The sequence below is a fragment of the Paenibacillus tyrphae genome, assembly GCF_000722545.1.
Taxonomy (GTDB): Bacteria; Bacillota; Bacilli; order Paenibacillales; family NBRC-103111; genus Paenibacillus_G; species Paenibacillus_G tyrfis.
Map to the genome: position 1 here is coordinate 1 of NZ_JNVM01000001.1, position 55,917 is coordinate 55,917.

Here is a 55,917-nt window from a genome sequence, read left to right on the forward strand (position 1 = left end):
GGCGGATCGTTTTGCTTTCGAAAGAAGCGATCAAACGCATCTGCCAGGCTGCGAACGGCGGATTGCAAAGCAATGCTGTCCACGTCCTTGAGCCAAGGCCATTCCTTTTTCAACGCTGGCAGCCCGGTTGCACAGGTCTGGTAAGACAAGCCTCTGCCTGTTTCTTGGAAGGTGTCGTTCCACCTCGCAAGGAAGTGGTTAAAGACAAAGCGAGCGCATCCAAACATCTGATGGATCAGCGTCGTTTGCTCCTCCGTAGGGTAGATGCGAAAGCGAAAAGCTTTATGATGCAACATGCGAGATTCACCTCCTTTGGTGATTCCATGACAATTATAGCACATATGTTCGCATTCATGTACAAGAGATGCTGATTCATCTCCCCCTTATCGAAGAGGGAGTCTTCTCAGCCTTAACGATAAATCAAGTCGCAAGTTATGGCGATGTCTCCGCATCTTTGTAATAAAAATGAGCGTACGATAAATTCTGAGGTATATCCCAAAACTTGAAGCTATAATATTTATCGTAAAAATCTTTGTAGTTATAAACGTACCAGGTATTGGAGTAGGAATTTCCTATTTTTCCGAATTTCTCTTTCCACGCCGCATATAACTGCTGCAAATTTTGTTCCTCGTCAAATTTTTCAGAGCTTAGTATGATGTTGTTTTCCTTATCGCTAGTAACATTCACATTTAAATAGCTTTTCATAAATGAAAGGGAAATATAGATTGTATCATTTACTTGAATGGGATAATCCTTAATCCACACGGCTTTTTCCTTGAATTTCCTCATTCGATTCTCATAGATGTCATCCGCTTCAAAATTATCCACGTTCATATCTGTTTTAGATACAACTTCCGTGTCCGCCTTAAAGAAAACAACACTTGTCGCCGTGTTCACTCTAAATGCTTGATACTCCGCATTCAATTGCGGGTTGAGGCCCAGTTCGGGAAACGTGATCTGCATAGGGATATAAATATTTTTACCTTTTAGGATCGGTTTGGCGTCGACTTTTTTGCCATTGATCCATATCTGGGATTGTTCGATCGCCGGTTCCTGTTCAACTTTTTTAATTTTCCATTGATTTGAGGCCTTATTTAGGGTGAAGATCAATTTCGGCTTTTGCGGCTTTTCGTTCATCGATTGAACCGTAAAGGTTTTAACCGACTCTTCATCGGAGGAAATCTCCTTGATGTCGAGATCCAGTCCATAATCGTCCATTCCTGAAAAGCTCACGTAATTTCTCATATTAAAATCAATGAGCGTCTGGTCTTCGACGAGTTGCTTCAATTCTTCGGTTAACCATTCTTTAAAGTAGAAGTTCTCAACGAAATTTTTGATCACGTCTTGCGGTTGTTTCGGATATACAAAACGCTTATTGTCATTCCCATACTTGAGATCTTGTTTTTCCTCCCCGGATCCGTCATATTTGGTATACGAAACCACGATATGCTTCTGCACATCGTTCAAGTAATGATAGCTCACACTGTCGAAAATACCATCGGCATCATAATCTTTCAGCTCCCGAGTCCCGCGTCCTGTCGCATTAGGAAAATTGCTGATTATTTCTTTGATGGTATTCCCGTTTACTTGAAAAATAGAAAAGCCCGACCCTTGATCCATATGCCCGCCGACAGAATGCAGAACAATGAATTTCTTATCGGGTTCCAGATTCATAATTTCAACATCGGAATGGTGATGCACAATCCCTATCGATTCTTTGGGTTCGCCTAACAATTGAAACTCTCCGTCAAATCTGGCAATCAAGATTCGCTTATAGTCTCCGAAAGTAATGATATATTCTTGCTTTCCATCGCCATCGATATCGTCATGGATTATCTTGTTTAATTGCAGGCCTTCCGGCTGAATTTTCTTGACGAATTCGTCCAATTTCTCCTTCTCGGGTAATTTAGCAACCGGTTGTTCGGGTTTTGCGGTATGGTTCGCGTTTTCTGTTGAAGCGGTATGACTTGGTGCGTTTGATATACATCCACTTAATATCAGTACAATCACCAATGGAACGATAAACAAGCTTCTTCTTCTCATTTTCAACTTACTTCCTCTCTGGTAGCTGCAAAAAACTTTATCCTATTTATATCGGACAATCTTATTTTCTATTTAATGTAAATTTCCACACACTTCTGGACATAAATTGAACGAATCTTTAATCAAAAAAATAAAGCAGCTGAGAAGTTACTTCTCAACTGCTTTGCAAATTATCCAGCTAGCAAATTACCGTTCCAATATACACAGCAGTATAAGTGCCATCCGCATTATTTAAAACCGCGAAAAGATCAATTGGGCCTGAATAACCGCCCCGATCATACTCATACTGCATTGGAATTTCAGTTTGGGTCTTGTAGGTTTTTCTGACTTCGACTTTCTTCGGTTTGCACCCCATGACTTCCATATTTCCCTGCGAAACATTGGAAGGGACCGCTGTTGACGCGATTGCCGCCCCCTGGGCACTGAACAAGGCTGATCCTGCGATAATTGCGCTTAATAGAAGAGTAGAACGTTTCATCGTTTAATCTACCTCCAGTTGGAGTAAGTTTTGATAGTACAGCTTTATATATATCATAATGAGCTGAGTGAAATGGGCGATTTTGATTATCCTGCAGAATAGCCGCTTTATCTCGTGCATAAAATGTCGAAATCGAACTCGGACAGCATGCCGCCGCCGCATAAGGAGCATTAAAAAGCCCCAAAGGGGGGGGATTAGCCATGCGCAATCTTAGACCTGCCCGGGCAATTTAATCTGAAACACCTCGGAATTGGGTCTTAAAACATACTCCTCCTCTATCACGTCATATTCGCCTATTAATGTCTCCTTGCTATATTGGCGCATGGATTCAATCAGCGTCTGACTTTCGTTTAGTCTAACCTTCACATAACTGCTCTTCGTAATCGACTCGTAAGTTCTTGGCTCATTCGTCGGCACCATGCTGTTGTTCTGAATATTTCTCATCGTCGCTTCAAACGCTTCATGATCAAAAAATGCATAGGGAGTCGGATAGGAATCGTACCGATGGACAAGCAATTCATTGTCAGCCGGGGAGTACCTCTGCAACAGGTGCCCATCCCATACCCAAATGTGCCCTTCCATGGGTCCTTCGGTATATTCAGCACGATATCGGCCTTTGGAGTCAAGCCATAGGTTTCCTGTATCCTTGGATTTTACAGTAAACTCATTTTCATCGTAGGAAACACTTACGATCTTGATAAAGTGAAATTTTTGTACCTCTTCAAGATCGACCGCGTAAGGAATCTGAGAGGTGACGCTCTTCCTTCGGAATAGGGATAAGACCGCAGATCGAAGATTCGTTAGAAATTGGTTTCGCATATTCGCCCTCGTAAGTTAAGTAATAGTATTTGTGCTTAAAATACAGCTTGCCGGATCCCCCCAACAAAATGCTCAATACTAGTTATAATTATCGGTTTTTCCAATAAAAGCATTAGCGTTCAGAAGCAGAAATGAATCGTTTGTTGTCATGAAAAATCCCCTTAGTTAACAGTATTGAGTCCATCGTAACATGAACTCTTTTCTCACTGTCAGCCGTAAGGGGATAATATCATTCCTTATAAGGCGGAACTGGTCTTTCTCCTTATGGAAAGCCTGTCTAAGAAGGATACCACGAGCAGAGACAACAAACCGACACCGATTGGTATACCGAACGCTTCATACGAAAATGGCGCTCCTTCAAGCTTAAGCTCGCTTGTGGCACGATACTCCAGCCGCTTGGCAGCAAATTTTGCCGTTCGGATATCCTCCTGCTTCGCCAAATCTTCAAAAGCAGGCTCCATAGCGAACCGCTCCGGCGCATCACTATGCAGGAACAACTGCGCAGCTTTGCCGCCATTCTCGTTCCAGTTTCGGATATCGTCCGCAGCGCGCGTCTTAACGTCCGACCCTACAAAAATCATTTTGTCGAGTTTCGGCGCATCCGCTATTTGATATCGGGCGATCAGATTCAGGCCGTGCCTGGTTACAACCGGTTCACGTTTGCTTGAAATCGTCAACGTCGTCGTCGTACCGGAAGCTCCGTACGTGTCAAAAGCCGAGGATAACGCTAGTTCGTCAGCGCCGTTATACAGAAGGATTCCGTTCTTTTTCTTGCTCCATTGAAACGCATTGTTCAAAATATAGACGATATCGCTAAGTCCAGCCGTGAAAGGCTCCATTTGCGGATGTCCAACAAAATCGTAGGAAGGGTATTTCATTTCCTTCGCCACTTTCGCCGCTGCCGGCTCCCCGAGTTGCCGGGATATGACGTATAGCGTGGCATCCATCCCTGAAGTCAGGCCGGCGGAAGAGACCAGGTTGCCGTCAGGCACGTAGCGCTGATCCCTTATCCAACGAACCTCGGCATATTGCTTTTCCAGCCTGTCGATATCTCCCCAATGCGTTGCCGCAGATTTCCCGTTCAACAGGCCGGTATCCGCCAAATTTTCCGCTCCATTGCAAATAGACAAGAGGGTCGTTTCCGTGCTTGAATGTTTTCTTATCCATTCGCGGACAGGCTTGTACTTCGCCTCATCCAGAATCGGCATGAAAGGAATCACGATAATATCCGGGCCTTTTCCCGTCAAGCGGTCCAACTCATCGAACGTATAGTGCGGTACAACATCAAGGCCGCCCGTTAACGACTTGATGTTTTTGTCGGGAGCTGCCGCAAAAACATTGTACGATTCTGTCATGGAGAACATTTCATATGGAACCAGAAAATCGAATATCTCGGTCACTTCGTTCGCCAAAATAACGGCCACAGTCGGCTTTTTTGAATCATAGGCAGGAGCTTGGAGACTTTGTATAGAAGCAGGGACCGGCTTATCGTAAATCGACATAGCCTCCTGCATCGTAGAGGCAAAACCAACCGCTCCAGTTCCTCCCACGATCAGCACGAAAACGCACACATACACGATGAAACGCCATACTTTTTTCAATTTCCTTCTCTCCCTTAATTTTCTCTAGTTACTTATTTATTACTATTTACCTCCTTAATTAAAGAATAAAGGGAGAAATTATATTAATAAACTCGCCCGAAGACTGTATTTTCCCCGGACTAAGGTCCAGATACGAAACTTTTGTTCCGCAACGGCAGCCCAATACTTCTTTTTTTATAATATAACTGACTGGTCTTTTTATGAATATGACTCGATTGGGCTATTCTTGCGGTACCGGAGGATAAGGCAGTTGGATCGAGCGTGAGCGATTTTCAAGTCGGAGACGATGTTTTCTTCCAGCTTGAACGGAGAAGCGAGGGACATATGCGGATAAAAATCGGATCCGTGAGCTGGTGGAGGCGAAAAAAATAAAGCCGGTCATCGCGACAATATCCGCGTTGGCAGCCTTATGTTGGTTTGCTGAGCAATCGTTCCCCGTCAATGATGGTCAGGTAAACGATGAAGCGGTATCTCTTGCGACATTTAGTAAATCGAAAAATGCACCCAATCTTTTCCTTGAACGGCGTTCATTTCTTTGAAGAAAGCTTGAGCACGCTTGTTATTCACAGAAGTGATCCATGTCATATTGGCGTATCCCTGTTCTGTGCAGTAATTTTTGCATGTAAGATAAAGCTGTGATTCAAGTTCGGAATTTCTATAGGCTTCCTTGACATACAGGTCATTCATTACAGCGATTTTATCTGCTTTCATCGTGCTGAATGTAAAGTAAAGCGTCGCAAAACCTACTAATTGTCCGTTATCTTCCAAAACGAACTGTTTCCCTTGCTGGTTATCGAAAAGGGTTTGAATCAGATGATGAACCTTCTCGACAGGCGGGCCAGGGTTTTTATAAAAGTCTACGATGTACTCATACATTAGTTCAGTCAAACCAGTTACATCTTCAGGCGCAGCCATTCTTATCAAAAAGATTACCCCCACTCTCATGTGTTAAGAATAAATATACATAATTAAGAATAAACATGCAACCGTTTCGAATCGAAATCCCCATTGCCGCTTGACAAAATTTCAAGAATTGATTTGCTGGATCCGCCCGAGAATGATAGGAGACGACAGGGGCAGCGTTCAACAATTCGTAATCAGCGGCATTAAAATACTTACCTCGGTTCCTTTGCCTTTCTCACTTTTAAAGTCTATTTTCCCATCGAATGCTTTGATGATTTTAAAGGTTACCATTAACCCAAGTCCCGTTCCGTTGTTTTGCGTGGAATAAAAAGGAGTTCCCAATTTGTCCAACTCTTCCCCGGACATTCCACACCCATTATCACAAATCTTTATACAAACATCCAGTTGATCGGCTTGATAGGCATGAATTGAAACGATCCCCTGCTGAGACTTTGACGCTTCTATGGAGTTTTTTACAACGTTATTCAGCGCCTGAATTAATTTGGACTTGTCCGCTCTCACCCAAAGATCGCCTTCCGAATTCATTTCCACCCTTACGTTATTCATTTGGGATAAAGGATGAATCATTTCGTTCATTTGATGAAATACATCTGCTACCGACAGCACTTCAACTTTTTCAAGCTGCGGCTTCGCATAATTCAAATAATCGTTGATCACATACTCTACCCGTTTCAGTTCGGCGACGGTCGTTTCCAAATAATGCTTTGTTTTCCCCTCCGCATCTCTTAGTGCCAATTGGATAAAACCTTTAATAACGGTTAAAGGCGATCGAAGCTCATGCGCTACAGAAGAGGCTAAGTGACCTGCGATGCTTAATTTTTCCGAATGCAAGATTTGTTCTTGCATGCTATTCGTGTGAATCGTTACTTCCATCAAAAAAACAGACATACACATGGCGGCCAATTGAAGTAGACCGACTTGGAAAACGAGGGACATATTCATTTCGCTTGCTTGGCTCTGGTTAATAAAAGCACATAAAGATGCCATAAACGTAACAAACCATAAACCCATGATAATGAAAAAACGATTTTGAGGGGTTCTTTTATTAAACTGAGGTACAAAAATAGAGGTAGCGGCGCAAACCAAAGCTGCTGTAACAAAACTACCAAAAAAACCATGAAGAAAACCTTGAAGATCGATTAGAAATCGACTGATTGAAAAGCAAGCAAAAGAGATCGCCCCACCGATAAAGCCCCCGTATAACAAAGAAATGATTAACGGAATGTTTCTTAAATCGCCGTCCAGGTCATTGCTTATTGGATTGGGCAAAAGCATGGATAATATGATGGCTATGCCGCACAACATACCAAGTAAAATCTTATTTTTAAGAGGCGATCTTTTTAAGACAGGCTTTGTTAATACAACAAATTGATATAGCAATATCGGGAATAAAATATCAAGAAAATCTAGTAATAGATCCTTAATCATTTTGTTCCACCTCAAAAAGATGATTATTTTTACTATAGCACCATTTTCCATAATAATCCAATAATCAAAGAATACCTCCTTCACCTGTTCCGGGCAAGCTTTTGCTAAACCACGAACAATGTTAATTTTTGGTAAATGTATTGTCACGGCTTCTCCTGTGCCTTATGATTACATTGTAACAAAAATATACAATTAATGGAGGGATTCCTAGTGAAAGCTTTTAAATCATTACTGCTATCCACCGTCGTTGCCGCGTCTATTCTTGCTGTTACATCCGCCGCTTCCGCCCATCCACTGGTCAATATTCATAGCTACAGCTCGTTTGGTACATATAAAACAGCGTTGGACAAGCAGCTGACGATTGATTTAAACCATGCCTACGATCAATGGGAGCTCGACGAACACTATAAACAATACTACGCTGATATCGCAACGGCGACCGTATATTTTAAAGGTATGGGATACGGTGAGCCGCGATTGAGCCTGGTACATTACAAAACGTTCGATTCGTACAAAGCGGAATTGGACAAATTGCTGACATACGATTGGAATCATGCCTTCGACCAGTTTGAACTGGATCGGATCACGGCTCAATACGATGCCGACATCGCCGCTGCCAAAATTTATTTTGGAGTATAATCATCGTTAATTGCATCATTGATGTAACAAACTCTTTCGGATCATCCGGGGGAGTTTTTTTATGCGGAAAGAGCGGTCGAAAAAAGCCCGGCTGGATTCGCCGGGCATCGGCTACGAATGATACGAAGCGGCAAATTCTATGACATTATTATCTCTGTCCAATATATAGATCTGTGAAAAACCTGCCGCACTGTCAGGCTCAGCCTCGTACTCGATGCCTGCCTCCTCCAGCCATTGCAGCGTTTTGCTATAGCTCTTCACCCAAATCGAAAAGTGACCTTCTAACGAATTTAATCCGTTTGCCCGAAGCGTTTCGCTATGGGGATTTTCTACGACATGAAGCTGCTGTTCCCCCAAATCGTACCATACCCCCTTTGACTTAAACGGAGGGCGTGCGAGCTCCTTAAATTGAAGAACTTCAGAATAAAAATGCTTCGCTTCCTCCAAGTTTCTTGTAGCAACGGTTACATGATGCAGTCGTTCTAATTCAATCATATCGATTTATCCTCCTACCCTAATTTGCTGAGGCTTCATATAAAAATGACTTCGCTTAGAATAGCTATAGGCTATAACGATCAGCGACCAAATGATATTTCCTAAAAAGGGCTGATCCTTGTACAGAATGAACAAGTAACCGCTTACGGTCAAAAAATAAATGGAATACGCAACCATGAGCCAATATCCCCAACGCTTGAGCTTCAAGTACCCATAAGCCATGACGAGCGAGGAAGCCCCTACCAGAAATCGGGCAAGATGCTCCGGAACATTCGGCAAGCCTAATCTGGCTGCTATTCCATACTTTTCGAAAGGCAACTCATACACGAATAACGATAACAACAAAACAATAGAACCAAAGATGTAAAAACTCCCAATTAAAGCGATCCCCATAGGTCTTTTTCGCTCCAATCGCTCAACTCCTTTATAAATCTATCTACTAAAAAATATAGCCAATTATTGGATTACTTTCAACTTTTCAACGTTGCCCTCCGGCATAAAAAAGCCCCCCGCTGAAATCCCCTTTTGGACTCAACGGCAGGGCCAGGTGCTGTATTGATTTTCTTAAGCGCTCAGCCTAAACGAAAATTCATTCCAGACGCTGCCCGGGTCTTCGAACAGCTCTCTTTTTGCCTCCCATACCGTATCGTAAATGCTTCCTTCGTAAGCAATCGCCCTGCCGAAAGCAAACGAGATATAGTAATATTTCCAGTCCAGAAACGTTTTGCTGGCTTTCTTAGCCGCCTCCTCAATATACTCCCATGCCTCGTCCTCCGTAATGTAATCCAAGGCATGGCTCCATCTTGCAATATTGATCGCGCGATCGTAATCCCACCCGGCAATCGTTTCAATCGCGTTGAAGTCTTCGTCGGTAAACTTCAGCTTGCTTTTGATGACCTGTTTCGCTTCTTCATAACACGACTTGGATTTGCCAAGCTCCTCTTCCACAATCGGGTCGCCGGATTTCAATGCTGCATAGACTTCGTTATATCTTGTTCGATGCCCTTCATTTATCAACCATTCCAATGTATCGATGGCATCTTCTCGGCCGGAGATTCCCCAAGCGGATTCCAGACCTTGCCTTAATTCCTCGCGATCCGATTTGATCTCAATAACCCGCGTCGATTCTCTCCTATACAGGGCAAGGATTGCGCCGTAAGCAAGCAAGCGCCGCTTGTCTTTGGGCAGCTCGTATTTATTTTCCAGCTCTTTTCTTTCCTTATTCATTTTGGCGTTTAGGCGGCTGCCCCACAGCAGTAATGCGCCTACGGCCGCGATGATGCACACTATGATGATCAATACAATCTTCATATTTTTACAACACCTTTTCTGAAAAGTTTTTCCGTGCAGCCCAATCTCCAAGAGATGCGTCATCTCATGATACATATATCGGATGTGAACTTTTCCATTTTTATGTAAATTTTCACACACTTTTGGAGCAGGAGATGGCATGCATGGCCCAGAAAACATAAGGAACGCAGCTTTTTTGAAAGGTGAATACGATGACCTTGATCCCCAATCGCCCCCGGAATTTCCTTCCGATCCTGCATGCAAGAAGCGGTCGTTATTTCTGGAAGGGCCAAGGCGCATTATCCATAAAAACGTTCCGAAACGGAAGGGCCGTCTACGAGGCGGGCCACGGACACTTCGCGGTCGGCGAGGGCAGCTATCTGCTGTTAAATCGCGGTCAGGAGTACTCGATTACGATTGAAGCGGAGGCACCCGTAGAATCCTTCTGCATCTTTTTTCCGGAGCAAATGGCCGAAGAGGTCTACCGCAGCTTGGTCACCTCCGAGGAGAAGCTGTTGGACGATCCGATTTCCTTGAAGCCGGGACCCATCGATTCCGGCAGGATTCTATGTGATAGCCTACGAAGGAATTTCGGATTCTTTGTCGAAACCGTATCAATATGATGAAAAGAAAAAAAATCGTAGCCATCGTCGGGCTGTTCCTTCTCATTCTGACGGGGATTCGCTTGGCCTGGATCGGCGTACAGACGACGTCCGCGAAGGTCGAGGCCGAAGACGGCCTGCTGGATCTGAGCCGTTGGGACCCCTCTTCCAAACCGATCTTCTCTCTCTTCGGACAATGGGAATTTTATCCGTTTCAGCTGGCGACGCCCGGTCCGGATGGTACCTTCGAATCGGAAAGCGGCGTTGCCGAATCGGCGACGGTCCCCGGGAGCTGGCAAAGGAATCTCTCTCCGTCGCGGGGATCTACCATAGGATACGGAACCTACCGGCTGCGCGTCATGCTGCCCAACGGAAGCTTGCCGGAGCTGACCGTTCGAGTGCCGGGGATCTCCGCCTCTTCGGCTTTGTACGTGAACGGGCGCTTCCTGGGCAGCGCCGGTCGTCCGGCGGACCGCGCATCTTCCTATACGGCGAGCGCCGCTCCTTATTCCGTCACGTTCGCCGTCGATCACGACGTTCTGGACCTCGTTCTGCAAGTGGCCAACTACGACGACCGCGTCATGGGCGGCCTGTCGGAGCCCGTCAAGTTCGGAACGGCCAAGGCGATGAACCGGGCTTACTGGTTCTCCGCCGGATCGCAAGCGGCGCTCAGTCTGCTGATGGTCATGCATGCCTTGTACGCCTTCGTCCTGTATTTCATCGGCGCCCGGCAGAAGCCGCTCTTGATCTTTTCCCTTCTGGGGATTTGCGGGGCGGTGGCCGTCCTCTGCGATGTGGACCGCATCCTTTCCGCCTGGTTCGGGGTCGGTTACGAAGCGCTCTATAAAGTCTCTTATTTATCCTACTTGGGCGTGGCGGCGCTGTTGCTGCAATACGTAAGAAGCCTGCTGCCCGAATTCCCGATCCTTCGCCATTCCCGCTGGCACTTCGCCGCATGCGGTATCTTCGGGCTGTTCGTGCTGGTGCTGCCGCCCAAGCTGTTTTCCTTGGCGGACGGGCTCCATACGGCTCTGTTGCTGGTATCGTACGTCGCTGCCCCCATCTTCCTATATCGGGCGGTCCGCAGAGGTGCTCCAGACGCGATCTACCTGCTGCTCGGAATGGTGGCCGTCGCTTCGAACCTGTTCTGGGGGCTCTTTAATTATACGTTTTCTCTTGATATCGGCTACTATCCTTTCGATATGCTTGCTTTCTTTATCGCTTTCGCGCTTTATTGGTTTAAGCGATATTTCCGCAATGCCGCCGAGACCGTTCGATTGGCGGAACGGCTTCAGGCATCCGATAAACACAAGGACGAATTCTTGGTTCACACCTCGCACGAGCTGAGGAATCCGCTTCATGGCATTCTGAACATGGCCCAAGCCGTGCTCGACAGCCCCGAATGTTCCGACAAGGAAGCCAACCGGGAGCGCCTTGCGTTGCTCGTCTCGGTGGGCAAGCGCATGTCCATCCTGCTGAATGACCTCATTGATCTGAATCGGCTGCGGGAGAATCGCCTACGACTGAATCCAGGGCCTCTCCGGCTGCAGGCGGAGGTTGCGGGTGTGCTGGACATGATCCGGTTCATGACGGATGGCAAGCCGGTTCGGCTCGAGAACCGGGTTCCGGATTCGCTGCCGGCGGTGCTGGCGGACGAGAACCGGCTGGTACAGATTTTGTTCAACCTGTTGCACAACGCGGTTAAGTTTACGAATGAGGGGCGGGTCTCGATCGAAGCGAAAACCGAAGGCGACAAGGTCGTCGTCCGTGTTGTGGACACCGGGATCGGGATGGACGAGAAGACTGCGAGCCGAATTATCCAGCCTTATGAACAAGGCGAGATTCAGGCGGAGACGAACGCGGCGGGATTCGGGCTGGGCCTTGCGATCAGCAAGCGTCTGGTAGAGCTTCATGGCGGACAATTGACGGTCAGCTCGACTCCGAACGTCGGCTCCGTCTTCTGGTTTACACTGCCCGCGGCGGGGACGGCTGATGTGGATCCGGCGACGAACGAGGTCGCCGCGACAAGGCTGGTTGAAGAGGATGAGGTTCTCGCGAACGCAGGGACGGCCTCCGATCCCTTGCCAGAAGCCCCCCCGCGCGAGGACAGGGCCCGCATCCTCACCATTGACGACGATCCGGTGAATCTGCGCATCCTGAAGCACGTGCTCGCCTCGGATCTATACGAGATCACGACGACGACAAGCGGCTTAGAGGCGCTGTCCCTTCTGAAATCGGGATCTTGGGATTTGCTGGTCGCGGACGTCATGATGCCGGATATGTCCGGCTACGAAGTCGCCCGGACCGTCCGTACCATCTTCTCTCCCTCTGAGCTGCCGATTCTCCTGCTTACGGCTCGCCATCGGGCGGAAGATATCGAATCGGGCTTCAAAGCGGGGGCCAACGACTACATCGTTAAGCCAGTCGACGCGCAAGAGCTGAGAATGCGGGTGAAGGCGCTGACGGACGTGACTCGAGCCGCCCGTGAACAGAAGCGTCTGGAGGCGGCGTGGCTGCAGGCGCAAATTGAGCCGCATTTTCTGTTCAATACGCTCAATTCCATCGCCGCGCTCGTGGATGTCGACAGCACCCGCATGCGTGACCTGCTGATTGCCTTCGGCGATTACCTGCGGGCCAGCTTCGACTCCGCCAATTCGGATCAGTTGGTGCCGCTGCGGAAGGAGTTGGATCTTGTGCGGGCTTATCTGTATATCGAGAAGGAACGGTTCGGAGACCGGATTCAGGTCGTGTGGGAGGTGGTCGAACATCTCGAACTGCAAGTTCCGCCGTTGTCCGTCCAGCCCCTAGTGGAAAACGCCGTCCGGCACGGTATACTCAGACGATCCAAGGGCGGTACCGTCCGGATCCGGATTCAGGATTTGGGGGATGGGGTGGAAATATCGATCGAAGACAACGGTGTCGGCTTGGAGCCCGATATGCTGGCGCAAGCGCTGCATCGGGGCGAGCCGGTCGGCCGTCATTCGGGAATAGGCATGGCCAATACCGACCGTCGTCTGAAGCAAATTTACGGGAAAGGTTTGCTCGTACGAAGCCGTCCCGGAGAGGGAACGATCGTCTCGTTTGTCGTTCCCAAGCAACCGTCCAAAGCGCCGGCTCTGGCGTGAGCCAGTAGCAGCGTTTCTGGAGCCCGCCTTTAATGTCGGCACCTCGTCGTTATAGGATTTTGCTGGACCGTGTACTTGCGCTGGTAGAGATTAATCGCGATCAGAGGCCAGAACGTTTGTCGCGAGAGGCAAGGATCGTCCTCTGGCGACTATTGAAGACGTGAAGTCCGGACTGGGCCGGGAGAACCGGGTGCTGATCGATTCACCGAGGAGACTTTGGCGGTATATTCCCTGAGACACTCTCAGGCGAAGATCTTGGCCATATGTCCTTTTTGCAACGGGTATGAGGCGTGGTTGGACGAAATCGTTTTGGGGGTGCCGCTGCAAGAGCGTCGTTTCTGGTAGGTCGGCTGGCTGCCGTTTGAAAGTTCTCAAAGCTGTAAAAGGCAACCTTGATCGGCACCCTGCGGTGAAACCATTGAATGTGGCACCACCCGCAATTTGTCTAGCCCTCTTTTAAGACCCATAAACCGGTTATATAACCCAACAAATTTTAATCGGTTTCCTTAGTCTACTTCACTAACGGAGAACGATAGTTCAATATTTTATTGAGGAAGAACACAAATTCCCTCCCAGTTCACGGAAAAGCTAGAGCTAATATGTGAATTGGGAGGGATTAGTTATGAAATTAAATGAACTATGGATGTTGTATGAAACGGATAAACGTATTCTAGGATTCAGCCCGCTTACTTTGAAGGCATACTCTCTTCAGCTAAAGATGTTGATCCGCAAAATAGGTGATCTTGATATCGAGGAAGTTACCTTAAACTTGCTGAAGGACTACTTAGCTAAGCAATCAGCTCGATTAAAGACAAGCAGTCTAGGACATCAAATTCGTTTCGTTCGTTCCCTTTTCGTTTTGCTTTTGAAGAAGGGCTTGTCTCACGTAATCCTTCCCTAAAGCTAAGACTACGCCCAGAACCACTCCTGTCGGTGCGCTATTGGTGAGCGCGCCGAGCCCTGCAGCATCATCTACGAGGACCCCAAATCGAATCCTTTGCTGTCGAAATGAATTAGGACTTGACCGTGAGTGCCGCAACCGGAATTCGCAAATATTCGGAGCGCGAACGCGGAAGATCGATTGCCTGAACCATAATCCCTTCTTCGCTTATCGTGACGATGTTATACCCACAAGCATCGACAAACTGAAAATGTTCCTTGCCTTCTCCCAACTCAGCGGTGAAAGCGATGCCCGAGGCTGCGACTTGGAAGAGACCCTGATACTTACGGCAACGATGAATGGCTCACTCCGGCGTTATTGAAACTAAAGGCGGAATATGGAGACAGGCAGGGAGATGGCGTCTGATTGGATGAACAATTGCACGATTTGGCGCAGAGGCTTTTGCAGGTCCATCGTCAGGTTCATCAAGAGATGCTGAAGCTACCGTCGCGGAAGGCGTCGACACGAGAGGAATTGTTCAGAAGGGTCATTATCGGACACGATTACATGGCCGCCTACTATGCCGAGCCCATCACCTTGGAAGAGATCGCAGGAGCGGATTGCTTATCGCCAAATCATTTCCTTAGGAGCTATAAGCAGTTGTTCGGTCATTCCCCTCACCACTATTTGACCGAACTCAGACTTCAGGAAGCACAAAGACTTCTTCTGCGAACCGATACATCGATAACGGACATTTGCTTGAACGTTGGATTTCACAGTCCCAGCTCGTTCAGCAGCCTTTTTTCCAAGCGCTTTGGCGCCCCTCCCTCCCGCTATCGTCAAAAAAAGTGATTTTCAAGAAGCACATGCAGCAAACGGTGTGATAATTTAAGAACCGAACGGACGACCTACAGAAATGGAGGAAATTTTGAATGGAGCTTATTCCAAGCATTGACGACGTGGTTCAAGCGGCGCAATCGGGGGATGCCTCGCGGCTGCAAGACATGCTGGAGTCTCACCCGAGCCTCGCCCATACGGAAAACGGCGACGGACTGACTCCCTTAGGGTTCGCGGCGCATTTCGGCAGCAAAGCTGCCGTGCAGGTACTGCTGGACTATGGTGCGGATGTGAATGCCGTGTCGCATTCCAAAATTTCTTACATCCCTTCGAATACCGCGCTGCATGCCGCGATTGCAGGGGAACGGGACCCGGAGGTTATTCAGCTGCTTTTGACCCGCGGTGCCCGGACGAATATCTTCGACAGCAACGGCCACACTTGTCTGCATACGGCCGCATTTCACGACGATAACACAGAGCTCGTTCGCTTGCTCATAGAGCATGGAGCCGATGTCAACGCGAAGGCGGAGGGCGGAGATACGCCCTTGGCGCTCGCCGTCAGGCAAGGGAACGAGCGCGTTGCGGAGCTGCTGCGCCGGCATGGAGCCCGGCTCTAACGAATGTTAAAGGAGCGGTTGTGCACAAGCACCGCTCCTTTTCTCATTAACGCCGCTTATTAGATTTGATAAAGCGTCACTTCGTAATCGTCGAACGTTTCTTCCAGCATCTTTCCCACAATCTCCCAAGATCCGTTGGCTAACCCGCAGCCGATCCCATAGGGAAGCGCCACCGCTAAACCGTGCTCTTGCGCATAGTTTTTTAACGAGAGCAGAGCCTCTTTAAGTGCGGCATAATCCGTATACACTTTCTTTGATCGACCATAGGTCAATTGACCGAAGAGGTTCGCGACGAACTTCCCTTGTACATCGACAAGCTGAAGGGTTCCGAGGAGCTCCTCCGGAGTCTTGTCTTTGCAATAATCGAGGTAGGATGTATACAGGTTCGGATATTTCGTTTTTAATAATTTGGCTACTCCCGAGCCCATTACGGCTTGGCAATTGACTTGGTGGCCAACGATGTCTTCCTTAGCCTCGAGCAAATCTCCCGCAATGATTGTTACTGCCACGCAAACCCTCTCCTTCGGTTAAAATACTTTGCAGCCTCATCGACCGCGTTCCAAGCTTAACAAGAAACTCCATCCGGACGATATAATACTAACATAACTTTTCATGAGGTGAGGAGCTACCGTGAGAATTTTTGATTTGTTTAAAAAGAAGCAGCAGCCGCAGACTCAAGAGAACGACCTTATCCAATCCATCCGTCACGCGATCGAAATTATGGAAACTGCCGATTCGGAAAGCCACGAGAAAATCATCGAAAAGATCGCTCAAACCACCAAGGATGAGCGTTTGGCGTGGGAGCTGTACTGCTTGATCCCATCGGTCTATTGCCGGATGATCGTCAAAGAGGTTCAATATTCGAACGAGATGATCATGATTTTCCCTGACGACACGCAGCAGCAATCTTTGCTTTCCAACAATCGGGTCTATAAGCTTATTCAAAACGTAGTGGCGGACAAGTTCAGCGGGGAGATCGACAACAAGAAAATTCAAAACATCCTATTCCAAAGCTCGGAATTTAACGCCATTAATAATGCGTTAAACGACGGCAGCGCCCTGGAAGATCTGATGACCGGACCGCTGGTCGTGTTCGCGCCGGAGAAGTAGTTATCTCTTGGCAGCGTGAACCCGTAGGTAAAAAATGGTACAATAATATTGACTCCCATAGCCTTCCCGGCAAATGCTTATCAAGGAGGAATTCCAATGACGACAGAGCTTAAACAGCTGGCCCATCTCGTTCGGGCGAATTTTATAACCAGATCCACCTGCTTGGCGAAGGATTCCGGTGAGATGAATGTCCGCGAAACGGCGGATTTTATTCGAGTGGATTGCGGACTGCCGTCCGATACGTTCAATAATTCGGTATGGCTTAAGGAGCAGGTGAAGCCGTCGGACACCGGTCTGATCGAAGAAACCGTTGAATACTTCAACAAGAAGCAGTACCCTATGGCGCTGTGGTCATGGGAAGATCGCAATAGCTGCACGTTTGAAACGTTAAGAAGTCTGGGGCTGAACGAAGCGGAGATCAATATCGCCATGTATGCCGACTTGGACGCGCTGCAGCCGGATACGAATTGCCCAGAGGAGCTGAAGCTGAAGGAGGTAGCGTCTGCCCGGGAAATCGAACAATACGGGGATGTGTTGGCTTCTTTATTCGGTGAATCGCCGGAAGCCGCTAACGTTCGATTATACTTTAATAAGCCATCCGCTGCACGGCTGCTGAACCATTCCGTCATGAAGCTGTACATCGGAGCGGTTCAGGATGACATCGTTTCTACGGGATGTCTCATTTTTGCTCCCGATAGCGTCGGCATTTACGACATTGCTACGAGGCAGGAATGCCGGGGAAGAGGCTTCGGGTCCGCCATGTTTAACTTCCTGCTTGCGGAAGCCCGGAAGCACCGTGCCGGACGTTGCGTACTCCAAGCTTCGCCGGACGGCATTAATATTTATAAGCGATCGGGCTTTGAGCCGGTCTGCGAAGTAACGGTTTATGAAAACCGGCACCTGCTTGAATAAAAGCGGAGGAGCAGTTAGAGCCCGTTCACCTTTACCATCTCCACGAACGCGGCACACGCTTTGCTCGAAAATCCATCGTTACGGCGGACGAAGCTTGTTGTCGTATAGCGGAACGCTTCCGGAACCGGGTAGCTTCCCAGCTCCTCGAATTCGCCGGATAGCACGGATTGGGGCAGCAGCGTAGCGGCAAGCCCAGAACGCACGCAGCTCAGGAGCGTCTCCAGGGAGCTCACTTCCAGCATATTGGCCAAAGGAATTCCTTCGCTGCGAAGCCACGCTTCCAGAACCGCCCGGAACGGACAGCCCTTCGGAGAAACGGCCCATTTCGTATGGGCCAGATCCGGGTACGCCTCCCCGGTTGTCCGGGTCAGCAGCCGGAGCTCGTCTTTTGCCGTATGTTCGAAAACCAGCTTGGACGAGTCAATCTCGCCGGTAACGAACGTTCCGTCGAGCTGATGATTCAGCAATTTGGCAAGCAAATCCGCGGAGGTTCCGGTCGTGATCGAGAGAGAGACGCCGGGATACCGGGCTTGAAAATCCGCCAGAGCTTTCATTAAATTACGGCAATTCACGGTTTCCACCACCCCGATCGCCAGCGGGCCGCTCGGATAATCCGTCTCCCGCACCGCTCTCACTGCTTCCTCGGACAAATTCAAGATCGTTAGGGCGTAATCGCGAAAGGCACCGCCTTTCTCCGTCAGAACAACGCCTTTCGGATGCCGATGAAATAACGGGACCCCCAGCTCCGACTCCAGCTTCCGGATTCTCGCGGTCACATTCGATTGGACGTAGCCCAGCCGTTCTGCGGCGCGGGATATGCTGCCCTCCTCGGCAATGGCCGCAAACATTTTAAGATCCGTCAATTCCACCGGACACCCCTCCGCTCTAGATATCAAAAATAATGATACCTTTATCAATATTGATCATTATACGATATGCCCCTATTGAATTACAATGACATCAAGCGTTTCTAAGCAAGCAAGGAGGAGAAAAGCAAGGTATGAACAAAGCATGGTGGCTGTTAATAGTGGCCGGGGCAACGGAGGTCGTCTGGGTCACAGGCCTGAAGCATTCGACGGCGTGGTGGGAATGGCTGCTCACCCTCGCATTTATTTTATTTAGCTTCAAAGCCTTTCTGGACTCGGCGGCCAAATTACCGATCGGTACGGTGTATGTGATGTTTACGGGGCTCGGCACAGCCGGTACGGTCATTACCGAAATTGTGCTCTTCGGGGAACCTGCTCATCCGCTCAAGCTCGTGCTCATCGCTGCGCTGGCCGCCGGCGTTCTGGGGCTTAAGCTCGTTACGAAGGATACCGAGGCAAAAGGGGGTGAGGCGTAATGGCATGGACTGTTCTGCTGGCCGCCGGGCTGTGCGAGGTCATCGGCGTTGTTGCCCTCAAACGTGTGACGGAGTACCGCCATTGGACCTCGTACTTGTTCCTCATCGTCACGCTCGGCACAAGCTTCTCGTTATTGTCGCTCGCCATGAATCACATCCCGATGGGCACCGCCTACGCCGTATGGACCGGCATCGGAACCGCAGGAAGCACGCTGCTCGGGATGTTCGCCTTCGGCGAGCCGAAGGAATGGAGGCGGATCTTGTTCATCGGCCTGATCCTCGCGTCAGCCGTCGGACTTAAACTGATTTCATAGAAAAAAGAGGGCTGCTTCTCTTGGCGGGAGCTGCCCTCCTATCGACTTTCCGTAGCTTAAGCCTTTTTTGTCAAGATCGCATGCCCCTGCCGGTCATGTTCCACGGAACAATAATGATCCTTCGTCTCGGTAAGCCGTAACGGAACGTGTAAGCTCCGTATGCCTTCTTCCCAACTTAAAATTTCAACCATATGCTTCAAGTGAAAGTTCTTTTCTTCGTTGAAAATATCGAGATATTCCATTAAGTACGCCTTGTTTTCCCGGGAATCAATCCGCACCGCAAAATGGTACATCATCGGCTCCCGGTGCCTGACGCCCATCCAGGCCATGTCCGCATCCGCAAACCGTTGGTAGATTTCGACGGCTTCGTCAGGGGTAAAGCGCTTCGGCTGATCTGCGGACAGTGCCACACCGTCCGAGACTAAGTAATAGCTTTCCTGTTCGGTTAAATACGCGATAAGCTTCTTCTCGATCTCTCCGTCTTTCTTGAACCTGTGAGGCAATAACATATGCTCCTCCTACGTCCAGCCCCAAAAGAAAGCGTCCCGGTCCCAGGCTACCCTGCCTTTGTGCAGCTTCTTGAACGCCTTCTTCACTTCCTTATCGATGGACGCATTCCCGTTCTCGTTGACATAAATAAACGCTTCACCAAAATGAGCGGAGATATGCCGCACGGCATCGCTTTGATAAAGAATGCCCGCGGACTTCACCTCATTCAGCATCCATTCCGCAGCCTCATTGGCGGTAAAACTCATTCATACTCTCCCCTTCCTTTGAATCGGAGCCATTCCTCCGCGCTCGCAGCCTTCACATGAGGGTTAGGATGTTCCATCAGCTCCCGCAAAATTTCATCGATTTCGGGACCCCGAAACTTGGAGATCACCGCAACAAACTCGATCAGGATGTCCGGATTGGACGAATCCTTCAGGAACAACAACGGCCGAAAGTCCTTGATACGGCGGTCGTGATCGATCTTCAGCCTCCAGATGGACCTCAGAATCGACGGGATCTCTTTTTCCTCAGCTTGTCTTAGTTCGGACAGCAGCTCCTCGTACTTTCTCAAAATCTGCTTGTTGTCGTTCACTTCACCGCCGCGCAGGCACCCGGGACAAAGGCATCTCTTGGTTCCTTTCGCTTTCGGGTAAAAGCGCCAGCCGATCGTCTGGGACAGCTTTTTGGTTCGCAAGATTTCGTTCTTGAGGATTTTTCTCGGCACGATCACCTGGAAGCCCATCCGGTCTTCCCGATCCAAAAAAGCCTTTACGGCCTGCCCGGCGCTTCCCCGCCGGTGCTTCTGGTAATAATCGCCGAAAAAGACGGTCTCCTCATCGCTCAGCTTGAAATAAACGGCGGTCATATTCTTTTTGTTAAACCGTCTTAGCTCCCGGAGCCATTGATGCGACGCGTAAAAATCGTGAATCAACGGCATGCAGAAGACACCGTCTCCGACCCCGTCCACATGCACTTCGCTCGGCTTGATGCCGTTTCGAATGACATTCGCGATTGATTGCTCCGGCGTCAAATGTACAAATACGGGCATAGGTCACCTTTCGCTTTAAAATCTCCTTCGCAGGGATCAACTCCCAAATTATATCATATTGCGCCTCTCCAGTAGCAGCGCGGGAAGTGAGCCGCCGCGGGAAATAAAAAAAGCACCCGTTAAGGTGCTTTGCTTCCCCGCTGCCGTTACTTGATCACGAGCACCGGAACTTTCGAGTGCTGAACGACATTGTGGCTGACGCTGCCAAGGACAAACTCGCGAATGCCGCTTAGTCCCCGGCTTCCCATAATAATAAGGTCGACGCCATTTTCTTCCGCATACTCCAGAATCGTAACGGCCGGCTGCCCTTGCTGCAGCACGCGCTTCACTCGGGACACGCCGACGGTCGCCTCTTCCGATTCTTTCAGTACGGACCGGGCAAACTCTTCGTAATCCTGATCGAGGTTGGCCGGAACGGTGACGAAGGCGGACCCGTAAGCAAGAACCGGAGTTTGATATACATGGATGACGATTAATTCCGCCGAATCTTCCTGAGTAATAGCGACCGCTTTCTGAAGAGCTTTAACGGACAGCTCGGAACCGTCAAAAGCAACTAGCACTTTTTGGAATGCCATAATTGGAAACCTCCCCGCAGATCGTTTACACTTTTATGGTAACGTGTATACGGGGCCAAAGATATGATCTAAATCACACTCTGCCGGAACCGGGCCGCGAACAAGCCAAAATCCCCCGGGACGAAGGATCGAATCGGCTAACAAAAACGTCTCCGAAAAGGCCGGTCGAGCAGTACGATGGCCAACAGGTCAAACAAGACGAGCGGAAGGATAAACGGAAAAAACGAAACGGTAGCCTTATTGCGGTTGTTAGAGGCCCTCTGCAGATAAATGCGGTTCCGGTCTACTTTGACGATCCGCCCTTCGTACGAGGCTCCGCTGATTGTCATGATTCGCACCCGTTTGTTAATATATTTCTTGCAGGTATGGTAATATTCGTGAATGGCTGACATAGCACACCATCCTTTCTTGTTGGACATGGTATATTCTATGTGCTTCTACGAACAAAAGTACGGGCTGATCTAGCAGAACCCTCGCCAATTTCGTAAACTAGTAATCATGCGCGGTTGCCGGAATGGAACTGGAAAAGGAGCTCAAGCATACGATGATAAAAAAAATTTCTTGGATCAAAGCGCAGCTGGAGCCGTATTTCTCCAGAGCCGTCGATATGGCCTTTATGCATGTGCAAGAAAAAGTGCCGCAGGAGATGCGGGACGGAGAAGTCGACGAGGAAGGCTGGGTGAAATGGAAGCCTCTGGATTCGACCATCGGCGAAGACGAGATCCGGGCAGTTGAGAGCCAATATTCGATTGAATTTCCACCGCTTTTTAAAGCGTTCTTGATGAGCTATCATTACGTGTCTCTGCAATTCGATAATGTGGAAGTAGACGGAGAATACATAGGCGATTGTCAATTTATAGAGATGCCTTCGCTGTCTTCGGAAGAAAGACTCCAGTCCTTGGAATTTTTAATAAGTGCCTGGGAACCGCTGCTGTCGGCAGGCTATGTGCCTTTTGCCGAGTGCGAAGACAGCCAAGGTCCGGTATGCTTCGATACGATGCGGAGACAAGAAAACGGAGACTGTCCCGTTGTATGGTTCTTACATGATCATTTGCACGAGTTAGGCGAAGAGGCATCGAGGAACAGAGATCATCTCCTGCCTTACGTCAGACCGCTCTTCGGCTCGTTCGAGGAAATGATGACCGTTTTGTGCAGTCAGGAGGCCGTAGCGGAAGACACGGAGGCGTAGTCCGGCACGATCTTCATGCTGTCTTTGCTTCCTTTTCCCGTCTTATTACGTATATACCAAAGGATGGAATGCTATCGCCGACCCACCTTGAAAAATTTGTCGGCAGGAAAGGATGTCACCTCATGGAACAACTCACTGAAATTACGGAATTCGCGGACAGGCTGTTCGATCTGATCGAGATTCCGTTTACCGAGACGACCGAGCTCGAACGGCAGCTGATCGCCGCTTTCAGCTTCGGCGCCGTGATGGCGGTTGCGGTCCGGGATGACCTGGATCAGCCGCAGACGCATGCGCTGACGATCGCGATGCTGATGCGCGCATTTCAATACAGCGAGCATCAAGCCGCCGCTTTCGCCCACGATCTGATCCAAGCGACGGACCGGGACCATCATCCGACGATGAACGCCATCATTCATCGGGGCATCAACGGGCACTACGAATACGTGAATGAAGAAATGGAAGATTTGCGTCAAAATCTGCTTGATATTTTAAATTCGTTTAACGAATGAAATGAGTGAAATCGATGAAGATACGGAACCGATTTCCGGGCACCGACAAACAAAAACATGCGGAATTCGTCCGCAACGGCTGGGCCTTGCTGAAGGAGCCCAAATCTCCCATGCGCGCTCTAGCCCTGTCCGTTCCTTTCATGATCATCAATCTTATCGTGACCATCGGTATCGTAAGTATGTTTTCCGCTGCCCCTCTCCGAAATTATTTGCCTGACTCGATATCGTTCACGATCGACTTGAAGAGTATATTGGGAATTGTATCGCTGCTATTGGTTCATGAGCTGCTGCACTTCATCTTGATCCCGAACTTTATCGCGTCGAAGAGCACGTATGTCGGCATCACCTTGTTCGGGGGATATGTGTATACGGAAGAACAAGTATCCAAATCGAGATATATCGTCATTACGCTGTTACCCTTTATTGTCATATCCATCATACTTCCGGCCTTGCTGGGTCTATTGGGGGCGCTCTCCCCTTTCATCCTCTTTTTGATCGTCTTAAACTCGTTGTCGTCTTCTTTGGATATCTTGAATTGGATTCTGATCTGGATTCAAGTCCCTTCCAAAGCGGTCATTGTCTGCAACGGAACGAAGACGTATTGGAAATCGACTGCAAGGCAAACATCTTCTCATATCTAAATCGCTTAGGACGTGAACGAAATGGAGCAAACGTTGTCTTACGAGAAAATTTTCGAGCTGGTGCAGGAAATACAGAACGCCCAGGATTCCGGGGAGCCGTACGATGAAAAGCTGAAGCTGCTCAAGGCCAATGTCACCTATCCGGATGTCGAAGAGCTGCTGCTACATACCGACCAAGGCGCCGAGTTTATCGCCAGAAGACTGTTCCATCACCGATCCGTCCTGCCGGGCGAATTGAATAGAGAAGAACTGATCGGGCTCGTGGAACAAGTGATGCAATGCTCGGGTGAAGAGTGGGAAATGGACATTTGGCTGGATATGATTACGAGTTCGGTCGCGGACCCAAGCATCAGCGATTATATTTTTTGGAGCGACGAAGACTTGTCGGCCGAGGAGATTGTAGACAAGGCGCTGGCCTATAAGCCGATCCTTCTGTAGGGAATCAGGCAGGACATAGTATCTCATTTTATGCGCAAATAGGGTTAAAGCTTACGAAAAATTTATGCCGGCTTTCGTCTACTGCAAACCGGTCGTTTTCTTGAAGAAACGCGTCGCGTCCAGTGCTTCCATCGGGCCAGGACCATGGCTCGGAAGCATGGGGTGTCCGTGAACCTTCGTATCTTCGACGCTGAGATAGCTTCCTATCGTCACAAAATGGCTGTAGACTCTCAGTTCGCTAAGAACATGCGGTGCGGAATGATCCGAGTCCAGATTGACGAGAACGACGTCGCAGGATCTGTACCCCGAGCCATCTCATATTCTGCCATACTAGGCTATCATAATAATGCCGATGGAATTGGTCGATGAAATCACTCATGCCATCCTCTCCTCTTCCTCTCCATTTATAAAAGCCATTGTATGTGTACAGCCTGCAAAATGGTTCGTACACAGCCTTCCCAAGCGGTTTTGCGGCGAATTTGGTTATAGTTAAAAACCCACACCACCTGGTTTCCGGTTTATGGTAATCTATCCATGGCTTATAAGCCGGTTCATACCTTAGCTTCAGGAAAGGAGTGACGCGATTTTGAAGAGTGAACTTCAAATTTGCATACCGGTGGGAGGACTCGCCGCTTAACCGGGCCTTGTTCTCCCGCATGGTATGACGGGAGGCAGATCCACAATGATGAATTTACGAAACATGGTGCAGGGGCTGGAGTCCGACGCGGTCGCTCTGGAGCTGATCACGCACTGGGAGCATGACCAAGGGACATTAAAATTTTGGAGAGCAAGCTCGACCTTTGTGTACGTTGTTAAACGCAAACAAAAAACGTATTTTCTAAGATTCTCATTCGAGCAGGAAACCCCGCTCGAACAAATCGAAGCGGAGCTGGAATTCATGCAATACTTGCATCGGCACGGGTTCCCCTGCGTCATTCCGCTTCCGTCCGTAAACGGCAGGCTCATCGAATCCGTGCAACTGCCGCAAGGGCGGTACTACGGTGTCGTGTTCAGCAAAGCCGACGGAGTGCCGCTGTATGAGGTTGACGAGCCGCCTTGCGAGGCATGGGGGCGATCGCTGGCCACTCTGCACGCCTTGTCCCAGGCTTACGAACCGGCGGGCGGAAGGCGCCGCAACTGGCGGGAGGCGCTCCTGTTCGCGGAGAACGTCCTGCATAGGCATCCTCACGAGAACGAAGCGATGGCCGAGCTTGCCAGAGTGAAGGCTTGGCTGGAATCGATGCCGGCTGCGGAAGAAACTTACGGTCTGATTCATTACGATTTTCAGACGGATAACGTCTTTTGGCGGGAAAAAACCGGGCAGTTGAACGTCATCGACTTCGATGATTCCATGTACCATTGGTTCGCTATGGATATTGTAGCGGCGCTTGCGGATCAATTGGAAGACGAGAGTTCGGAAGGCGAGGCGCAGCTTCAGGCTTTTGTGCGCGGTTACCGCTCCGTCAGACCATTGGATGACACTGTGGTTCAGGACTTTCCGCGGTTTCGGAGATTCGCCGAACTGTACAGCTTCTCCAGACTGCTTGCTTCGCTGGAAAACAGCGAGCTGGAGGAGGCCCCTGAGTGGTTGGACGGGCTGAAAATCAAGCTGCGGCAGTATTGCGACGAAATGCGGCAGAGCTTTGCGAAGCCGTGGTGAATGCTAAACCTATGAAATGAAGCTTGAAGCGAGGCCGGAATTTCCCGCTAGGAGGAATTCCGGCTTTGCTTGTTTGAGGAAGGCCTGCCCTTGCTCAAAGAGCGGTGCCGCCGGGAATAATGAGCACTTTGCCGTGAGCGCCGGAATCCAGCGCCCGGTAGGCGTCGGCGGCCCGATCCAGCGCAAACCGTCCGGCAGCGCCGCTGGTCAAAGGACGCTTCGCGGCGAGCTTCACCGCATCCGCAATGAGCCCGGCCATGTCACTCGGACCATCGACCCCGCCAGGACCATACTTGGTCACGAAGACGGAGCCCGCCGTCATGAGCTCCTTCATGTCGACGGCCGGCAGATCGCCGGACAGCTGTCCGTAGTTGATCAGGCAGCCGCGGCGTGCCAGCAGGCTCAAGCTGAGCTTATACGTCTCCGTCCCGACGGGATCGAAGACGGCGGCAACCCCGCGACCGCCGGTGAAGGCACGGACGGCGGCCTGTACGTCTTCTGCGGAACGGTCGACGGCGAGCGCGGCCCCGGCCGCCCGCACCGCTTCCAGCCGTTCGCCGCCGCTGGCGATGCCGATCACCTCGACGCCGCGCTCGGCCAGCGTGGCGACAAGCAGGCGGCCTACGGCGCCGGCCGCACCCCATACGACAGCGGCCGAGCCTTCGCTGAGCGGCCAATGGCGGGCAAGACCGCCGGCGGTCAGCCCTGCGTGAGCTAGGCTGGCGCCGTCCTCGAACGTAAGCGAGTCCGGCAAGGGGACCAGCAGGGCCGCTTGCGCGATGACGGCAGTCGCGCAGGACCCCGGCACGCCGGTCCAGCATACCCGCGTGCCTACGGGGATCGAGACCCCCGGGCCGACGGCCAGAACGACCCCGGCGCCCTCTACACCGACGCCATAGGGAAACGGAAACCGGATGGGATACGTACCGGACCGTACCAAGGACTCCACGTGGTTCAGGCCGACGGCCTCCACCCGCACAAGCGCCTCGCCGGATTTTAAAGGGGCCATCTCTTCTTCTGTAACCTCGATGACCTCCGGGCCGCCGGCACGCAGCGCCCGAGCAACCCGCCGCGTCGTGACCGCTCCCCCGGAGCGATTCTCCTCGGAACCAAGTCCGTGTAGCTGATCGTTATTCATAATCGAATCCTCTCCTCGCAGGCTGACGAATCAGCAATATTGTTTCCTGGAAACAATATTAGCGGCGACTACTGCTTTTGTCAATATTGTTTCCAGGAAACTTTTTTGTTCGAGGATGATCAAGCGCCATTTCCGTTTTTGAAATAGCCCCGTTCTTGATATACTGATAAAATAAACCGACCGAAAATGAAGGAGATTTCATCATGGCACATACTCCCAACAACGGCCGGCCCGCCGGGAGCCAAGATTCCAAAGAGCCGCTCATCCGGCAGGTCATTACATTGTTCGGGCAAGTCCAACGGCGAATGGAGGCCGAGGATGACGAGGAGCGGCAGTGGATGGCCCAGAACTGCGACAATGCGGCAATTGTCGGGCTTTTGAAAGATACGACGGTGACCGAGCTGCATGTGCTCGACGCCATCGGACGGCTGGAGCCGGTGAACGGCATTACCGTCTCCAGACAGTTCGGCATTCCGAAGGGCAGCGTTTCCAAAATTACCCGAAGACTGACCGCCAAAGGACTGATTCAGAAGCAGTTCCTTCCCAATAACAAAAAAGAAGTGCTTTTCCGCACGACTCCGCTCGGTCAGGAGCTGTTCCGGCTTCACGAAGCGCTGCACCGGCAAATGGAGCAAGGCGTCGTCCGCTTTCTGCAAAAGTATGACGACGTGGAGCTGCGCGTGCTCGTTCGCATTTTACAGGATTCCCTTCATGCGTCCTGGGTAAATCCGCAAGCGAGCTCCGGCCCGGATGACGAAGCGCGGGAAGCGGAACCGCCATCCGTGTAAGCTTGCGCGCATAAGCGAGGGGAAGCGCCAGATCTGATCAGGCGCCCTTGGCAAGCTTGCGGGACCATCGTTACAAAGCTACATGCCAAGCAAAGCCCGGTTAAGCCGGGCGATCCCCTCCTGAATATCCTCCTTAGGAAGATGACCGTACCCCAAAATAAGCCGGCTGCGCTGCGCCTCTTTGTCGTTGGCGTGCTCTTCCACCAAATGCACCTTCACTCCCATCCGTTTGATCCTCCGAACCGCCTCTTCATCGAACCGGCGTCCGGGAAACTCTGCGACGAGATGCAGCCCGGTCGAATCACCGATGATGTTCACTTGGCCCGGAAAAGCGGACCGCAGACAGTCGATCAGACAATCTCTGCGGCTTTTGTACAGCTTCTTCATCTTCGCAATATGCCGTTCCAGATAGCCCCCTTCCATAAAACGCGCAAGAATGAGCTGATCCATCGAAGGCTTGTGCAGATCCGCGTACCACTTTAACCGGCGGCAGGATTCGACGAGAGGTATAGGAAGAATCAGGTAACCCGTGCGCAGCGCCGGAGATAAAATTTTGCTGAACGAGCCGATGTAGAGGACGCGGTCCGGCTCCAGTCCCTGCAAGGAGCTGACGGGCGGCCCTTCGTAGCGGAATTCGCTGTCGTAATCGTCCTCGACCAAGTAGCAATCGTGCGTGCGCGCGTATTGAATCAACTGAATGCGCCGCTGAATCGGCAGCGCTCCTCCCAACGGATATTGATGCGAGGGCGTAACGAAGACGAATTTCGGCGAGCTTGCCTGCGGCAGCAAAGCCGTCTGCATCCCGTGCTCGTCTACCGGGACGAAACGGATGGCGGCACCTTGGGCTTGAAACATCGCCTGAATATCGCAGGTGATCGGATCTTCCATGATCACTTCGTCGCCCGGCGACAGCAGCAGCTTGGACACCAGGGACAGCGCTTGCGTAGCGCCGGAAGTGATGACGAGCTGGTCCGGGTGACAGTGCACTCCCCTGCTTTTTAGCAAATATCGCGCCAGCACATGCCGCAGCTCCGGACGCCCTTCGGGTGCGTCGTACCCCAGCACCGCAGACGACGCTTCGTTCCAGACGGCCGAAGACAGCTGCGCCCATATTCTGCGCGGAAACCGGTCCAGCGCCGGAATGCCCGAGCGGAAATTGACGTGGCCCTCGTCCCTTAGCAGATTGTCATATGCGCTCGGCGCAATCGCTTCCGTCACCCGCCTGCGCTGTTCGAGATAGGCGCCTTCCGCCACGAACGTCCCCGCGCCCCTCCGCGAGATCAGAAAGCCTTCCGCCAGCAGTTGATCATAAGCCTCCAGAACGACATTGCGCGATACCTTCAACTCCCCGGAAAGCTCCCTCGTGGAAGGCAGCTTCTCACCTGACGGAAGCTCCCCCTTTAAGATGCGGTCGCGGATTTGCCCGTACACCTGCCCGATCAGCGGCATGTCGAGCGACCGGTCAATCGGAATCCACAGCATAGACCTCTCCCCTTTTTCGTCAAAGTGGCTCCATTCAGATTCAGCTTCATTGGCACTATTATAAACCACTCGCCCATGCTACAGTGAATTTATTGGACTTCATTGACAGCAGATATTAATTTGAATATTATCTAATTAGATGATTATTAAATTAGATACACACTAAAAAATATTATGGACGGTGATCATCAACCCATGCAGCTGGATAAGATCGTCAACTATCATAAAGCGCTCGCCGACCCGACAAGAATCCGTATCCTTATCCTGCTGGCGGACGGGGAGCTGAACGGACAGGTGCTCGCCGACAAATTAGGCGTAACCCCTGCCACCATCACCCATCACGCCGCCAAGCTGCGGGAAGCCAGCTTGCTTTATGAGCGCCGGGTGAAGAATACCATCTACTTTTCGCTGAATCATCACTTCATCAAGGCGAACGCCGCCGCTTCGGTAGAGCTGATCTACTCCCATTCCAACGAGACAGGAGGGCCTTCCATGCCCGAGGACAAAGCTGAACGTCTTCAACAATCCGTTCTGAAAAACTTCTTCACCACCGAAGGCAAATTAAAGCACGTGCCTGCCCAGTTGAAGAAGAAGCTGATCATTCTGGAGCATATCGTCTCCAGGTTGGAGAAAGGACGAAAGTATACGGAGCAAGAAATCAACGACTTTATCCGGCAGTATCACGAGGACTTTGCCACGATCCGCAGGGAGTTTATTATGCACCGGTTCATGTTCCGGGACAATGAAGAGTACGAGTTGAATCCACGCAAAATGTGGGCGAAGTGGGACAAGCTAACTTAAGCGGAGGAACTTGCACGAGGAATTCCGGTGGACCAAACGATGGCAGGACAAGAAATGAGAAAAACTCCTTACCGGAGTCTTTTCGGACAAATCGTTATAGGCAGGCAGCGAAAGGCAGAGCTGCAAGCTTCTCCATGCAGCTGCCTTTTCCAGGTCGTCTAGCGGCCGTTTTTCAGCAAACGCGAATCCAGTAAGAAATTGCCGAACGGAATGAAGGCGGCAAGCATGGCGAACAGCACTTTCAGCACAGTCCAGCGGTGAGCGAAGGTGACGTGGATGACGGCCAGCACGTACAGCACGAACAACAGGCCGTGGAGTGATCCGACAATTTTGACGGCTTGCGGCATGTCCAGAAAATACTTGAGCGGCATGGCGATAGCCAGCAGAACGAGGAAGGACATCCCCTCAATAAAAGCGATGATGCGCAAGCGGCCGATGGGATGATTCAACATGACATGACCTCCAAAGTACAAAATAAGATGTAACCGCTGTCTTCCGGCCCGCTTTGGACGAACCCAAAGATTCACATTTATTATAAACTGCCGTAATTCGCCAAGCATTGGGCAATTGTGACTTTTTTCAAACACCTGCCTGCGGCCGGCATCAGCCGACACCAGCGCTTGATCAATGCCCCGCGATCCGGCTATGGACGATACGGAGCACCTGTGCTTTTAGCGCCTCCGCCTCCTGAAGCATCACGGACACCTGCCCTTCGTATTGGGCTGCAAGGTCTGCGTTTCTCAGCGAACTCAAGTTGATCCGCACGGTCAGCCCGGCGGATTGAGAGGACGCTTCGAACAGTAGCGCCCCGATGCCGAGGTCGGAGACAACGTGCTTGTTGCAGCCCTCGGCGATCCGATTCGCGGCCCGCAGTCCTTCCAGGCATACCTGTATCAGCCGGAGCGGGACCCCGGTAGCCCTCGCGGCCGCTTCGTCGATCGCCGTGCGTCTTGCTGCCCGTTCCTCTTCGCTGTCCTTAGGCAGCTTCAGCGCCCTCATATATTCCTCGAACGCGCGGATATCCGCTTCCAGCAGCTCCTCGCACGCCCGGGTAAGTCGGTTCATCGTCTCCAAGACCGCACCTACGGAAGTTTGGTGCGCGGCGAAGGTCTCCCCCTGCGACAAACGGCTTGCCATCGACGCCATCGAGGCGCCGAGCGCCGCAGCGAGAGCGGCCACGCTGCCGCCCCCCGGCGTCGGCTCCGCGCTTCCGGCCTCCTGAACGAACTCTCCGACCGTCCGGTTCCACCAGATCGTCGACGTCATCGTCCCGCCACCTTTCCTTGGGCTTGCAGCTCCAGCGCTTTCATCACATTTTCGAACAAAATCGCCGTCGTGAGCGTCCCGACGCCGCCGGGCACCGGAGATACCGCCTTCACCGCTTCGGCTGCTCCTGCGGACACATCCCCTGCGATGCTTCCGTCCGCCGATTCGTTAATTCCCGCATCGATGAGAACGAGCTCAGGGTGAACCATCTCCCGGGTCACAAGGCCAGGCTGTCCCGCCGCGGCGAACGCAATCTCCGCGTGTCGCAGATGGAAGGCAAGATCCGGGGTGCGCGAGTGACAGACGGTGACGGTGGCTTGTTCCCGCTGCAGCATATGGAAGAGCGGCAGCCCTACCGTCTGGCCCCGGCCGATTAGCGCAACATTGGCGCCTTCAAGCCGGTAGCCGTAATGCCGGAGCAGCCGGATGCACGCTTGCGGCGTGGCGGGATAAAGCCCCTCCGAGCCCATCATCGTTGCCAGCTTGCTTGCGGGCGTCACCCCGTCCACGTCCTTCTGCGGAGCGATGGCGCTCTCAATCCGTGCCTGGGACCAATGCTTCGGCAGCGGAAGCTCCAGCATAATCCCGTGAACGGTGGAATCGGCGTTCCATTCGGCGATCAGGCTCATCACTTCGCTTTCCTGCGCATCAGGCCGGAACGTTTTCAACTGAACCACGATGCCAAGCCTTCCTGCAATTTTTTGCTTGGCCCGGACATAGAGCAGCGAGGCGGGATCGCCTTCGACCAAAATAACCCCCATACAAGGCTGACAGCTGACAGCCTTCCATTCCTCCGTTCGCTTGAGAATCCGCTCATACGCTTGATCCGCCGCCTCTTTCGCTTTCAGCAGTTGCGCCATAAGGCTCGACCTCCAATGTGTTTTCACTAGAATTGGGCACATAAACGAAAAAAAGCATTCGCCCAAGCTCCTCCAACGAGTCTTCGGCAAATACTTTTACCCAGGCGAACGGCAAGATTCCGACCGCATGCTCCCTTGTGGTTATCCACTCTTTTCGCCAGTCGCATACGGCTTTCGTTTGTTGTTGATATTGTAGCAGAAGGTACGGCGTATGGAAACCTTGATTTTGCGAATGTACATAAAACCACGAAATTACGCATAATTCATTATCTAAATTAGGTATTAATACTTATATTTATTGATAATCACTTGTTTATACAAGTTATAATAAGTATAATTAAGTTATCTTGCATTATTCATGAAGAAAGGATTGATTCCTCATGTATCCTTGTCTATTATTCGATGTAGATGGCACGCTGCTCGATACGGAGCAGGCAATTCTAAGTTCGCTGTCGGACCTACTGCGGGAGAGGAACATCCCTTTTGAGCCTGAGGACCTTGCCTTTGTGCTCGGGATACCGAGCGTCCGCTCGCTCCCCCGCTTCGGGATTCAAGATATCGAGGAAGCCGCGAACCGCTGGAACCGGCTGATGGAGCGGCATGACTACCAAATCCGCGTATTCGAAGGCATCGAGCCGATGCTGCGCCGGGTCAAAGAGCTCGGGCTGCGGACCGGCATCGTCACCTCCAAAACCCGTACGGAATATATCAAAGATTTTGCGCGGTTCGATCTGCACCCTTACTTCGATGTCGTCGTCTGCGCCGACGATACGGCACGGCATAAGCCGCATCCCGAGCCGATTCTGACCGCCTTGAAGCGGCTTGAGGCAGAGCCGAAGGATACGATGTACATCGGAGACAGCATCTACGATATGCAGTGTGCGGCCGGAGCGGGCGTCGCCTCCGGACTGGCGCTGTGGGGAGCATACGATGCCGGAATTGCGGCCAATTACCGTCTGCGGCATCCGAAGGATATTCTGACGATCCTGGAAGCCGCGCTTCCGTGATCCTCTCCGCCGCTTAAAAAGGAGCGTCAAGCCATGTCCAAAGCGGACAATATGTTATCGATCCTGTGGCTGCTTAAAAAGGGGAAGCGCCTGCTCCCGCTCAAAAATGCATGGCGGGCATCGCCTCCGCGCTTGCCGAATATTACGAAACCCTCTAGCTTCACTGGCCATTCGTGTCAGTGAAGTTTGTTTATAATAGGACTATTAAACGTTGTGGAGGATAAAAGCGATGACAACCCCGATCTCCAAGCAAGCTTTACCGGACGAAACCGGCCATACGTGGGAAGAGTGGCTGATCATTTTGCAGAAAACCGTGGACCAAGCCTGGTCCTACGAGGACATCGTCAACTACCTGCGCGACGAACATGACGTGGATCCGCGTTGGGGCGAGATCATCGCCGCCGCCTTCGAGCAGAAGCGGGGCCGCAAGCCCGCGGGATTAACGGCTTCGGCCGGCTTCCAGATCGGGGTGCGTCGGACGCTGCCGGTCTCCCAGGAACGGGCCTGGGAGCTGCTGACCGCGCCGGAAGGGCTCCGCTTGTGGCTGGGCGCGCTGCCTTCCCTCCCGCAGCAGGGGGAAGCCTACTTGACCGAAGACGGCACATCCGGCCAGCTGCGGGTGCTCAAGCCGCTGTCCCAGCTCCGTATGACTTGGCAGCCCCAGGATTGGGAGCACGCGTCCACCGTTCAAATCCGTCTGCTGCCGGCAAGCTCGGGAAAAACGACGATCAGCTTCCATCAGGAAAAGCTCGAGGACGCGTTCCGCCGAGAGGAAATGAAGCACCGCTGGGAGCAAGTCATCGCCAAACTGGAGGAGAGAATCTAACAGAACAAATTCGGCCATATCGACCAGCGGGTAACGCCTATGGAAAGCGTCCTACCGAGCGTCGCGTACTTTGCTATTACCGAGGACCCCGAGCATCAGCCGAACCGTCACCGCGGGGCCGAAGCTGTTCCCGATCAGTCCGACGTATTTTGCGGTCTATTTCGAGGACCTTTGCGGCAACGCCTCCGAAATCTTTCACCGCTTGAACTAGGCTCGTCCCGCCATAAGCCAAAAAAAAGAGGGGCTTCCGCCACTCAGAGTGTTGAACAAGTAGTTATTATAAAAAATAGAAAAACATACGGAGGTGGGGTATGCACTGGAGGAGCGATAGCGTTCGCCTTTGTCNNTGCGAAGCGGCTTCAAATCAAATTTCCTGCGGACAAGAGCGACCGGAAGTGTATACCCCACCCCTTCGTAACCTCTATTATCCCATTTGACCACTTTCTCAACAAGCTCAGGGGCCCCACCCCTCTTCAATCCAAAATGACCGATTTATCCGGATCACGCATAAACTCGAACATCGTCCGCAGCTGCGCCTCGGTGTTGCGCTCTACCGATAAGACAGGCAGCTCGTCTTCGCCGAAAAAACCGACGCCCGACGTTTCAATCCCAGTCTCGGCGCTTCCCCCGGTGATCTCGCATAGGATAAACAGCTTATAAACATGATACGGCTCCGGCGGATGACCGTGAAATTTCTTGTCCAGCACGGCAAGCAGCCGGACAGGCTTTGCATCGAAGCCCGACTCCTCCTTGATTTCCTTGACCGCAACCTCCGAGGGCGACAAGCCGATATCTGCCCATCCTCCCGGGAGCGCCCAGACGCCATCGTGCTTTTCGCGGACCAGCAGAAGCTTTCCGTCCTGGAACACGACGCCGCGAATGTCCACCTTCGGCGTGGCATAGCCGGTATCGCTGGCAAACGTCAGCTTGATTTTCTCGGGGTCCGTCTCCGTGTAATGAGCCAGAATGTCGACGCTCATTTGTCGCAATTCCTCGAACCGCTCCCGATCGTAGACATCCTTCGTGTATGCCAATCCGGTCTGCGCGATTGCTTGAATCTGCTTGGCCCATTCCAACCATCGGTGATTCATAGGATAGCCTCCTTCGTAGCTGTAAAAGGATCGTTCCCTCTCATTATACCTTCCTGACATCCCTGCCTACAATTATTTCCAGACATTCGCCGACCGCCCGGATTTGTCCGGCCGCCGAATTCGGTTGACAAGATTTCCGATTGCGAAGATACTAAAGATACAGAAAACTTTTTTGGTGTTCAAACTATTTTTTTGAGACTCATGGGGTTTGTATACTGAAGGAAAGAAGTGAGACGGATTGGAATCGGTTAAAGAGGAGATCAGCTTCCTCCTTCCCCTGATTCGCTGCATTGCTGCGCAGTTCGGGGATAAATGCGAGGTCGTGCTGCACGATTTGACGCAGGGGTACGAAAGCACGATCGTCGCCATCGAAAATGGCCACATTACCGGAAGGAAGGTCAGCGACTGCGGCAGCAACCTCGGGCTCGAAGTGCTGCGCGGCACGGTTACCGACGGCGACCGGTACAACTATATCACGCAGACGAAGGACGGCAAAATTTTGCGCTCGTCGTCGACGTATATTAAGAACGGCAAGGGCGAGACGATCGGAGCATTGTGCATCAACTTCGATATTTCGGATTTGCTCGTGGCGGAAAATACGATCCGGTCGCTCACCATGCACAGCCTCGATCAGGAGGTCAAGGAAGTGTTCGTGAACGACGTGAACGATCTTGTCGATTATTTGCTGCAGGAATGCCAGAAGTCGATCGGCAAGCCCGTATCCCATATGGTCAAAGAGGATAAGATCAAGGCCGTGCAGTTTTTGGACGCCCGGGGCGCGTTTCTCGTGAAAAAAGCCGGAGACAAGGTATGTCAATTTTTGGACATTTCCAAGTTCACTCTCTACAACTACCTCGATGAAATCCGGGTAAATCAGGAGCGCAGCGCGGCCCAAAAGTTTTTATAAGTCCATAGTCACGGAAGCGTACTGCGCCTACGGGCGCAGCCCTCAACGATAGAGCGAAGCTCTTGCGGATGATTTCGACCACCGCGGGCTTCGCTTGCTGCCATTTCTGGAATGGTTTTCATACGACGATTTTCGACAATTATGTCGATTTTTCAAACTATATGTCTGATTGTGAGGAATTTTACAAAAAAAACAATTGCCGGACTAGGAAAAATGGTGTATATTTCCTACAAGGCCATAGGCTGAATTTTCCATACGGGATCCTTTAACATGAAAAAGGCAAACTATTCGAAAGAATAGGACGCAAAACTAGAGGGGCTAAGGCTGCTATCCTATAGCGGCTACGCCAGCCAGCTACCTGTCATCAAGGATAAGAACAAAGGTGACGACATAGTTCTGTCTCCTTTTTTGCTTTTCCGCTCTCTTTTGACAGGCGAACAAAATCTGCTAGACAACGAAGAGGAGGAAAACGAATGCGAGCAAGCAAGAAGAAAATGGCTATTTTGGGAACCGTCGCGGCTTTATGCCTCTCTACGGTTTCGAGCGCCGGAGCTGCAAACCGTCCGACTACCATGGCGCCTAGCGGAATGGTCACGACTCAACATTATTTGGCCTCGGCAGCGGCCTTGAAGGTGCTGGAGGACGGCGGCAACGCCGTAGACGCAGCCATCACCGCAGCGGCTACGCTGGCCGTTATTTATCCGCATTACACGAGCATCGGCGGAGACAGTTTCTGGCTCATTTACAACGCCAAAAAGAAAGAGCTCAAAGCGTTAAATGCAAGCGGTCCTTCGAGCGAGAAAGCGACCATCGATTACTATAAAAGCCAGGGCTACAGCAAAATCCCTTCCAGAGGCTACTTGTCGGCCAACACGGTACCGGGCACAGTTTCCGGCTGGTGGGAAGCGTACAACTACGCCGACGAAGAGATCGGCAACAGCAAGCCGTGGCGTTCTTTGCTCAAACCGGCGATCAAATATGCGGAAGACGGATTCCCCGTTACGCCGAACCAGGTATATTGGACCAACGTCAATCTGGATACGAAGGATGACGAGCTGAAGCATTTGCAGCGCTTCGAAGGCTGGGCCAAAACGTATTTGAAGCCTGACGGGCAGCCATACAAAGCAGGCGAGCTGATGAAGCAGCCGGATTTGGCCAAAACGTTAAAGGTCATTGCCAAGAAAGGCGCGGACGGCTTCTATAAAGGCGATGTCGCTGAGAAAATCGTCAAGGACGTGCAAGCGAACGGCGGACTGCTAACCCTGAATGACTTTGCAAACTACAAAGCCGAGTGGCAAAAGCCGATTTCGACGGACTACCGCGGGTATAAGGCATACAACGTTCCGCCGAACTCGCAAGGCATTGCTTCCCTTTCGATCCTGAATATTTTGAACAACTTCGATGTGAAAAGCTTGGGCGAAGGGACGCCGGAGTACTACCACCTAATCGTAGAAGCGACGAAGCAAGCGTTCGCGGACCGCAACAAGTGGCTGACCGACCCGAAATTTGCCGACATTCCGGTGGATTACCTGCTCTCCCCTGAGCACGGCAAAGAAATGGCGAAACGTATCGATATGAACAAGGCCGCAGCCGACGTCGTGCCGATGGATCCGAAGGGCGATACGACCTGGATGGGCTTCATCGACAAAGAAGGCAACGCCGTATCGTTGATTCAAAGCCATTACTTCGATTACGGTTCGGGGATCGTTGCGAAGGACACAGGCGTTCTGCTTCAGAACCGGGGCAGCTACTTCTCCTTGGATCCTAAGGAAATCAACCACCTTGAGCCGAAAAAACGCTCGTTCCATACGATCAACCCGGCGATGCTGTTCAAAAACGACAAGCCGTACATGATCTACGGTACCCAAGGCGGAGAAGGACAGCCGCAGACGCAAGCCGCTCTTGTCACCCGCATCGTCGATTTCGGCATGCCTGTACAAGACGCGATCGAAGCGCCTCGCTGGCTGCACGGACGCAACTGGGGATCTTCCTCCAACGACTTGAAGCTGGAAGGACGCATTTCGAAAAGCGTTCAGGATGAGCTGATCCGTCGCGGTCATCCCGTCAAAATGATAGACGATTACACTGATGCGGTCGGGCAATCGGGAGTCATTCTGATTGATCCGGAAACGAACGTGAAATTTGGCGGAGCCGACCCGCGCGGTGAAGGGGCGGCACTCGGATACTAACCCCCTAGCGGACTGCCGACTCTATGATCAGCAGTCCGTTTTTTCTTTGCAGCAAACCTGCGCAAAATTAACGAAGTAAGCGAGGATGAGATGATGGAGGAACGCGCTAAACCGCAGATGCAAGCCGGACCATTCGGCCGGCTGACCGGATGGTTCAGCAAAAAGCTGAAAAATAAAATGATCGCTTGGTTTTTGATCGTATCGCTTGTGCCGGTCCTGTCGATTTCCTATTATATTTCCAAGACGAGCTCGGCGGAATTGATCAAGAAGCAATCCGAATCGTACGAAAAGCTGGTGGTCAGCACCGCGACGCTGATCGACCAATACATATCCGAACGTATGGCTGAAGTGAAAATATTGGCTTCCACCACCGACATCCGGTCGAACGATGCAGCAGCGAAGACCAAGTTTATCAAAAACTTTACGGAAAGCACTAAAGTTTTCGACGGCAACACGTTTATTTCTCCTAACGGAATCGTAACGGCTGACACCATCGAAGCCAGCGTCGGGGTTAATTTGGGGGAAAGACCGTTTTTCAAAAACGGTTTGCAAGGAAAATCGACGTATACCGAGGTATTGCTGGCCAAAACGACCGGCAAACGCTCCATTATTGTAGCCACGCCTGTTAAAGACGCTAACGATGCAGTGATCGGCGTGCTTACCGGACTTGTCAATTTCGAGGGTTTTATGGATAAATACGTGAAGCCGCTGATGATCAATGACGGAGAAGGTTATCCGATTGTCGTCGACTCCAACGGAATTATTCAGCTACATCCCGTGAAGGAGCTCGTCGGAAAAAGCGTAGCCGACTCTGGCATCTCGCCGCTGCTGGCGGATATCCTGAAAGTCGGAAACAAGCAAGCGGGCTCGACCACCTACACCGACGGCGGCAAAACCTACATGGTCGCCTATTCCACGATCCCACAGACGGGATACGGCCTGTATCTTCATTTGCCGGTAAAAACGATCACGGCGGAAGCCTCGAAGATCGAACAGAACGTCTTGATCATCCTGCTGATCGTGATTGCTCTGGTCGTTGTGGTGGCTTATTTCTTGGGCAGACAAATTTCGAGACCGATCGCGGAGATGGCCGCCGTTACCAAGCGGGTTGCTGATGGGAACTTAAAGGTCGAGCCTTTGCCAATCCGCACGCAGGATGAAGTGGGACAATTGGCCCAGTCGGTCAATACCATGGTGGAGAGTCTGCACACCTTCGTTTCCCAGGTCACGCTGACGGCGGAAGAGGTCGCCGCTTCGGCAGAGCAATTGTCGGTGAATGCCGGGGAAACAAGCAAGGCTACGCAGCTTATTGCCTTAACCATTGAGCAGATGGCCGACGGAACGGAACGGCAGATGCAAGGCGTCGAGGCCAGCGTCAACGCCATCACGGAAGTGGCGAACGGCGTTCAGCAGGTGGCGGCAAATGCCCAGCAGGTGACGGATTCTTCCCAGCACACGCTGCAGGCAGCCACGGAAGGAAACCAGGCCATTCAAACGGTCACCAAGCAGATGCAATCGATCAATACGACGGTCAACGAAATTGCCGCCAATATTTCAAGCTTGGGCGCGAGATCGACCGAAATCGAAAATATCGCCAAAGTCATTTCCGGCATCGCTACGCAGACCAACTTGCTGTCGTTGAACGCCGCTATTGAGGCGGCTCGCGCCGGAGAGCATGGACGCGGCTTCGCCGTGGTGGCGAATGAGATCCGGCAGTTGGCCGAGCAGTCTTCCCAATCCGCTGCGCAGATCGGGGAACTGATCTCTACGATCCAGAACGAGACGCAGAACGCCGTCGGTTCCATGGAGCAGGGAACCAAAGAAGTCAGCCTCGGCATCGAAGTCGTCAACGAAGCGGGGAAATCGTTCGATCTGATCCGGGAGTCCATCAACCAAGTAACCAACCAGATTCAAAACGTTACCGAATATGCACGGCAAATGCAGTCCAGCACCGGAGAAGCCGTTGAATTGGTGAGTGAAATTTCGGAGGTGGCTCGACAGTCTGCGGACGGAACCCAGAATATTTCGGCTTCCACGCAGGAGCAATTGGCTTCCATTGAAGAAGTAACTTCCTCTTCGGAATCCCTGGCTAAAATGGCCGAGGATCTGCAAAGCATCGTGAAAGAATTTAAGTTGTAGAACATAGAGCGGCCCTCGTTTCTCTTATGGAGATGAGGGCCGTCGTTGTTCGTCCGTCCGTCATGCGCGAGACGGGTCCTCCCCACTCTTGTCGGAAGCCGCAGGCTGGCCCGGAGCTTGACGCTTCTTGCCGAAACGGTTCGCCCCGATCACTCCGGCAACGATCATGACCGAGCCGACGAGATGATAGACCGTTACCGTTTCGCCGAGCACCAGCGCTCCCGCCGCAATCGAGACGACCGTCCCGAGATTGGAGAACACGCTCATTTTGGACGCCTCCATCTTGGACAGCACATAATTGGACAAGAGCGAGGTCACCAGCGAGGATAGCACGCCCAAATATACAATTGCGACGAGAAAACGGCCGCTGCCGAGCGGCTCGAACAGCTTGCCGAGCGTTCCGTCCATCCCGTGCTTGCCGAGCGAAATCAGCAGGAACGAGCCGAAGCCGAGCCATGTCGTAACGAAGCTCAGCTCCCAAGGGCTGAACCGCTTTGACAGCGAGCGGGCCAGAACGCTGTATCCGGCGAAGGCGACGCAGGACAGGAACAGCAGAAGCAAGCCGTTCATGTTGCTCACATCGATCGATCTGCCATTCATGACGAAGACGAAGACCACCCCGAATACGGATAGAAAAATCGACAGCTTCTGCTTCGCATTGGTCCGCTCCTTCAAAAACCAAGCGGCCAGCAGCATCGTAATGACCGGCGTGAAGGCATACAGAATGCCGCCTTCGGCAGAACCGGCGTGCACCAGCCCAAACGCTTGAAAGGCGAAGAAGGCAACAGGGTAAAATACCGCCAGCACCAGGACGTCCTTGATCCGTTTATTGCTGTAGTCGAGCTTGATCCAGCCGCTCGCTACGGGAACGGACATGACGACCGCCGACAGCAGAAAGCGGAACATGAGCGTATCCAGCGGATCGGCCGATTCCAGCGCCTGCTTCGTGAACAGAAACGAAAATCCGATAATCACGGCATTCAGCACGGCGCACATGTAAGCAAGCCGCAAGCCTGTGGTTTTCATAGCTTTCTCCTCCTCTTCGTATCAAGCCTCCGGGCGTTCCGCGAGCGGAAGCCGCATCTGGACGACCGTCCCCTCGCCCACCCGGGATTGTACCTCGATCCGGCCTTGATGGGCCGTCGCAATCGCCTTGGCGATGCTCATACCGAGCCCCGCACCGTCCGTCTTCTCCTCCGTATTCGTCCCGCGGTAGTATCTGTCGAACAGATTGCGCACAGTCTCTTCGTCCATGCCGGCGCCGTTGTCTTCCACTGCAATCCAGGCGTCCGCTCCTTCACTTCCGGTACGAACGGTAATGAGCGTCCCCAGCGGGTTATGCTTGACCGCATTGGAAATCAGATTATCCAGCATACGCTGAAACCACTTCGGATTCGCGCTCACCGTCAATACCTGCTTCTCGCATTCGAAGGAGAAGGATACGTGCCCGATCGTCACGTCGTTCACATACCGGAGAACGATGCGGCGCACGAACTCGTTCAGCTCGACATCCTCGAGCGGGAATTGGACCGCGTTATTTTTCAACTGAAACGTCAGGGAGAAATCTTGGAGCAGGCCAACCATGTAATCGCCCTTTTCCCGAATCGTCTTGCCCATCTCGCGAAGCTCCGGCTCGGTCCACTCAAACGTCCCGCTTTCCAGCAGGTGTCCGTACCCTTGAATCGTGGAGAGCGGCGTCCGCAGATCGTGGGAAATGCCGGTCATCCATTCTTCCCGCGTCTTCTCCAAGCGGCTGCGTTCCCGCTCCGAAGCTTCCAGTCTCGCCGCCATCTCATAGAAACCCGCGATCACTTCTTTGTACAGCCGATAGCGCAGACGAATGCGGCCATTCTTGCGGAACACCTTCTTCCGGTCTTTCTCCGTAAGCGCTTCCTGATAGCGCCCCTGTCCCATCCGCTCGAACCAATCGACGAACAGCAGCAGCGGCTGTCCGTACCGGTAGCCGTGCCACACCGAGAAGACGAAGGTCAGCAGCAGCACCACGCCTCCCGTGATGACGAGCGTCAGAATAACTTCATGCAGAATCGGCTGACTGGCAAAAGGCGGACCTGCCTTGGCTTTATGCAAAATCCACGTATACCCGGAGGAGGAGTCGTAATAAAACGACATATCAGACGGGTAAAGGCCCGGTTCCGCCCGCATCGCGATCAGCTCGAGCGGCCGGTAAGGCTCCTTGCGCGCCGAATCGCCGACCGATTGCATAATAACGCCGGAAGCGTCGATGATCTGCACATAAGCGTTCTCGGACGCCAGTTGCTGCGTCAGCTCCGGGAGCGCATCCTGCCGGACCCGTCCCGCTTCTCCATAGGCGCGAATCCACGCTTCCAGCTTCGCGGGCCCACGGTCCTCCGTCCCGAGCATATACAGAAGCGGCGCGCTTCCCGCGCCGCTAAACTTCGTTCCGACACGGAACGAATCGAAGCGCCCGTTCTCCTCGATTTGCAGCAGCTCGGCGGCCGTGTACGACGATTGAAGCCGGTTCGGGGCATTGACGGCGCAGACGACCTTACCGTCCGCGTCCACGATCTGCAGCCAGTAGCCCCGCTCTGTAAGCTGATCGGTCCAGTGCGAAGCAATCGTCACGCTTCCCCCGTTCTCGATCGTTTCCGTAACGATGGTATCCAGAGCCCCGATGGGAAACGTCTTTTTCAAATCCTGGTTGGTCAAGTATCGGATGACCAGCAGCAGAACGACAATCAGGGTAACCAGCACGAACATCCACAAGAAAAAAAACTGCACGGTAAAGTGCGCGGCAAGCCTTCGCCTCACCTTACTCATCGGTCCTGCTCCTTGAGCAGCTTGTAGCCGAGCCCGCGAACAGTTACAAGATGCTTGGGGTCGCCCGGATCGGACTCGATTCGCTCGCGGATTTTGCGAATATGGACCATCACCGTATTGTCGTCGCCCATACCGTCGATGCCCCATACGGCTTCGTACAGCTGCGCTTTGGAGAATACAATATTCGGATGCTTGCACAGATACAGCAGCAGCTGATAAGCCTGCGCAGGACAGGAAACCGTCTCCCCACCCACCGTCAGCTCCCCTGCCTGCTCGTCAAGCACGAACCGCCCGAAGTCGTAGCGGCTTCGGGCGTCCTCCGTCTCCCGCGGCGAAGACCCAGGCTTGTTCCGGCGCAGCCTGGCCTTAATCCGGGCCGCAATTTCGAGCGGATTGAACGGCTTGGTCACATAATCGTCGCCCCCGGTCGCGAAGCCCGTCAGCACGTCCAGATCCGACGTTCGGGCGGTCAAAAAAATAATATGCGCATCGGACATCTGCCTGATTTTCGGACATAATTCGAACCCGGTCTGATCTGGCAGCATGACGTCCAGCACAATAATGTCCGCTCCGTGCCGCTCCAGCAGCCGCAGCCCCTCCTGCGCCGTTCCCGCCGTGTAAATATGGCGGAAGCCTTCTTTTTGCAGCACCATCTGGATCAAATGAATGATCGAGCTTTCGTCGTCTATAATTAAAATTTTTGGATTCAGCATCGTATCCCCCCATCCTTATTGTACCAGAGGCACCTTAATTCCGGCTAAACTTCCGCGCAGGCGTTAAGCAAACGTTAAGGATAGCTTTCGCAGGACTTTACCGGCGGTGCTATACTCGATTCGAGGTGATATCGTTGCTTGAAGGGAATAACAGACTGCACGTCATTGATGGGCTGCGGGGGTTCAGCTTGCTTGGTATTTTAATGGCCAATATGCTTATCTTCCAGTACGGAATCTGGGGGAAGGATGAGTTGCAGTTCTTCGCGTTGTCCCCGGCGGATACCGTCGTGCATAAGCTCGTCAAAATTTTCGTCGAGGGGAGCTTCATGCCGATTTTTACGTTTCTGTTCGGATTCGGCATGATCAAAATGAAGGAGAGCATGGAAGCGAGGAGCCTGAAAGCCGGGAGGCATCTCGTCCGCCGGTTTCTGATGCTGCTCGGCCTCGGCTTGCTGCACTCTACGTATTTGTGGGAAGGCGACATTTTGGCTTTTTACGGAATGATGGGCTTTTTTCTGCTGATATTTATGAACCGGAAAGCGAAGACGCTGCTGATCTGGGGAACGATTCTGCTGTGTCTGTTCGGTCTGCTGGGGCTTGCGCCGTTGTTTACCGGGCCGATGTTTCTGTTCGGGATGTACGCGGCGAAGAAGCAGTGGTTCATCGACCCGGTCGGCGAGCGGAGCGCTTATTTGAGGGGGATGCTGATTTTCCTGCCGGCGGGACTGCTGCTGAAATCGCTGAAGCCCCTGTTTCCTCAGCACGGCTGGGCGGGAATTGGCGAGATGCTTGGCGGCAGCATCCTGGCGCTTGGTTACATTTTCGGCTTTGCCCTGCTCTGCTCGGCTGTGAAGAAGTCGCCTTGGCTGCGGCGATTCGAAGCGGTCGGCAAGCTCTCGATGACGAACTATTTGATGCAGTCGGCGATCTGCACGTCGATTTTTTACGGATACAGTCTCGGACTGTTCGGCAAGCTCGGCGTCGCGATCGGCTGCGGATTGGCGGTTGCCATTTATGTGATGCAGCTTTTCGCGAGCGCTTGGTACGTGAAACGGTTTTCCTTCGGGCCGATGGAGCGGCTGCTGCGCATGTGGACGTATTTCTCCTTCGCCGGGAAGCCGAAGCCGCGCATACAGCAGCAGACCGTATCTTCCTAGATCTGAACACGAGAAAAGATGGGCACCCCGCCGCATTGGGGCAGGCCCATCTTTTTATTTTTTCGCCTCACCGCAGCGCTCTCTTCCACGTTAACCCATGTTACAAGCATCCTTTGGATAAACTAATAAACGGTCCCCTCCATCGCAGCAGGTCGTGTCGGAATACGGCCGCGATTTGGCGCCGCCGCTGAGGGCCAAGGGCTACGGCGTCACTGTCTGGGCGGGCGAAGGGGCGCAGGGCATGCGCAGCCTATATCTGATCGTCGCCAAACGTAAAGAATACGGCGCACTGCGGCGGACGATCCTTGAGCTTGATCCGAAGGCGTTCCTGTTTTCTTATGAGCCGATGCAATTTTCCAGTGGGTATTGGGCCAAAAAACTCGAATAAAGCAAAAAGGGAAAAAATACGATAAAACTTTCACCCGCAGGTGCTGTATAATAGATCACACATACGAATTATTTATGAAGCGGGTGATCCGAATGTCATTGCGTCCCTCTTTGACCCAGGTGCAGACGTTGAAGGTTCATTTGACACCGCAGCTTAGACAATCCATTCAACTGTTGCAGCTGTCTGCCACGGAATTATCGGAATATTTGCAGGAGCAAGCGGTGGAAAATCCGGTCCTCGACATCGAGTGGCTCCCCCCGTCGCGAAGCCGGACCGCCGGGTCCGCTACGGCGCGGCAGGACCATGCGCTGAACAACATCGGCGGGAAGGCTCCGACGCTGGAGCAAATGTTGCTCGGCGAGCTTCGCCTGATCGGGCTGCCCGAGCCGACGCACCGGATCGCATGTTATTTGGCAGGCAATTTGAACGAAAACGGTTATGTCATGATCTCGCCGGAAGAAGCGGGCGAAGTATTCAGCGTCTCCGCCGCCGAGGTTATGGAAGCGCTTTACAGGCTGCAAGACGCTGCCCCGGCAGGCATCGGCGCGCAAAATTTGCAGGAGTGCCTGCTGCTGCAAATTCGCAGAGACCCCGGCGCGCATCCTTGGGCGGAGCCGCTCGTTAGCCGCCACCTAGCCGATCTCGGCGCCGGACGGCACAAGACCATTGCGGATAAGCTCGGCATTCCGCTGGACGACGTCATGCAAGCGCTTGCTTATATCCGCAGCCTGCATCCCCGGCCGGGCCTGCTGTACGGCAGTACGCAGGCCACCTATGTCGAACCGGACGCTTACATTGAATGCGTGCGGGGGCAGCTCGTGATTCGAATGAGCGAGGCCCATTTGCCGCGTCTCTCGCTGAACACGTCCTATCGGCAGATGCTTGCCGACAGCATGTGTAAAGATACGAAAAGCTACTTGCGCCAGCACGAACAATCCGCCCAGTGGCTGATCCGCAGCGTGGAGCAGCGGAAACGGACGCTCTACCGCGTCATTGAATGCATCGTCTCGGAGCAGGCGGCATTCTTCACAGAAGGCATCGACCGGCTGAAGCCAATGAACCTGAAGGCGGTAGCGGAAAAACTGGAGCTTCACGAATCCACGGTGAGCCGCGCCGTGCAGCATAAGGTCGTGCAGACACCGCAGGGATTTTTCGAGCTGAGCTATTTTTTCTCGGCGAGGTTGCAGACGGAGGAAGGTGACGCGGCATCGGCCGCAAGCGTCAAGGCGAAGATCAAGCTGCTGATCGAGCAGGAGGATAAACGGAGCCCGTTGTCCGACCAGAAGATTACCGACCTGCTCGTGCAGGAAGGCATTCGGATTTCGCGGCGGACGGTGATGAAATACCGGGAGGAGATGCATCTCTTGTCCTCCCGACTGCGGACGCAGGCATAACTTAGCGGCCTTCGTTTGGCTGATCTGCAAATGCTCGGCCACTCTGCGCGTGCTCCCCAGTTTCTGGTACGCGGCAGCGACGAGCTGCTTTTCGACCTCCGCCAGCGCATCGTCCAGCGCCGCAGGCAGCGAAGCGGACGGCGTTCTGGCCTTCGTATGCTGGAGCATGTGCTCCGGCAAGTCGTCGAATATCGATACGGAGACGGAGCTTGTCGTACTGGACGAGCTGATGAATATCTCGGAGGATCGGACGACGCTGACGTGCTCCGGGAGTTTGTCGTTCGTTATTTAAGTAAGTTCCGTAACACGGAAGAAAGAAGAACATCGGAAAGCCGGATGAGGAAAACCTCACGTCCGGTTTGATGCAAGGGGGACTGAAATAGTAATAAAGAGGGCTTCCGCCCTCCCATACAATTTCAGTTCTCTAATCTACATAAACGTCGGCGTTGGATGCCTCGAAGGGGGCTCAAGAATCAGACGAGTTTTTTGAGATCGATTTGCTTCCTGCATCGTGGGGCGTTGTACCAAACCAAGCATGCTGCAGAGCCTGGACTCCCATGACAATCTCCTCTATCGTCAACCCGCCGAAGCCGATTTGCACCATCGACGTCTCAGCCTTGGCTCGCTGTGCCCAAAAAGGGGATACGGCGTACACGCGGACTCCTTCTTCGGCGGCGGTATGAATCAGTTCCTGCTCATTCATGCCGTTATGTACACGCAATAAAATGTGCAGACCGGCAGCCTGCCCGATAACTGATGTCTGTTCACCCATCAACTGCCGAATGGCTCCAATTAACGCGGTTTGTTTTTTGTGGTACACATTGCGCATTTTACGAATATGAGCATCCCAATGCCCCTTGCTCATAAACAACGCCAATGTATGTTGATGAATCATGGATACGGTATGATCAACGAGTCGGTAGTCCTGCTTATGATGAAGCTCCAGCAAGGCTGGAGGAAGCACCATATAAGCTATGCGTAGAGATGGAAGAAGACTTTTGGAGAAAGTACCCAGATAGACTGTACGATGATTCGTATCCAAACTTTGCAAGGAAGGAATCGGTTTGCCGACATACCGAAATTCGCTGTCATAATCATCCTCAATAATGATGCCGTTCTTATCGTTCGCCCATGTCAATAATTGCATTCTTTTGGCAAGCGGCATAACCATACCGTAAGGGAATTGATGAGACGGGGTAATATAAACGATTCTGGATTCGCTGGCGTAGAGCTGTTTTAGGCTAAGCCCGTTCTTTTCCAGCTCAATTGGATGTACGTCGAAACCATGATGATGAAATATGGCTCGGACTCCGTCATAGCCCGGCTCCTCCATTCCGAGAGCATTCCCCGCAACGATACGTAGTAACCCACACAGCAGACCCAGCAAATACTGGATACCCGCCCCGATAATGATTTGCTCAGGGGAGCAATTCACCCCTCTTGAATCGTACAAATACTTGGCAATTTCATAACGAAGCTCAGGTTCCCCTTGAGGATCGCCATAAGAAAATAACGCCGCATGTTCCGGCTGCAAACTTTGAATAGAGAGCTTGCGCCAGGTAGTAAGCGGGAAATTCGCTGCATCCACATTGCCATAACGGAAATCGTAACGCATAGGAGTCTCTTCCTGCTTGCTTATTTCCAAGGTCGGTCCTTTGCTTGGAGAAAGCGTAGGCAGCTTTTCCAGTTCTAGTTCTATGACGAATAATCCGCTTCTTGGCTTGCTTTGAACATAGCCTTCTGCAATCAATTGGTGATAGGCTAACTCCACAGTATTACGGCTAATATGGAGATGGGATGAGAGCGCCCGGATCGAAGGCAATCGTGTATTTGCGGCGATCTTGCCGTTCACAATTTCCTTCTTAATATGTTGATAAAGCTGAGCGTATAACGGTTTATCGGACTTGTCGTCCAGCATCATCATGATATCAATCATGCCGTTCCTCCTACGAATCCAAACCATGATAAATTTGCATACAATCTGACCCCAAAAATCTATTAGGATTTGTCACTACCACAGGGGGCAGTTGAGTGATTACAATTATATCACTATCGATCCACTGCGCGCGATACATGACTTTGCATAGGAAAGATAGGAATGATAAAGCCAGAGAACTGGATTACGTACTGCATAGGAGGAGAAGAAATTGGAAAAAAATCCGGGATATCATGAACAAATAGAGAATCGCCAGCCGACTGCATCGAAACCGGAACATATCGCGGAACACCCTGGTTTTCGTCGTATGTTTGCTCCGGATCAATTGACGATTGGCATATTCCTGCCTTTAAAATTTTATGTAGGCCGTATGGACGATCTGAAAGGTCAGGCTGACATCGTAGAAATGATCGATCAGCGAAACTTCGCGGCTGTGTGGGTGAGGGATGTGCCGCTGTTTGACCCCGGATTTCGCGATGCCGGACAAGTTTTCGATCCCTTCACCTATCTTGCCTATCTGGCTGCAAGGACCCATAACGTTTCTCTGGCAACAGGCAGCGCCATTTTCACGCTTCGCCACCCCATCGACTTGGCAAAATCGGCCTCATCGATTGATGTATTGTCTGGCGGACGCCTTGTCATGGGGATTGCTTCAGGAGACCGTCTTGTCGAGTTTCCAGCGTATGGAATTGATGCTGACGAGCGAGATGTACGCTTCCGGGAGACGGTTGCGTTCTTCCGTAACCTTGTTCGGCATCAACGGCCATCCATACATTCCTCGCTTGGACAGCTTGCAGGAGTTGAACTGTTGCCCAAGCCTGTAACTGGCGACATTCCGCTTATTGTGACCGGAGCAAGTCGCCAATCTCTCGACTGGATCGCGGAGTATAGCGACGGTTGGCTCACTTACCCTGAGGCGACAGCAGACTCCTCCGGTCCGAGGCTGCTGGCACAAAAGATAAGCGCCTGGCGGGCCAGAATACCTGGCGGGGTGTTCAAACCGCATATGACCAATGAGTGGATTGACCTGGTGGAAGATGCCGATTACCCGCGAACGCCGCTACGAGGCGGGTTTATTTTGCGTACGGGGCGGAACGGTCTGATTCAGCTGCTGGAGGAGTGGCAAACTGCCGGCGTTAATCATGCCGCGTTAGGTATCCAGTTTACAAGCCGCCCCCCTGCCGAAGTGATTCAAGAGCTTGCTGAATATGTGCTGCCGCTCTTTCCTACGCATGATCGTCCAAATCCTTGGTTATCCAGGTGGTAGGAAATGAGCACAATCACAACGGCAGTTTACTGGTCAACGTTTGTTCATTCGGTACTCCACGAACGCCCGCTGCATGTTGCAGCGACCGAACGGGGGTTATGCTGCATCTCCTTGCCTGAGGATACCCATCTGAATTTGCAGCAATGGGTCGACAGGAAATTCCGAAATGCGATTCTTGTGGAAGATCGGGAGAAGCTTAAGCCTTATTTGGAACAGTTGCAGGCTTATTGCGAGCGAAATCTGACCTCATTTGAGCTCCCGCTTGATTTGCAGGGAACAAGCTTCCAAGTTTCCGTCTGGCGAGCATTAATGACGATCCCCTACGGACATAGCTGCAGTTATGCGGATATTGCTGCAATCATCGATCGTCCCCAAGCCATCCGTGCCGTGGGCACCGCCAACGGGGCGAATCCGATGCCGATTATCATTCCATGTCATCGAGTGATTGGGAAGAATGGTAGCTTAACCGGTTACAGCGGCGGCTTGAAGATGAAGGAAACGCTTCTTCAACTGGAAGGTTATATTGAATACTCAGCTAAGGGGCATGTTCGCTTTAACTTTTGATAATAGGGTTTACGAAATGCTGTCAAGCAAAGTAGTTGTCAGTTGATACTGGTTCATGCACAGGAGCGTTGGGGCAAAGCCGTGCTGCGAGCCGTGGAGCAGGTGATGGTCGAACGTGCGGCGCTGACGCCCGATATGGGCGGCACCGCCTCCACCTCCCCCATTGATTTGGTCCCCTTGCCCGCGTGCAGTATAATGGTATATACGAAGGGACATTACCCTAACTCCCCAACTTTATCGAAGAGGTGAATCCGATGAGTCAACAACCGACCGAGCTGGCCACGTTTGCCGGCGGCTGCTTCTGGTGCATGGTCAAGCCGTTCGACGAGCTGCCCGGTATCGTTAAGATCGTATCCGGGTATACCGGCGGTCATAAGGAAAACCCGACGTATCAGGAAGTATGCTCCGAAACGACCGGACATTTGGAAGCCGTGCAAATTACGTTCGAGCCGGCCGTTTTCCCTTACGAAGATTTGCTTCAGCTGTTCTGGCAGCAGATTGACCCGACAGACGCGGGCGGACAGTTCCACGACCGGGGGGAGTCTTACCAAACGGCCATCTTCTACCATACGGAGGAGCAGAAGCAGAAAGCGGAAGCGTCCAAGCGGGAGCTTGACGCCAGCGGCCGCTTCGACCGTCCGGTCGCGACGCCGATCCTTCCCGCCTCCGTCTTCTACCCTGCGGAGGACTACCATCAGGATTTCTATAAAACCAATCCGCTGCGCTACAACTCGTACCGCAAGGCATCGGGACGAGACGATTTCATCAAGCGCCATTGGAATACGCCGGCCGACAAAGTGAAGCTGAAAGACAAGCTGACGCCGATGCAGTGGGAAGTGACGCAAATGAACGGCACCGAGCCTCCGTTCCGCAACGAATTCTGGGATCATAAGGAAGAGGGGCTCTACGTCGATATCGTCTCGGGCGAGCCGCTGTTCAGCTCCCTAGACAAGTTCGACTCCGGCTGCGGCTGGCCGAGCTTCACGAAGCCCGTCGTACCGCCCCTTGTACAGGAAAAGCCCGACTACACCCACGGCATGATCCGTACGGAGGTCCGCAGCCGCAAAGCCGACTCGCACCTGGGCCATGTTTTTCCCGACGGCCCCAAAGATCAAGGCGGATTGCGCTACTGCATCAACTCCGCGGCGCTCCGCTTTATTCCGAAGGCCGATCTGGAGAAGGAAGGCTACGGATCGTTCCTGTCTTTATTCGAGCAGGAAAAATAACCCCTCCAAAGGCCGCGGAGAGGAGCCGGGACCATGTTTAAATACCGCATTGATTCGCAATTGGAACTGAAGCTGCTTGAACCGGGGGATGCCGGGGAGCTGTTCCGGCTGACGGACGACAACCGCGCCTATCTGCGGGAATGGATGCCTTGGATCGACATGACGCAGACAGAAGAGGACAGCCGCGGATTCATCGAATCCGCCCGGCACAAGTGGGCCAAGGGCGAAGGAATGACCGCAGGCATTCTTGCGGAGGGAAAGCTGTGCGGCGTGATCGACCATCATTCGCTCAACTGGATGAACCGCAAGGCGGCCATCGGCTATTGGCTGGCTGCCTCCGCTCAGGGCCGGGGGATCATGACCCGTGCCTGCCGCGCGATGATCGATTACGCGTTCGGGGAACTGATGCTGCACCGGGTCGAGATCATGGCGGGAACCGAGAATATCAGAAGCCGCGCCATTCCCGAGCGGCTCGGCTTTACGCAGGAAGGCGTCGCCCGCGGCGCACAGAAGCTGTATGACCGTTACATCGATTTGGCTGTATATAGCCTGCTTGCCGACGAATGGAACCCACAGAGCCCGGACGGCAGCCGATGAACGCTTTTGAGAAAAACGGAGCGCCTCCACGATTCGAACCGTGGGAGCGCTCCGTTTTCTAATCGGCCACGATCGTTCTGTTCTTCCCCGCTTCCTTGGCTTGGTACAAAGCATGGTCGGCCCGTTGAAACAGCATTTCGGCGGATTCGGCGTGGGATGGATAATGAGCGATACCCAATGAGACCGTCAGCGGGATGCCAAAGGGATTCTCCCATGTTTCAAAGCCTGAGCGCACCCGTTCCGCCGTGATCCATGCATCCGACGCGGTGGTAAACGGCAGAAGCACGACGAATTCTTCTCCGCCGTAGCGGCAGCATACGTCATTGGACCGTACAGACGAAGTGACGATGCGGGCCAAGTGCTTCAATACTTCGTCGCCCGCCTGATGACCATAGGTATCGTTGATCGACTTGAATCGGTCGATATCCATCACGATAAGGGCGAAAGGCTGCTGCTTTTCCGTCCATTGCGACATGATGGATTCAAACGTTCTTCGGTTCGTTAACCCCGTTAAAGAATCGGTCATGGCGGCATGCGTCAATTGATCGGTCTGTTTCTGCAAATCGCTTAACGCAAGCGTAATCGTCTGGGTTAATAAGTCGGCTTCCCGGTTCCAGTGATGCTTGATGTCCGGAAGAACGATTTTTTCGCCTCTCCCCAATTTACCGGCCAGGTTGGCCAGGGATACAAAGGGACGGGCCAACCGCCGGGCAAGCCAAATGGCGGTGATCATCAATACAACAAACGGAGCCAGAGTATAGAAAAGAATTGTTCGGATATAATTGTCCAATTCCTCGTATACGACGCTGATGGGAGATTGCACGATGACGCCCCAGCCGTTTTCCGAGACGGGAGAATAACCGGCCAAAAAGGTAATTCCTCGGGAGTTGGTCACCTGCTCATACCCGCTTTCGCCCCGAAGTACCTTTTGTACAACGGGATTTGTACTGTTATCGGCCCCAATCCGGGATTTGTCCGGATGGTACAATAAATGACCGCTGGAGCTCACGATGTAAAAGTACGATCCGTCGCCATCGATGTTATGCTTGCCAAACATCATATTCAAAATATTGTTTTCCTGCAAATAAAGACTGCCCCCGATAAATCCCCGATATACTCCGTCTTTGTCGTACAGCGGCTCGCTCATAAAAACGATGCGTCGTCCGGTTGACGAGGTATAAGGCTTGGATATGTAGGGCTTTCTTGATGCCAGCGCTTCTTTGGCAGCTTCCGTGGAGATGTGCTGTCCCACCATGCCGACGGAAGACGGAGCTACGCTGCGGACGAGACCCGTTTCATCCACGACGGCGATGGAGTTGAAAAAGTTGCCGCTGAGGCGCAGCAATTCAAGCTGCTTTTGCAGCTCTTGCTCGTTCGATAGATGGTTTACCGAAATATAGGCGCCGGTGTATTTCAATCCGGCCCGCATCGATTTGAATAAGGAATCGATGGACTGACTCATTTTGGTCGCAGCCGAATGGTTCAAGGCGAATCTCGTTTCGAATAACGATTGCTTATTGGAATGATAGGACGCTAGAAGCAGAATCGTCAAAGTAAGCGCCACGGAAAGGGAAACTAGCCCTGTTAAAAGCGTAGCAAGACTGATCTTCTTCTTCTTCGTAACGTCAATCCCGCACAGCCCGGAAATGGCATTCGCCTCCTCAATTTCCAAGTAACTTCCCCCATAATTCGACACGATTCGCTATAATCCTTTTCGTCTGCCGACCTAAACAAAAAAGAATCCACGCCGCCAATCGATGTCGGAGATTGCCCTCCGCCCTCCCATTTGCCCCGCCACATTTCCACCTCTTCCTTCATCAAGTTGCCATACTTTCTTCAACAGTTCACCATAATTGTGTGAAAAAAATCACATGTAGTGGGGTAAGATTGAACCAAGAAACCTATTGTTTATTTTTCTTGGGAGAGGTGATGATCCATTGGAGCCTTACAAAAAGCATGAAAAGCGTCTGATGATCCTTATGTTCATCGTCGGGTTCGTCATGCTGCTTGCTTTTCTCAGGAGATTGTTCGCTTAAATCAACCCGGCTACGCCTGAAGGAGATGACCTCTTATGCAATACGATCCGGTATTTTTCAGCCGAATGCTAACCGAACTGACGCTGTCATTCCACATCATCTTCGCTACGATCGGCGTCGGCGTTCCGGTCATGATCGCGCTCGCCGAATGGCGCGGCATCCGGACGAACGATCCGCACTACTTGCTGCTGGCCCGCCGCTGGACGCGCGGCTTCGTCATCACGGTCGCCGTAGGCGTCGTCACGGGGACCGCCATCGGCCTCCAGCTCAGTCTGCTGTGGCCAAGCTTTATGAAGATCGCCGGGCAGGCGATTGCGCTGCCGCTGTTTCTGGAGACGTTCGCCTTTTTTATCGAAGCGATTTTCCTCGGCATCTACCTGTATACGTGGGACCGGTTCAAAAAGAAGACGACCCACCTGCTGCTGATGATCCCGATCGTGATCGGGTCGTCCGCTTCCGCCTTCTTCATCACGACGCTGAACGCGTTTATGAATACGCCGCGTGGATTTACCTTGGAGAACGGCGTCATCAAGAATCTGCAGCCGCTGGTTGCGATGTTCAACCCGGCGACGCCGACGAAAGTATCTCACGTGCTCGCTTCGTCTTACACGACGTGTGCCTTGATTCTGGCCGCTATTGCCGCCTGGCAGCTGCTGCGCGGCAAAGATCACGTCTATCACAAAAAAGCGCTGAAGCTGACGATGACAGCCGCATTCGTGTTTGCGGTCAGCACCGCAGCGATCGGCGACTTGTCCGGCAAGTTTCTGGCCAAGTATCAGCCGGAGAAGCTTGCTGCGGCCGAGTGGCATTTCGAGACGGAGACGCACGCGCCGCTCATTCTTGGCGGAGCCTTGGACGAAAACAACGAAGTCAAATACGGCATCTCCATTCCGTATATGCTCAGCGTGCTTGCGCATAACGACCCGGGAGGCAAAGTCATCGGCCTAAATGATTTTCCGAAGGACGAATGGCCGCCGCTCGTGATTCACTACCTGTTCAATTTCAAAATCGCCAGCGGCATGTTTCTGGTGCTCGTCGGCCTTCTGTACTTGTTCCGGCGTCGACTCAGCCGAACCTTGGAAGCGCCGCGCTGGCTGCTGCGTATGATTGTCGTCGCGGGCCCGCTCGCGATGCTGACCATCGAGGTCGGCTGGTTTTTCGCGGAGCTTGGCCGGCAGCCTTGGATCCTGCGCGGCTTCATGAAAGTAGCCGATGCAGCCACCACGTCGGACCATGTCGATATGATGCTCGTCTTGTTCTGTTTCCTGTATCTCCTGCTCGGCTTCACGGTCGTACGCGTGCTCGGCAAGCTGTTCCGCAAGCATGACGTCTTCGAGG

The 55,917-nt window shown here is 52.2% G+C and carries 61 protein-coding genes and 2 riboswitches (1 of these 63 only partly in view); of the genes, 31 read left to right on the top strand and 30 right to left on the bottom strand.

All coding sequences use genetic code 11. From position 1 onward, the window contains the following. The 7 genes from ET33_RS00005 to ET33_RS36100 form a co-directional block, all read right to left on the bottom strand. Window positions 1–296: helix-turn-helix domain-containing protein (locus ET33_RS00005; protein WP_036674973.1), on the bottom strand; the 296-nt coding region annotated here is incomplete at its 3' end. 136 nt (window positions 297–432) lie between these two features. Next, a complete protein-coding gene (locus ET33_RS36095) occupies window positions 433–2,043 on the bottom strand; it encodes a stalk domain-containing protein (RefSeq protein WP_152570564.1) in 1,611 nt (536 codons plus the stop codon). A 178-nt stretch (window positions 2,044–2,221) separates the two neighbouring features. After that, window positions 2,222–2,521 carry a hypothetical protein gene (locus ET33_RS00015; protein ID WP_036674977.1) on the bottom strand — a complete coding sequence of 100 codons (300 nt, stop codon included), beginning with the start codon at window positions 2,519–2,521 and terminating at the stop codon, window positions 2,222–2,224. Between the two features lie 210 nt (window positions 2,522–2,731). After that, window positions 2,732–3,340 carry a hypothetical protein gene (locus ET33_RS00020; RefSeq protein ID WP_036674979.1) on the bottom strand — a complete coding sequence of 203 codons (609 nt, stop codon included), beginning with the start codon at window positions 3,338–3,340 and terminating at the stop codon, window positions 2,732–2,734. Window positions 3,341–3,576: 236 nt separating this feature from the next. Next, window positions 3,577–4,941, bottom strand: a complete 1,365-nt coding sequence (locus ET33_RS00025) for a DJ-1/PfpI family protein (protein WP_036674983.1) — start codon at window positions 4,939–4,941, stop codon at window positions 3,577–3,579. Window positions 4,942–5,424: 483 nt separating this feature from the next. Beyond that, on the bottom strand, window positions 5,425–5,856 hold the full coding sequence (locus ET33_RS00030) for a GNAT family N-acetyltransferase (protein ID WP_081890145.1): 432 nt from the start codon (window positions 5,854–5,856) through the stop codon (window positions 5,425–5,427). 168 nt (window positions 5,857–6,024) lie between these two features. Continuing rightward, window positions 6,025–7,440, bottom strand: a complete 1,416-nt coding sequence (locus ET33_RS36100) for a sensor histidine kinase (RefSeq protein WP_051774982.1) — start codon at window positions 7,438–7,440, stop codon at window positions 6,025–6,027. Between the two features lie 63 nt (window positions 7,441–7,503). Here ET33_RS36100 and ET33_RS00040 point away from each other — a divergent pair, with 63 nt between their 5' ends. Next, the gene (locus tag ET33_RS00040; protein WP_036674990.1) at window positions 7,504–7,932 is read left to right on the top strand and encodes a hypothetical protein; all 429 of its coding nucleotides are present in this window, start codon (window positions 7,504–7,506) and stop codon (window positions 7,930–7,932) included. Window positions 7,933–8,043: 111 nt separating this feature from the next. On the opposite strand, the gene ET33_RS00045 is transcribed toward ET33_RS00040, so the two are convergent. The 3 genes from ET33_RS00045 to ET33_RS00055 all read right to left on the bottom strand — a co-directional run bounded on the left by ET33_RS00045 (window position 8,044) and on the right by ET33_RS00055 (window position 9,738). Then, entirely contained in the window at window positions 8,044–8,427 is a 384-nt protein-coding gene (locus tag ET33_RS00045; protein WP_036674994.1) for a VOC family protein, read from the bottom strand. Between the two features lie 6 nt (window positions 8,428–8,433). After that, window positions 8,434–8,838 (bottom strand): hypothetical protein, encoded by a 405-nt coding sequence (locus ET33_RS00050; protein ID WP_036674996.1) that lies wholly within the window; start codon window positions 8,836–8,838, stop codon window positions 8,434–8,436. A 153-nt stretch (window positions 8,839–8,991) separates the two neighbouring features. Further along, complete coding sequence (locus ET33_RS00055; protein ID WP_036674999.1) at window positions 8,992–9,738, bottom strand: DUF1266 domain-containing protein; 747 nt, start codon at window positions 9,736–9,738, stop codon at window positions 8,992–8,994. Between the two features lie 191 nt (window positions 9,739–9,929). Between ET33_RS00055 and ET33_RS00060 the strand changes: the two genes are divergently transcribed. The 5 genes from ET33_RS00060 to ET33_RS00080 all read left to right on the top strand — a co-directional run bounded on the left by ET33_RS00060 (window position 9,930) and on the right by ET33_RS00080 (window position 15,778). Next, window positions 9,930–10,340: an AraC family ligand binding domain-containing protein gene (locus ET33_RS00060; protein ID WP_051774983.1), complete on the top strand. Its 411-nt coding sequence runs from the start codon at window positions 9,930–9,932 to the stop codon at window positions 10,338–10,340. Then, window positions 10,337–13,444 (top strand): ATP-binding protein, encoded by a 3,108-nt coding sequence (locus ET33_RS00065; RefSeq protein WP_051774984.1) that lies wholly within the window; start codon window positions 10,337–10,339, stop codon window positions 13,442–13,444. The genes ET33_RS00060 and ET33_RS00065 overlap by 4 nt, the downstream gene beginning before the upstream one ends. 622 nt (window positions 13,445–14,066) lie before the next feature. After that, window positions 14,067–14,345 (top strand): site-specific integrase, encoded by a 279-nt coding sequence (locus ET33_RS00070; protein WP_051774985.1) that lies wholly within the window; start codon window positions 14,067–14,069, stop codon window positions 14,343–14,345. Window positions 14,346–14,750: 405 nt separating this feature from the next. After that, a complete protein-coding gene (locus ET33_RS00075) occupies window positions 14,751–15,176 on the top strand; it encodes a helix-turn-helix domain-containing protein (RefSeq protein ID WP_051774986.1) in 426 nt (141 codons plus the stop codon). 80 nt (window positions 15,177–15,256) lie between these two features. After that, window positions 15,257–15,778, top strand: a complete 522-nt coding sequence (locus tag ET33_RS00080) for an ankyrin repeat domain-containing protein (protein ID WP_036675002.1) — start codon at window positions 15,257–15,259, stop codon at window positions 15,776–15,778. A gap of 59 nt (window positions 15,779–15,837) precedes the next feature. Here ET33_RS00080 and ET33_RS00085 read toward each other — a convergent pair whose 3' ends face one another. Continuing rightward, complete coding sequence (locus ET33_RS00085) at window positions 15,838–16,287, bottom strand: macro domain-containing protein (protein WP_036675006.1); 450 nt, start codon at window positions 16,285–16,287, stop codon at window positions 15,838–15,840. 121 nt (window positions 16,288–16,408) lie between these two features. Between ET33_RS00085 and ET33_RS00090 the strand changes: the two genes are divergently transcribed. Then, window positions 16,409–16,888 (top strand): hypothetical protein, encoded by a 480-nt coding sequence (locus ET33_RS00090; RefSeq protein ID WP_036675008.1) that lies wholly within the window; start codon window positions 16,409–16,411, stop codon window positions 16,886–16,888. Between the two features lie 96 nt (window positions 16,889–16,984). Continuing rightward, entirely contained in the window at window positions 16,985–17,800 is an 816-nt protein-coding gene (locus ET33_RS00095) for a GNAT family N-acetyltransferase (protein WP_036675012.1), read from the top strand. A 14-nt stretch (window positions 17,801–17,814) separates the two neighbouring features. On the opposite strand, the gene ET33_RS00100 is transcribed toward ET33_RS00095, so the two are convergent. After that, window positions 17,815–18,669 (bottom strand): LysR family transcriptional regulator, encoded by an 855-nt coding sequence (locus ET33_RS00100; protein WP_036675015.1) that lies wholly within the window; start codon window positions 18,667–18,669, stop codon window positions 17,815–17,817. Window positions 18,670–18,800: 131 nt separating this feature from the next. Between ET33_RS00100 and ET33_RS00105 the strand changes: the two genes are divergently transcribed. Further along, on the top strand, window positions 18,801–19,142 hold the full coding sequence (locus ET33_RS00105; protein ID WP_036675018.1) for a DMT family transporter: 342 nt from the start codon (window positions 18,801–18,803) through the stop codon (window positions 19,140–19,142). Further along, window positions 19,142–19,456, top strand: coding sequence for a DMT family transporter (locus ET33_RS00110; protein WP_036675021.1), 315 nt, complete (start codon window positions 19,142–19,144; stop codon window positions 19,454–19,456). Before ET33_RS00105 ends, ET33_RS00110 begins: the two co-directional genes overlap by 1 nt. Window positions 19,457–19,512: 56 nt before the next feature. Here ET33_RS00110 and ET33_RS00115 read toward each other — a convergent pair whose 3' ends face one another. From ET33_RS00115 to ET33_RS00135, 5 genes are all read right to left on the bottom strand, one after another. Beyond that, window positions 19,513–19,965, bottom strand: coding sequence for a hypothetical protein (locus ET33_RS00115; protein WP_036675023.1), 453 nt, complete (start codon window positions 19,963–19,965; stop codon window positions 19,513–19,515). A 9-nt stretch (window positions 19,966–19,974) separates the two neighbouring features. Next, window positions 19,975–20,211 carry a DUF6953 family protein gene (locus ET33_RS00120; protein WP_036675024.1) on the bottom strand — a complete coding sequence of 79 codons (237 nt, stop codon included), beginning with the start codon at window positions 20,209–20,211 and terminating at the stop codon, window positions 19,975–19,977. After that, window positions 20,208–20,996 (bottom strand): HEAT repeat domain-containing protein, encoded by a 789-nt coding sequence (locus ET33_RS00125; protein ID WP_051774987.1) that lies wholly within the window; start codon window positions 20,994–20,996, stop codon window positions 20,208–20,210. Before ET33_RS00125 ends, ET33_RS00120 begins: the two co-directional genes overlap by 4 nt. A gap of 146 nt (window positions 20,997–21,142) precedes the next feature. Beyond that, window positions 21,143–21,571, bottom strand: coding sequence for a universal stress protein (locus tag ET33_RS00130; RefSeq protein WP_036675027.1), 429 nt, complete (start codon window positions 21,569–21,571; stop codon window positions 21,143–21,145). Window positions 21,572–21,708: 137 nt separating this feature from the next. After that, window positions 21,709–21,963 carry an LSm family protein gene (locus ET33_RS00135; protein WP_036675029.1) on the bottom strand — a complete coding sequence of 85 codons (255 nt, stop codon included), beginning with the start codon at window positions 21,961–21,963 and terminating at the stop codon, window positions 21,709–21,711. A 152-nt stretch (window positions 21,964–22,115) separates the two neighbouring features. Between ET33_RS00135 and ET33_RS00140 the strand changes: the two genes are divergently transcribed. The 4 genes from ET33_RS00140 to ET33_RS00155 all read left to right on the top strand — a co-directional run bounded on the left by ET33_RS00140 (window position 22,116) and on the right by ET33_RS00155 (window position 24,348). Continuing rightward, complete coding sequence (locus tag ET33_RS00140; protein ID WP_036675221.1) at window positions 22,116–22,760, top strand: SMI1/KNR4 family protein; 645 nt, start codon at window positions 22,116–22,118, stop codon at window positions 22,758–22,760. 122 nt (window positions 22,761–22,882) lie between these two features. Further along, window positions 22,883–23,269, top strand: a complete 387-nt coding sequence (imm48, locus tag ET33_RS00145; RefSeq protein ID WP_036675031.1) for an Imm48 family immunity protein — start codon at window positions 22,883–22,885, stop codon at window positions 23,267–23,269. A gap of 14 nt (window positions 23,270–23,283) precedes the next feature. Continuing rightward, complete coding sequence (locus tag ET33_RS00150; protein ID WP_036675034.1) at window positions 23,284–23,910, top strand: DUF3267 domain-containing protein; 627 nt, start codon at window positions 23,284–23,286, stop codon at window positions 23,908–23,910. Window positions 23,911–23,931: 21 nt separating this feature from the next. Beyond that, window positions 23,932–24,348, top strand: coding sequence for an e9imm peptide (locus ET33_RS00155; RefSeq protein ID WP_081890137.1), 417 nt, complete (start codon window positions 23,932–23,934; stop codon window positions 24,346–24,348). 78 nt (window positions 24,349–24,426) lie between these two features. On the opposite strand, the gene ET33_RS39570 is transcribed toward ET33_RS00155, so the two are convergent. Next, entirely contained in the window at window positions 24,427–24,621 is a 195-nt protein-coding gene (locus ET33_RS39570) for a CmcI family methyltransferase (RefSeq protein ID WP_327204046.1), read from the bottom strand. 409 nt (window positions 24,622–25,030) lie between these two features. Here ET33_RS39570 and ET33_RS00160 point away from each other — a divergent pair, with 409 nt between their 5' ends. Next, window positions 25,031–26,008 carry a phosphotransferase enzyme family protein gene (locus ET33_RS00160; RefSeq protein ID WP_036675039.1) on the top strand — a complete coding sequence of 326 codons (978 nt, stop codon included), beginning with the start codon at window positions 25,031–25,033 and terminating at the stop codon, window positions 26,006–26,008. A 94-nt stretch (window positions 26,009–26,102) separates the two neighbouring features. Here ET33_RS00160 and ET33_RS00165 read toward each other — a convergent pair whose 3' ends face one another. Further along, window positions 26,103–27,146, bottom strand: a complete 1,044-nt coding sequence (locus tag ET33_RS00165; RefSeq protein ID WP_051774988.1) for a zinc-binding dehydrogenase — start codon at window positions 27,144–27,146, stop codon at window positions 26,103–26,105. A gap of 203 nt (window positions 27,147–27,349) precedes the next feature. Between ET33_RS00165 and ET33_RS00170 the strand changes: the two genes are divergently transcribed. Then, the gene (locus tag ET33_RS00170) at window positions 27,350–27,934 is read left to right on the top strand and encodes a MarR family winged helix-turn-helix transcriptional regulator (protein WP_036675041.1); all 585 of its coding nucleotides are present in this window, start codon (window positions 27,350–27,352) and stop codon (window positions 27,932–27,934) included. Window positions 27,935–28,012: 78 nt separating this feature from the next. Here ET33_RS00170 and pdxR (ET33_RS00175) read toward each other — a convergent pair whose 3' ends face one another. Next, window positions 28,013–29,416 carry a MocR-like pyridoxine biosynthesis transcription factor PdxR gene (gene pdxR, locus ET33_RS00175; RefSeq protein WP_036675044.1) on the bottom strand — a complete coding sequence of 468 codons (1,404 nt, stop codon included), beginning with the start codon at window positions 29,414–29,416 and terminating at the stop codon, window positions 28,013–28,015. Window positions 29,417–29,611: 195 nt separating this feature from the next. Between pdxR (ET33_RS00175) and ET33_RS00180 the strand changes: the two genes are divergently transcribed. After that, window positions 29,612–30,217 (top strand): DUF2087 domain-containing protein, encoded by a 606-nt coding sequence (locus ET33_RS00180; RefSeq protein ID WP_036675046.1) that lies wholly within the window; start codon window positions 29,612–29,614, stop codon window positions 30,215–30,217. Window positions 30,218–30,375: 158 nt separating this feature from the next. On the opposite strand, the gene ET33_RS00185 is transcribed toward ET33_RS00180, so the two are convergent. From ET33_RS00185 to ET33_RS00195, 3 genes are all read right to left on the bottom strand, one after another. Next, window positions 30,376–30,669, bottom strand: coding sequence for a DUF3817 domain-containing protein (locus ET33_RS00185; RefSeq protein WP_036675049.1), 294 nt, complete (start codon window positions 30,667–30,669; stop codon window positions 30,376–30,378). Between the two features lie 172 nt (window positions 30,670–30,841). Then, window positions 30,842–31,483, bottom strand: coding sequence for a cyclodeaminase/cyclohydrolase family protein (locus ET33_RS00190; protein ID WP_036675051.1), 642 nt, complete (start codon window positions 31,481–31,483; stop codon window positions 30,842–30,844). After that, entirely contained in the window at window positions 31,480–32,343 is an 864-nt protein-coding gene (locus ET33_RS00195) for a bifunctional 5,10-methylenetetrahydrofolate dehydrogenase/5,10-methenyltetrahydrofolate cyclohydrolase (RefSeq protein WP_036675053.1), read from the bottom strand. The genes ET33_RS00190 and ET33_RS00195 overlap by 4 nt, the downstream gene beginning before the upstream one ends. A gap of 91 nt (window positions 32,344–32,434) precedes the next feature. Continuing rightward, window positions 32,435–32,518: riboswitch (ZMP/ZTP riboswitch) on the bottom strand. A gap of 205 nt (window positions 32,519–32,723) precedes the next feature. On the opposite strand from ET33_RS00195, the gene ET33_RS00200 reads away from it, so the two are divergent. Then, window positions 32,724–33,350, top strand: coding sequence for an HAD family hydrolase (locus ET33_RS00200; RefSeq protein WP_036675055.1), 627 nt, complete (start codon window positions 32,724–32,726; stop codon window positions 33,348–33,350). A gap of 229 nt (window positions 33,351–33,579) precedes the next feature. After that, on the top strand, window positions 33,580–34,176 hold the full coding sequence (locus ET33_RS00205) for an SRPBCC family protein (protein WP_036675057.1): 597 nt from the start codon (window positions 33,580–33,582) through the stop codon (window positions 34,174–34,176). A gap of 473 nt (window positions 34,177–34,649) precedes the next feature. Here ET33_RS00205 and ET33_RS00210 read toward each other — a convergent pair whose 3' ends face one another. Further along, window positions 34,650–35,267: an NUDIX hydrolase gene (locus ET33_RS00210; RefSeq protein WP_036675059.1), complete on the bottom strand. Its 618-nt coding sequence runs from the start codon at window positions 35,265–35,267 to the stop codon at window positions 34,650–34,652. A gap of 238 nt (window positions 35,268–35,505) precedes the next feature. Here ET33_RS00210 and ET33_RS00215 point away from each other — a divergent pair, with 238 nt between their 5' ends. The 3 genes from ET33_RS00215 (at window position 35,506) to ET33_RS00225 (ending at window position 40,502) form a co-directional block, all read left to right on the top strand. Continuing rightward, window positions 35,506–36,174: a helix-turn-helix transcriptional regulator gene (locus tag ET33_RS00215; RefSeq protein WP_036675062.1), complete on the top strand. Its 669-nt coding sequence runs from the start codon at window positions 35,506–35,508 to the stop codon at window positions 36,172–36,174. Between the two features lie 268 nt (window positions 36,175–36,442). After that, window positions 36,443–36,536, top strand: a riboswitch (cyclic di-GMP riboswitch). A 111-nt stretch (window positions 36,537–36,647) separates the two neighbouring features. Next, on the top strand, window positions 36,648–38,363 hold the full coding sequence (gene ggt / locus ET33_RS00220) for a gamma-glutamyltransferase (RefSeq protein WP_036675064.1): 1,716 nt from the start codon (window positions 36,648–36,650) through the stop codon (window positions 38,361–38,363). Between the two features lie 90 nt (window positions 38,364–38,453). Next, complete coding sequence (locus ET33_RS00225; protein WP_235206602.1) at window positions 38,454–40,502, top strand: methyl-accepting chemotaxis protein; 2,049 nt, start codon at window positions 38,454–38,456, stop codon at window positions 40,500–40,502. Between the two features lie 60 nt (window positions 40,503–40,562). Here ET33_RS00225 and ET33_RS00230 read toward each other — a convergent pair whose 3' ends face one another. From ET33_RS00230 to ET33_RS00240, 3 genes are read right to left on the bottom strand one after another with little or no spacing between them, the layout of a single operon-like run. After that, complete coding sequence (locus ET33_RS00230) at window positions 40,563–41,528, bottom strand: DMT family transporter (protein ID WP_036675067.1); 966 nt, start codon at window positions 41,526–41,528, stop codon at window positions 40,563–40,565. 21 nt (window positions 41,529–41,549) lie between these two features. Continuing rightward, a complete protein-coding gene (locus ET33_RS00235) occupies window positions 41,550–43,301 on the bottom strand; it encodes a sensor histidine kinase (protein ID WP_036675070.1) in 1,752 nt (583 codons plus the stop codon). Further along, a complete protein-coding gene (locus ET33_RS00240; RefSeq protein WP_036675071.1) occupies window positions 43,298–44,014 on the bottom strand; it encodes a response regulator transcription factor in 717 nt (238 codons plus the stop codon). The genes ET33_RS00235 and ET33_RS00240 overlap by 4 nt, the downstream gene beginning before the upstream one ends. 125 nt (window positions 44,015–44,139) lie before the next feature. Here ET33_RS00240 and ET33_RS00245 point away from each other — a divergent pair, with 125 nt between their 5' ends. The 4 genes from ET33_RS00245 (at window position 44,140) to ET33_RS39575 (ending at window position 47,245) form a co-directional block, all read left to right on the top strand. Then, window positions 44,140–45,171: a DUF418 domain-containing protein gene (locus ET33_RS00245; protein ID WP_407668062.1), complete on the top strand. Its 1,032-nt coding sequence runs from the start codon at window positions 44,140–44,142 to the stop codon at window positions 45,169–45,171. Between the two features lie 154 nt (window positions 45,172–45,325). Continuing rightward, window positions 45,326–45,559 (top strand): DUF2179 domain-containing protein, encoded by a 234-nt coding sequence (locus ET33_RS00250; protein ID WP_235206603.1) that lies wholly within the window; start codon window positions 45,326–45,328, stop codon window positions 45,557–45,559. A 92-nt stretch (window positions 45,560–45,651) separates the two neighbouring features. Next, a complete protein-coding gene (gene rpoN, locus ET33_RS00255; protein WP_036675073.1) occupies window positions 45,652–46,953 on the top strand; it encodes an RNA polymerase factor sigma-54 in 1,302 nt (433 codons plus the stop codon). Window positions 46,954–47,002: 49 nt separating this feature from the next. Beyond that, complete coding sequence (locus ET33_RS39575) at window positions 47,003–47,245, top strand: hypothetical protein (RefSeq protein WP_036675074.1); 243 nt, start codon at window positions 47,003–47,005, stop codon at window positions 47,243–47,245. A gap of 174 nt (window positions 47,246–47,419) precedes the next feature. On the opposite strand, the gene pdxR (ET33_RS00265) is transcribed toward ET33_RS39575, so the two are convergent. Beyond that, window positions 47,420–48,889, bottom strand: coding sequence for a MocR-like pyridoxine biosynthesis transcription factor PdxR (pdxR, locus tag ET33_RS00265; protein WP_051774989.1), 1,470 nt, complete (start codon window positions 48,887–48,889; stop codon window positions 47,420–47,422). Between the two features lie 211 nt (window positions 48,890–49,100). Between pdxR (ET33_RS00265) and ET33_RS00270 the strand changes: the two genes are divergently transcribed. After that, complete coding sequence (locus ET33_RS00270) at window positions 49,101–50,156, top strand: LLM class oxidoreductase (RefSeq protein WP_235206604.1); 1,056 nt, start codon at window positions 49,101–49,103, stop codon at window positions 50,154–50,156. A 3-nt stretch (window positions 50,157–50,159) separates the two neighbouring features. Next, window positions 50,160–50,720, top strand: coding sequence for a methylated-DNA--[protein]-cysteine S-methyltransferase (locus ET33_RS00275; protein WP_036675076.1), 561 nt, complete (start codon window positions 50,160–50,162; stop codon window positions 50,718–50,720). Window positions 50,721–50,729: 9 nt separating this feature from the next. Here the strand turns inward: ET33_RS00275 and ET33_RS38835 are convergent, their stop codons facing one another. Further along, the gene (locus tag ET33_RS38835) at window positions 50,730–50,936 is read right to left on the bottom strand and encodes a hypothetical protein (RefSeq protein ID WP_036675077.1); all 207 of its coding nucleotides are present in this window, start codon (window positions 50,934–50,936) and stop codon (window positions 50,730–50,732) included. Between the two features lie 38 nt (window positions 50,937–50,974). Here ET33_RS38835 and msrA point away from each other — a divergent pair, with 38 nt between their 5' ends. Beyond that, window positions 50,975–51,946: a peptide-methionine (S)-S-oxide reductase MsrA gene (gene msrA, locus ET33_RS00285; RefSeq protein ID WP_036675078.1), complete on the top strand. Its 972-nt coding sequence runs from the start codon at window positions 50,975–50,977 to the stop codon at window positions 51,944–51,946. 33 nt (window positions 51,947–51,979) lie between these two features. Further along, complete coding sequence (locus tag ET33_RS00290; RefSeq protein ID WP_036675081.1) at window positions 51,980–52,543, top strand: GNAT family N-acetyltransferase; 564 nt, start codon at window positions 51,980–51,982, stop codon at window positions 52,541–52,543. A gap of 58 nt (window positions 52,544–52,601) precedes the next feature. Here the strand turns inward: ET33_RS00290 and ET33_RS00295 are convergent, their stop codons facing one another. Further along, a complete protein-coding gene (locus tag ET33_RS00295) occupies window positions 52,602–54,215 on the bottom strand; it encodes a sensor domain-containing diguanylate cyclase (RefSeq protein WP_081890139.1) in 1,614 nt (537 codons plus the stop codon). Window positions 54,216–54,614: 399 nt separating this feature from the next. Here ET33_RS00295 and ET33_RS00300 point away from each other — a divergent pair, with 399 nt between their 5' ends. Then, window positions 54,615–55,917 carry the 5' portion of a cytochrome ubiquinol oxidase subunit I gene (locus ET33_RS00300; RefSeq protein WP_036675084.1) on the top strand. 44 nt of this gene lie beyond the right edge of the window, so only the first 1,303 of its 1,347 coding nucleotides appear in the window; it begins with the start codon at window positions 54,615–54,617; the stop codon falls past the right edge of the window.

Bases quoted from the DNA above. Each gene is read 5' to 3' on its own strand.
- ET33_RS36095 (WP_152570564.1), bottom strand. From the start codon at position 2,043: ATGAGAAGAAGAAGCTTGTTTATCGTTCCATTGGTGATTGTACTGATA.
- ET33_RS00015 (WP_036674977.1), bottom strand. From the start codon at position 2,521: ATGAAACGTTCTACTCTTCTATTAAGCGCAATTATCGCAGGATCAGCC.
- ET33_RS00020 (WP_036674979.1), bottom strand. From the start codon at position 3,340: ATGCGAAACCAATTTCTAACGAATCTTCGATCTGCGGTCTTATCCCTA.
- ET33_RS00030 (WP_081890145.1), bottom strand. From the start codon at position 5,856: ATGGCTGCGCCTGAAGATGTAACTGGTTTGACTGAACTAATGTATGAG.
- ET33_RS00045 (WP_036674994.1), bottom strand. From the start codon at position 8,427: ATGATTGAATTAGAACGACTGCATCATGTAACCGTTGCTACAAGAAAC.
- ET33_RS00055 (WP_036674999.1), bottom strand. From the start codon at position 9,738: ATGAAGATTGTATTGATCATCATAGTGTGCATCATCGCGGCCGTAGGC.
- ET33_RS00060 (WP_051774983.1), top strand. From the start codon at position 9,930: ATGACCTTGATCCCCAATCGCCCCCGGAATTTCCTTCCGATCCTGCAT.
- ET33_RS00065 (WP_051774984.1), top strand. From the start codon at position 10,337: ATGATGAAAAGAAAAAAAATCGTAGCCATCGTCGGGCTGTTCCTTCTC.
- ET33_RS00070 (WP_051774985.1), top strand. From the start codon at position 14,067: ATGAAATTAAATGAACTATGGATGTTGTATGAAACGGATAAACGTATT.
- ET33_RS00080 (WP_036675002.1), top strand. From the start codon at position 15,257: ATGGAGCTTATTCCAAGCATTGACGACGTGGTTCAAGCGGCGCAATCG.
- ET33_RS00095 (WP_036675012.1), top strand. From the start codon at position 16,985: ATGACGACAGAGCTTAAACAGCTGGCCCATCTCGTTCGGGCGAATTTT.
- ET33_RS00105 (WP_036675018.1), top strand. From the start codon at position 18,801: ATGAACAAAGCATGGTGGCTGTTAATAGTGGCCGGGGCAACGGAGGTC.
- ET33_RS00110 (WP_036675021.1), top strand. From the start codon at position 19,142: ATGGCATGGACTGTTCTGCTGGCCGCCGGGCTGTGCGAGGTCATCGGC.
- ET33_RS00115 (WP_036675023.1), bottom strand. From the start codon at position 19,965: ATGTTATTGCCTCACAGGTTCAAGAAAGACGGAGAGATCGAGAAGAAG.
- ET33_RS00120 (WP_036675024.1), bottom strand. From the start codon at position 20,211: ATGAGTTTTACCGCCAATGAGGCTGCGGAATGGATGCTGAATGAGGTG.
- ET33_RS00125 (WP_051774987.1), bottom strand. From the start codon at position 20,996: ATGCCCGTATTTGTACATTTGACGCCGGAGCAATCAATCGCGAATGTC.
- ET33_RS00130 (WP_036675027.1), bottom strand. From the start codon at position 21,571: ATGGCATTCCAAAAAGTGCTAGTTGCTTTTGACGGTTCCGAGCTGTCC.
- ET33_RS00135 (WP_036675029.1), bottom strand. From the start codon at position 21,963: ATGTCAGCCATTCACGAATATTACCATACCTGCAAGAAATATATTAAC.
- ET33_RS00140 (WP_036675221.1), top strand. From the start codon at position 22,116: ATGATAAAAAAAATTTCTTGGATCAAAGCGCAGCTGGAGCCGTATTTC.
- imm48 (WP_036675031.1), top strand. From the start codon at position 22,883: ATGGAACAACTCACTGAAATTACGGAATTCGCGGACAGGCTGTTCGAT.
- ET33_RS00150 (WP_036675034.1), top strand. From the start codon at position 23,284: ATGAAGATACGGAACCGATTTCCGGGCACCGACAAACAAAAACATGCG.
- ET33_RS00155 (WP_081890137.1), top strand. From the start codon at position 23,932: ATGGAGCAAACGTTGTCTTACGAGAAAATTTTCGAGCTGGTGCAGGAA.
- ET33_RS00160 (WP_036675039.1), top strand. From the start codon at position 25,031: ATGATGAATTTACGAAACATGGTGCAGGGGCTGGAGTCCGACGCGGTC.
- ET33_RS00165 (WP_051774988.1), bottom strand. From the start codon at position 27,146: ATGAATAACGATCAGCTACACGGACTTGGTTCCGAGGAGAATCGCTCC.
- ET33_RS00170 (WP_036675041.1), top strand. From the start codon at position 27,350: ATGGCACATACTCCCAACAACGGCCGGCCCGCCGGGAGCCAAGATTCC.
- pdxR (WP_036675044.1), bottom strand. From the start codon at position 29,416: ATGCTGTGGATTCCGATTGACCGGTCGCTCGACATGCCGCTGATCGGG.
- ET33_RS00180 (WP_036675046.1), top strand. From the start codon at position 29,612: ATGCAGCTGGATAAGATCGTCAACTATCATAAAGCGCTCGCCGACCCG.
- ET33_RS00185 (WP_036675049.1), bottom strand. From the start codon at position 30,669: ATGTTGAATCATCCCATCGGCCGCTTGCGCATCATCGCTTTTATTGAG.
- ET33_RS00190 (WP_036675051.1), bottom strand. From the start codon at position 31,483: ATGACGTCGACGATCTGGTGGAACCGGACGGTCGGAGAGTTCGTTCAG.
- ET33_RS00195 (WP_036675053.1), bottom strand. From the start codon at position 32,343: ATGGCGCAACTGCTGAAAGCGAAAGAGGCGGCGGATCAAGCGTATGAG.
- ET33_RS00200 (WP_036675055.1), top strand. From the start codon at position 32,724: ATGTATCCTTGTCTATTATTCGATGTAGATGGCACGCTGCTCGATACG.
- ET33_RS00205 (WP_036675057.1), top strand. From the start codon at position 33,580: ATGACAACCCCGATCTCCAAGCAAGCTTTACCGGACGAAACCGGCCAT.
- ET33_RS00210 (WP_036675059.1), bottom strand. From the start codon at position 35,267: ATGAATCACCGATGGTTGGAATGGGCCAAGCAGATTCAAGCAATCGCG.
- ggt (WP_036675064.1), top strand. From the start codon at position 36,648: ATGCGAGCAAGCAAGAAGAAAATGGCTATTTTGGGAACCGTCGCGGCT.
- ET33_RS00225 (WP_235206602.1), top strand. From the start codon at position 38,454: ATGATGGAGGAACGCGCTAAACCGCAGATGCAAGCCGGACCATTCGGC.
- ET33_RS00230 (WP_036675067.1), bottom strand. From the start codon at position 41,528: ATGAAAACCACAGGCTTGCGGCTTGCTTACATGTGCGCCGTGCTGAAT.
- ET33_RS00235 (WP_036675070.1), bottom strand. From the start codon at position 43,301: ATGAGTAAGGTGAGGCGAAGGCTTGCCGCGCACTTTACCGTGCAGTTT.
- ET33_RS00240 (WP_036675071.1), bottom strand. From the start codon at position 44,014: ATGCTGAATCCAAAAATTTTAATTATAGACGACGAAAGCTCGATCATT.
- rpoN (WP_036675073.1), top strand. From the start codon at position 45,652: ATGTCATTGCGTCCCTCTTTGACCCAGGTGCAGACGTTGAAGGTTCAT.
- pdxR (WP_051774989.1), bottom strand. From the start codon at position 48,889: ATGATTGATATCATGATGATGCTGGACGACAAGTCCGATAAACCGTTA.
- ET33_RS00275 (WP_036675076.1), top strand. From the start codon at position 50,160: ATGAGCACAATCACAACGGCAGTTTACTGGTCAACGTTTGTTCATTCG.
- ET33_RS38835 (WP_036675077.1), bottom strand. From the start codon at position 50,936: ATGTCCCTTCGTATATACCATTATACTGCACGCGGGCAAGGGGACCAA.
- msrA (WP_036675078.1), top strand. From the start codon at position 50,975: ATGAGTCAACAACCGACCGAGCTGGCCACGTTTGCCGGCGGCTGCTTC.
- ET33_RS00290 (WP_036675081.1), top strand. From the start codon at position 51,980: ATGTTTAAATACCGCATTGATTCGCAATTGGAACTGAAGCTGCTTGAA.